Raw genomic sequence first — 57,671 nt, forward strand, 5'->3', positions numbered from 1 at the left:
TGTTTATTTTCTTTATTTTTATATTTTGGATCTGGTGCAAGTTCTTCAAGTAGTAAAGCGATTTTAACTGGAAATATAATTACTATTGCATTTATTACTATTCCAATTCTTTACAATTTTCGTAAAATGATTTTACTAAAAAAAGCAAATAAAGGATATGATTTTAATAGTTATCTTTTAGCTCAAATACTATTATTTATCTTTATTCTATATCATTTTAAAATTGGATTTATCTCAATTAATATATAAATTAATTTCATGAAAAAAACACTTCTACTTTCCCTTTTTCTATTCGTTTTCAATCAAATGAAAGCGCAAGAATTTTCTCGTAAAGATTCGTTACAAGGTGGATTTCGTGAAGAACGCACCTGTTATGATGTGTTGCGATATGATTTAGATATCAGAATTGATCCCGAAAAAAAATGGATATTCGGTTCCAATACAATAACATTTAAAGTTGACGATGATACAAATAAAATCCAAGTAGATTTGTTTGAAAATATGATACTTGACGGAATAACTTTAGATAATATACCTAAGATTGAATTTACGAGAGAATTTAACGCCGTTTTTATTCATTTTCCGAAAACATTAAAAAAAGGAGAAATACATAAATTAAAAATTTCATACTATGGAAATCCTGTAATTGCTAAAAATGCTCCTTGGGATGGTGGTTTTGTATTTACAAAAGATAAAAAACAAAACCCTTGGATTGGTGTGGCTGTACAAGGAACCGGTGCGAGTTTATGGTATCCGTGTAAAGATTCACAAACGGATGAACCAGACAACGGAGCAAGCATAAAAGTAGCCGTACCAAACGGATTAATGAATGTTTCCAACGGAAGATTTTTGGGTTCAACCGATTTAAAAGACGGCTATACGCGTTGGGATTGGGAAGTAAAAAATCCTATTAACAATTATGATATTACAGTAAATATTGCCGATTATGTGCATATTCACGATAATCACGAAGGTCTGGATTTAGATTATTATGTGTTGCGGTACAACGAAGAAACAGCTCGTAAACATTTTGATAATGATGTGAAACCAATGATGAATTGCTTTCAATCGAAATTTGGGAAATATCCATTTTTTGAAGATGGTTATAAATTAGTAGAAACGCCTTATTTAGGTATGGAACACCAAAGTGCTGTAGCCTATGGAAATAAATACAAAAAAGGATATCTTGGAATGGACTTATCCGGGACGGGTGCTGGAATGTTTTTCGATTATATTACGATTCACGAAACCGGACACGAATGGTTTGGAAACAGTATTACAAGTAAAGATATTGCCGATATGTGGATTCACGAAGGCTTTACAACCTACACAGAAACCGTTTTTATTGAATGTATTAAAGGATATGATGAAGCCATAAAATATGTAAACGGACAATCAAGAAATGTGCAAAACGACCGTCCAATTATTGGTCAATTTGGTGTAAACCGAGAAGGAAGTGGCGATATGTATTATAAAGGTGCCTTACTACTAAATACAATAAGACACATTATTAATGATGATGTTAAATGGTGGAAACTTTTATATAATTACTCTGAAACCTATAAAAAGCAAATTATCGATACGAAAACCGTAATTGATTTTTTTAATAAAGAAAGTAGTATCGATTTAACTTCCGTATTTCAGCACTATTTAACGACTACAAAAATTCCTAAATTGGTGTTGTCAAAAACCAGTAATAAACTGAATTACAAATGGGAAAATGTAACTGCCGATTTTAAAATGCCTGTAGATATTATTATTAATGAACAAACAATACGATTACAACCTACAACTGAAAATCAAGAACTAAAAGTTGAAAAAAAATTAGTTTTGGAGAACATTGCTGTAAAAACCAATCAGTTTTATATTAAGGTAGAAAGAAAATAATCTATTGAAAAGTATTTGTTTACACTAATTTTTCTAATGATTTCTTTCTGTTAATTTTTTGCGTTTCTGTTCTTTCAAATGACTCTAAAAACAAAATTTCTTTTGGTATTTGGTACTTTGATAATTCTGAAAACACGCTATTATCAATAGAAAACGGAGTGGTTTCAAGCACAAGAATTACTTTTTCGCCTAAATTTTCATCAGGTTTACTGGCAATAAAAAAAGGAACTGAAATGAATTTAGCTAGGATTTCTTCTATTTCTTCTGGAAAAATTTTAATACCTCCGGAATTAATCATATTATCAATTCGTCCTTTTAAAATAAATTGAGTTTTATTTACGATTTCTACGATATCATTTGTTATAATTTTTTCATTAGAAAGTTCTAAAGCTTCAATCACCAAACAACTTCTATCATCTACAGATATAGTTACATTTGGTAAAACAGTAAATGACAACTCTCCAATTTTCTTTATGGCAATGTGCGAAATGGTTTCCGTCATTCCATACGATTCAAAAGCATTGCAATTGGTTTTCAGAATACTTTCTGACAAAGTATAACTCACTTTTGCACCACCTATTAATACGTTATCAACCAAATGTAATTTTGATAATGATTTTTGCACCTGCAAAGGAACCATTGCTGTAAAATTGTACTTTTTTGTAGATAATGGTTCACTTGTTGGATCAATTGTATCTAAATGCAACCCTAAAGTAATTGCACGCACCAACATCATTTTTCCTGCAATATAATTGGCTGACAAACATAACAAAGCGGTGTTTTTTGGTTGTAAGTTAAAAAACAAACCTGTAGCTTTCGCCGAAGCTATCATTGCCGATTTTTGAAGAACAATTTGCTTTGGTATTCCTGTAGAACCTGACGTTTGGACAAAAACAAATGATTCATTACTTAGCCAATCTATAAGGAATTTTCCAATTTCTTTTTCAAATAATTGTCCGTTTTCTTTTAAATATAAAGCTTCTGCTAAAAGTTCTATATAAGTAAAACTTTTTCCGTTTAATTTAAAATCGGGATGAATAATTTGATTCATTATTCTTTTACTTGTATTGGTTTTATATTTCCAAAAAGTCTTTCTTTCCAATTGCTCCATTTGTACTTTTTAGAAAAAATATAAAGTAAAATTGGAAAAAACACTAATATAGGTATGAAAATTTGAAAATTAGCACTTGGCACGGAAACATCTTTTAAAATAGAATGCGTTTGAAATGCCGACCAATCTGAAGTAACCAACAATGCACCAATTAAATTATTAGCTGCGTGAAATCCTAATGCTAATTCTAAACCTTCATCCATTAAAGTTAAAATTCCTAAAAACAAACCTGTTCCAATATAATAAAACATAATAATCATCCCCAATTTATCAACTTCTGGGTTGTCAATATGCATTATGCCAAATAAAAATGACGTAACCAATAATGGAACCCATCTAGTTTTTGTAGCTAAACCTAATCCCTGAAGCATATGTCCACGAAATAAATATTCTTCAAAACTAGCTTGAAAAGGAATTAACACTACAGCCAATACTACAAACACAGCAAATTTTTCAGGATTAAATTGAATCACAAAATCTTCTGGAGCGGCATAATAGCCTATAATGGTTGTTAAAATTGTAATACCTCCCCAAAGTCCAAATGAGAAAAAAACTCTTGACCAATCGATTTTGGGACGAGACGTAGTTAATATTCGTAATGAATTATTTTGAATGAATTTATTATAAAATAAAACTATAAACAACATAAATGATAATGGCGCAACAAGCATTACAAACGTACCATTTATTCCATACATTTCAATCGTTTTTTTTATCACTTCATTGGTATCAACACCATCTGATGAAAAATAAATAAAAATCATTAATGCTAAAAATGAAAAGGGAATGACTGCGTAAGACCACAAACTTATTTTAATTTTCTGCAATTGTTCTATATACATATTACGATTTTTTAAGTCCACTAAATTACAATTATTACCTTTGTAAAAAAAATATTTATGCTAACTATATACCACAACAAAAGATGTTCAAAATCCAGAGAAGGTGTTTGCTTCTTAGAAAACCTTAATAAACCTTTTGAAACGATACATTACCTGGAAAAAACGCTTACTTATACAGAGTTAGAAACTATTATAAAAAAACTAAAAATCAAGCCAATTCAATTGATAAGAGTTAAGGAAAAAGATTGGGTTGAAAATTTCAAAGGCAAGAATTTAACTGATAAAGAAATTATTGAAGCAATGTTGCAATTTCCAAAACTAATAGAAAGACCTATCGTAATTAATGGAGAAAAAGCGGTAATTGTGAGACCATCGGAATTAATAAACACAATTTTATAAAATGATTTAACATAGTTTTAATACTTGTTTGAATCCAGAACACTAAATTTGTACTGTAAAATGTCACAAAATATGTTATTTAAAAAATCAATGCTGCTACTAACTTTCTTATTTGTTAGTACTACGGCCATCTCTCAAATTTCGTTAAAAAAAGTAATTATTACTGGTAAAATTATCGATAAAGAAACTACAAAACCTATTGAATTCGCTGTAATTACGATTTCAAAATCGGACACAAAAAAAATTATTACTGGAGGCACTTCAGATGCAAATGGAAACTTTAGCATCGAATTAAACAACGGAACGTATAATTTTAAATATGAATTTCCTGGATTTAAAACTCAAGAAAAACTAAATCAAACTATTGGGTCAGATACCAATTTGGGAAATATAGCCTTAGAATCTGATTCTAATCAAATTGAAACGGTCGTAATTCGAAGTGAAAAAACGTCGGTTGACATTAAATTAGACAAAAAGGTATATAATGTTGGTCAAGATTTAATGGTAAAAGGCGGAACGGTAAGTGATGTTTTAGATAACATACCAAGTGTAGCTGTTGATGTAGAAGGAAACATTAGTCTTCGTGGTAATGAAAGTGTCCGTGTTTTAATTGATGGAAAACCTTCAACAGCTATAAATGTTGCCGATGCGTTAAGAATGCTGCCTGCTGATGCTATTGAAAAAGTAGAAGTAATTACCAATCCATCTGCGCGATACGATGCTGAAGGTGGTGGTGGAATTTTGAATATTATCCTTAAAAAAGGAAAAAACAAAGGAATTAACGGAACAGTAATTGCAACCGCTGGTGATCCAAAAAATCAAGGTATTTCTGCAAATATTAATTCAAAATCAGACACATATAACTTATTTGCAACTATAGCTTATAATGACAGAAATAATCCAGGAAATACCAAAATCAATCAAGAAAATTTTGTAGCAAATACCTATATTGAAGAGCGTAGAAATGCCAATAGATTTAGCGATGGTGTCAATGTTAATTTTGGTATGGAAGTATTTCTAAACAAAGACAAATCGGCAACATGGACAAATAGTATCAATTATAGAAACAACGACGGTAAAAATTTTGAAGATGTAACCTACAAAAATTATACTTTAAATAGAAGTAACTTTTTATTTACGCGTTTCAGAGACAACCAATCACTTTCTAGAAATGAAGCAGTAGAATACACTTCTAATTTTATAAAGAAATTTAAAAAGGATGGACACAAATTAACAATTGATGCTTCCTTTTCATTAAATGAAGAAGATGAATTTTCAACTATTTATGGAAGTATTTTAGAAACAAATACATTTGTATCGGACGAAACAACTTCAAAAATTGGTAGACAAACTAGAAATTTAATTCAGGCTGACTATGTTTTACCTATAACCAAAGACTTACAGTTTGAAGCTGGTTACAGAGGAAGTTATACGAATTCTACAAGTAATTATGAAGTGTTGGAACGCATAAATCAAAATAGTCCTTACACTAATATTCCTGGATTTACGAATAATTTTGAGTACATTGAAAATGTAAGTGCTATTTATACTCAATTAGGAACTAAATTCTTTAAAAAGTTATCTGTTTTAGGAGGGTTACGATTGGAAAACACCAATTTGGAAATCAATCAGTTACTAACAAACGATTTAAACACAAGAAATTACAACAACTTTTTTCCAAGTTTATTTTTAACATATGAATTAAATAACGATTCAAATATTTCCTTAAATTATAGTAAAAGAATAACTCGTCCAAGAGATCGATTTATTAATCCGTTTTCTTCGTACACCAGTAATATCAATTTATTTATTGGAGATCCAAAATTAAATCCTTCATTTACCGATGCATTTGATATTGGTTATTTAAAAAAATGGGATAAAATCACACTAAGCACTTCTGCGTATTACAATCATACTACAGACGCTTTCCAAACGGTTCGAAAAGAAAGTGGTCAGTTTTTTAATGGAATTCCAGTAATTATCAATACACCTTTTAATTTAGGTGAAGATAATAGAATTGGAATGGAAGTTACCTTAAATTATACCGTAAAAAAATGGTGGAAATTAAATTCAAATGTGAATTATTTTTATAATGAAACCAAAGGGAATTATCAATTTATTAATTCTAACAATATTTTAGTTAATCAAAACTTCAATTACAAATCAAGTACATGGACAGCACGATTAACATCTAAAATAAATTTACCATACAAAATTGATTGGCAAACTAATGGAACGTATAATGCAGGACAAAAAACAGCTCAAGGAAAAACATTAGGAATTGCAAGTATGAATTTAGCTTTTAGTAAAGATGTTTTAAAAGAAAAAGCAACCATTTCACTTAATGTGAGTGATGTTTTTAATTCAAGAAAAAGAATTCAAGATTTACAATTACCAACTGTAAATTCTTATAGCGAAATGCAATGGAGAGTACGACAAGTAACGGTTTCGTTTACATATAGATTTAATAAATTGAAAAACGAAAAAGAAATAAAACCAAAAAGCTTAGAACAACAAGAAGGCGGTGGCGGAGAATTCTAACACAAAACAAAAAAATCCCGATTCGTACGAATCGGGATTTTTTATTAACTTAAGAAAATTACTTTTCTTGTTCAGCTAATTTTTTCGCTTTCTTTTCTTTGTATAATTCTATTAAAGATCCGCCAATCCAATATTGAACAAAACCTACAAGAAAAAACATTAACCAAAAACCTATAGTTAAAATGGTTAAGAAAAGTAAAAAGCCTAAATACTGTTGAAATTCAAACATGTTTTCCGGAATTTTATTTGTGAATTCTGTTCAAAGATAAATCATAAATTTATTTTTAACAAATAATATCTTTTTTTTAATACCATTTTATAAATAAACACTTCAAAAACAAAAAATTAAATTAAATAGTTGGCAGTAGAAAAGCAGTTTAGTGCAATTTAATATAGAAACATATTTCTACAAATCGCAATAAACTATATAAAAGATTACTTTTTTTTGTAACTTTGCTTTACAAAATAATGAAGACATGTTAGACAGATTACAATACGTAAAACAACGTTTCGACGAAATATCAGATTTGATTATTCAACCTGATGTAATTGCCGATCAAAAGCGTTATGTACAATTAAACCAAGAATATAAAAGTTTAAATGCGTTGGTTCAAAAACGTGAAGAATATATAACTCTGGATGCTAACATAAAAGAAGCACAAGAAATAATTGCAGATGGTTCTGATGCCGAAATGGTAGAAATGGCTAAAATGCAATTAGAAGAAGCCAAAGAACGTTTGCCGTTGTTGGAAGAAGAAATCAAATTTATGTTGATTCCTAAAGATCCAGAAGATGCAAAAAATGTAATGGTTGAAATTCGTGCCGGTACTGGTGGTGATGAAGCGTCTATTTTTGCAGGAGATTTATACAGAATGTACACCAAATATTGCGAAGGTCGCGGTTGGAAATGTTCTGTAGTTGATATGAGTGATGGAACTTCTGGTGGCTTTAAAGAGGTAATTTTTGAAGTAACTGGAGAAGATGTTTATGGTGCTTTAAAGTATGAAGCGGGAGTACATCGTGTACAACGTGTGCCTCAGACAGAAACACAAGGTCGAGTGCATACTTCAGCAGCGACGGTTATGGTTTTACCAGAAGCAGAAGAATTTGATGTGCAAATTGATATGAATGATGTTCGTGTAGATTTTTTCTGTTCTTCAGGACCTGGAGGACAATCTGTAAATACTACTAAATCGGCAGTACGTTTAACACACATTCCCTCAGGATTAGTTGCACAATGTCAGGATCAAAAATCGCAACATAAAAATAAAGATAAAGCGTTAACTGTATTACGTTCTCGTTTGTACGAACAAGAATTAGCAAAAAAACAAGAAGAAGATGCGAAAACGCGAACTTCTCAAGTAAGTTCAGGTGACCGTTCGGCTAAAATTAGAACCTACAATTACCCTCAAGGACGTGTAACTGACCATAGAATTGGTGTTGACGTTTTTGATATGGACGGCGTAATGTCTGGAAAAATTCATAAATTTATTGATGAATTACAATTAGTTGCTAATACTGAAAAATTAAAAGAATCGGAGGTATATTAATAATTTACGATTTACGATTTGGGATTTACTATTTACGATTTATAAAAACTCTGGCTTGTTTTCAGAGTTTTTTTTTATAATCTTTTCTTGAATAATAGTTTTTTACAATAGAAATTTTTACTTTTATCACAAATATTGATATCATGACCATTACCCAATTATATTACGTTTTAGCAGTTGCTGAAAACAAAAATTTCACATTAGCTGCCGAAAAATGTTTTGTTACGCAGCCGACATTAAGTATGCAAATTCAAAAATTGGAAGAAGAATTAGGTATCCAAATTTTTGATCGAACAAAGAAACCTATTGGTTTAACTGAAGTAGGAAGCAAAATTGTAACTCAAGCTAAAAATATAGTTAACGAAGCAAATAGAATTAAAGACATTGTAGACCAACAAAAGGGATTTATTGGTGGCGATTTTCGTATTGGTATGATACCTACGATTATGCCCACTTTACTTCCGATGTTTTTAAATACTTTTATAAAAAAATATCCAAAAGTAAACTTAATTGTAGAAGAATTAAATACTTCGGATATTATTACAAAACTTAAAAATGGGCATTTAGATTGTGCTATTGCTGCTACACCTTTAGATGAAGAGAAACTTAAGGAAATCGTTCTATATTACGAACCTTTTGTAGCCTATATACCAGAAAACAGTCTTAATAAAGCAAAAAAAGAAATTGAAGTTGCTGATTTAGATGTAGAGAAAATATTGTTATTACAAGACGGACATTGTTTTAGAAACAGTGTTTTGAATCTATGTAAAAACAATAATTTTATTGGTGAGAATCATTTTCAATTAGAAAGCGGCAGTTTTGAAACTTTAATTAAATTATCCGATGAAGGCTTAGGGACTACCCTACTTCCCTATTTACATACATTAGATTTAAACGAGAAAAATAAAACTAAACTTAAACAATTTGTTAGCCCAAAACCATCAAGAGAAGTAAGTTTAATTTTCTCTAAAAACGAATTAAAAATTCATATTATTGATGCGCTAAAAACAACCATTCAAGGTGTAGTTAGAGGTGCAATTGCGTTTAGTGATGTGGAAATTATAAGCCCTAAGTAATTTACGATTTGGGATTTACGATTTACGATTTAAAATATGAATTTTGGAATTTGGAATTTTTGATTTGTAATTTTATATGATATTTACATCACCTTTACCTTCTCTAACAACAATTGGTTCGTGACCTGTTAAATCGATAATGGTTGAAGCAATGTTTTCTCCATAACCGCCATCAATAACTAAATCGACTTGGTTTTGCCATTTCTCGAAAATTAATTCCGGATCGGTGGAATATTCAATTACCTCATCTTCATCGTGAATAGATGTTGAAACTATTGGATTTCCTAACATTTCCACAATTTGTATGGCAATATTATTATCTGGTACTCGAATTCCCACTGTTTTTTTCTTACGGAAGTCTTTTGGTAAGTCGTTATTTCCTGGCAAAATAAACGTATAAGCGCCGGGCAACGCTCGTTTTAAAATTTTAAAAGTAGGTGTGTCAATTTGCTTTACGTAATCTGAAATATTGCTTAAACTACTACAAACAAAAGAAAAATTAGCTTTTTCTAACTTCACACCTTTAATTTTCGCTAATTTTTCCAACGCACGAGAATTGGTAATATCACAACCTAAACCATAGACGGTATCGGTTGGATAAATGACCAATCCGCCGTTTTTTAAAACTTCCACTACTTTTTTAATAGTTGTTTCACTTGGTTTGTCTTCGTATATTTTTAGAAATTCTGCCATATTAATTTTGTTTCAAGTTTCAAGTTTCAAGTTAACAAAAAGAACCTGAAACCTGAAACTTTTTTCTACCCAATCACATTTAACTTTGCAAATCGCAACAACAACTTCTTCAAGCCTCCAACATCGAAACGTATTTCCGCTTTTTTGTCTGCTCCTACACCTTCTAAACCTACAATTTCACCTTTTCCGAAACGTTCGTGCATCACAATGTTTCCAACAGCTAAATTTGCATCTGTAATATTGTTTTTCGATGTACTTGCTCCACTATTTAACGGTTTTAGTCTTCTAATATTAATAGACGAAACCGGTTCGTTTTTGCTAATGTATTCGGGTGGCGTTCCTGCAGTTGGTTTAGCCAATCGCAATTTAGATTTATCTACATCGCCAAAAATATCAATATCCATAGTTGGTTTATATCGGTAACCCGAATCTATCGGATTCATATATTCCAAATATTCATCATTAATTTCTTCGATAAAACGTGAAGGTTCGCTATCTACCAATTTTCCCCAACGGTAACGCGATTGCGCATACGTTAAATACGCTTGATGTTCGGCACGAGTTAAGGCTACATAAAACAATCGTCTTTCTTCTTCCAATTCGCTTCGTGTGTTCATACTCATCGCACTTGGAAACAAATCTTCTTCCATTCCTACCACAAAAACGTGTGGAAATTCTAATCCTTTTGCTAAGTGAATTGTCATTAATGCCACTCTATCATCATCGCCTGTGTCTTTATCTAAATCTGTCGCCAACGCCACATCTTCCATAAATTCTGCTAAAGCACCACGCGCGCCATCAATTTCTTTTTGACCTTCGGTAAAATCTTTAATACCGTTTAATAATTCTTCTATATTTTCGATTCTGGCAATTCCTTCAGGTGTGCCGTCTTTTTTTAATTCTTGCACTAAACCTGTTTTCTTCGTTACGTGATCTGTTAACGTGAAGGCATCTTGTTGTTCATTGATGACTTGAAAACTTTTTATCATCGTAACAAAATCTTGCAACTTGGTTTTCGTACCTGAGTTTAATTTTAAATCGATTTTATCAATATGCTCCATCACTTCAAAAATGGAACGTTTATAATGATTGGCAGCAACTGTTAATTTCTCAACTGTAGTATCTCCTATTCCACGCGCAGGATAATTAATTACTCGAACTAATGCTTCTTCATCTTTTGGATTGATTACCAATCGTAAATAGGATAAGACGTCTTTAATTTCTTTTCTTTGATAGAAAGACAATCCGCCATAAATTCGGTACGGAATATCTCTTTTTCGCAACGCATCTTCCATAGCACGAGATTGTGCATTGGTACGGTATAAAATAGCAAAATGCGAATTCGGTAATTGGTTTTGCATTTTTTGTTCGAAAATAGTTCCAGCTACAAAGCGCCCTTCTTCACCATCTGTAACACTTCGATGCACTTTAATTTTAGGCCCGTCATCATTGGCTGTCCAAACAATCTTATCCAGTTTGGTTTTATTTTTATCAATAACATTATTCGCCGCTTCTACAATATTTTTTGAAGAGCGATAATTCTGTTCCAATCGATACATCTTTACACCATCGTAATCTTTTTGAAAGTTTAAAATATTATTGATATTCGCACCACGGAAAGCATAAATACTTTGCGCATCATCACCTACAACACAGATATTCTGAAATCTATCTGAAAGTGCTTTTACAATTAAATATTGAGAATGATTGGTATCTTGGTACTCATCAACTAAAATATATCTAAATCTATCTTGGTATTTCGCTAAAACGTCTGGAAAACGATTTAATAACTCGTTGGTTTTCAACAACAAATCATCAAAATCCATCGCGCCCGACTTGAAACAACGTTCAACATAATTATTGTAAATTTCGCCCATTCGAGGTTTTTTACTCATCGCATCGGCTTCTTGTAATTCGGGATTATTGAAATAGGCACGTACTGTAATTAATGAGTTTTTATATTGGGAAATTCTTCCTAAAATTTGTTTGGGTTTATACACATCTTTATCCAATTGCATTTCCTTAATAATACCACCCAAACAACGTAATGAATCTTGAGAATCGTAAATGGTAAAATTGGAAGGATAACCTAATTTTTCAGCTTCACTTCGCAAAATTTTAGCAAAAACAGAGTGAAATGTACCCATCCAAAGGTTTTTAGCTTCATTATTTCCCACAATTTCAGCAATACGTTTTTTCATTTCACGTGCTGCTTTATTGGTAAATGTTAAGGCTAAAATATTAAAAGCATCTATACCTTGATACATCAAGTTAGCAATTCGAACGGTAAGCACACGTGTTTTGCCTGAACCAGCACCCGCAATAACAATCATAGCGCCGTCTTTTTGCAAAACTGGCGCACGTTGTGCCTCATTTAATTGATTTATGTATTGTTGCATGGCTAAAATAGGATAATTAGGAAAGCAAAAATACAGATTATGAAGTGATTTTTCCTGCTTTTAATTGTCTTTTAACTGTAAATTATCAACAATTTTTTTTTCTTCTGAAGTTAATAACAAACCGGAATTGGTTTCCCAATATTCCGTTATAATTGAGTTTTTCTTGTTTATTAAAGATTTTTCTTTAAAAACATCTTCTTTTTCATAAGGTACAAATTTCCTACTGTGCTGTGTGGTGATTAAATAATTGGCTATTTCAACCTTATTTTCCACATCCTTTTTATCTTTTACCATCAAGCCTATTTCTTCTTTTGTACTGGCTAAAAAATAATCGTCACCATCTAAAATATACAAGGCTTTAAAGATGGAATTGAATACTTTTCCTTTTACAACTTTTAAGTTAGAAACATCTGAATATTCAAATCGACTGGGTTCTACAAAATATTCTAATTCTAAGATAATGTTCTTTCTATAATCATAAATTACCGTTACTGTTGGCAAAAACTCCTCTATTTCTGGCTTTGGAACAATTAGCATTTGATAAAAATCTGCTTTTCCTTTCACCGTTTTTATTTCGAAATCGAATTTCTTTTTAGCTTTTGATTCGGCTAAATTGACAATATATTTAAAAACTTAATGTCTTTTTAATGATTTTTTCGTTATTTATTAAATTATATGTCCTGTTTTGTTCTACTAATATATCAGCGGCAAATTTATCAGGTTTTTCCTTCAAACAAAAATTAACCAAACCATCAGAATAAGAGGTGAATTCGTTATTGTATTTAAAAAATTCTCGTGAATATATCTTTAAATTAATAGGTGCAGTAAGTTGCTTCATTGATTTATTAATCAATGTTTTAAGTATATTAAAAGATTGGCGATTAGTAATTACAACATCTTCAATGTCTTGTGAAATATTCTCTAAAAAAATAACCGTTTCCAACTCTTTTAAAGTAACCGAACTGATACTTACTTCTTTATATTCGGTATGCTTAATATTTATTCTAGATGACTTATTTAAATTAAATTTCACCACTCCTTCCTTATTGCTTTGAAAATTTTCATCTGTTCTTAAAATCGCAACAACGACATTTTCAATTAAAGCACCTGACGTTTTATCTTTAAATACCAATATCATCTCTTTTGTCTGAGAAAACGACAAAACAGAAAAAAGAATTAAACCAAAAAAAAACAATTTTTTCATATTAACTCGCTGATATACTAACAAATATAAGAAATTATAAATGGATTTATTTTATTTAAAAAAATATTTTAGATTTGTAAAAAAACAATCGATGAATATTGAAGTAAAGTTATTAGAAATTGCCACATATACATTACCAGCAATTATTACTGGAGGAGTTGCGTTTGGTTTATTACATAAATTTTTTAAAAACGAAGAAAACAAACGAAAATTCGAATTACTAAGAGAGAATCAGCGTTTAGGCTTACCTATTAGATTGCAAGCTTATGAGCGAATTGTATTGTTTTTAGAGCGCATCAATCCAATTAATTTAATGATGCGTGTTGAACCAAACAGCTTAGATGCGCAAAATTACGCTACGCTTTTAATACATACTATACAAACTGAATACGAGCATAATATTGCGCAACAAATATATTTTACTCATGAAAGTTGGGAAATTATTTTAAAAGCTAAAAACAGTATTATTACTCAAATTAGAAGGTTTTCTATTGAAGGAGAAGTAAAATCTGGTGAAGAATTACGCACGAAATTACTTCAAGAACTTACTCAAACAGAGAGCGCAAGTGCTGTTGCCATTAGCTTTATTAAAGAAGAATTAAAAAGGGTGTTTTAACAATTAAACCGTTAGGTTTAATCTGTTATTCTTTTAAAAATTTCAAATACAAATTAGCTGTTTTTTCATCCGCAGTTTTAACTAAATTTTCTACTTTATTTCTAAAATCTGATTGTTTTAATAAGGCTCGTATTTTCTCTCTTGCGAATTTTGTAAATTGCCATTTGTGATGCATGGTTGCTTGAAACAAAGCTTGAATTACTTGTTCGTTTTCAGGATACAACTCTAACAAAACTTCCAAAGCATTTTCTCGAAGGTAACTTTCATTATTACTTGAAGTATAACTTAATAATTCATTGAAGTACAGATTTTTATACTCTATATGTTTATCTGAATTTAAAGCAAGTTTTAACCAAGTTACTCGTAAACTTTTATCATTGTTGCCTTGCAAGTTTTTTAGTTTTTCCAAATATTCATTTGCTTGATTTGGAAAATTATTACACAAATTTATCAAAGCAATTTCTTTAGTTTTATATGAAAAATCATCTAAAAACGTTTCATATTGCGATTTAAATTCATCTGGAATTTCACTCAACGTTTCTGCAATGGCTTGGCGAACATAAATGTTTTGTTTCATACCAATTTCAATCAATTCTTTTTTATCATTAAAAGTAGTATTATCTAATTTATAAAAAATATATTGTTTTATAGGAAAATACGTATCCGATTGTAAAATTACTTTATAGTTCTCAATATCTTTTTTCTCTTTTGTTAGTTGAATATAGGTGGCAACCGATTTGTTTTTTAAAAGATAACTTTCCGCTAAAACCATATCAAAACCTGATGTTTCTAACCATTTCTTTTTGAATTTTTCAACATCAAAATCTTTAGCAACTTTTTTTATTTCAGCTAAAAATTCATCTGTATTTACATTTTTGTATTGGTATTTTTTCAAATACTTTTTTACTGCCTTTTGAAAATTTTTCGCACCGATATCTTCGCGTAAGGTATGCAACGCCCAAGCGCCTTTTTTGTAAAATGATATCGAACTGGCTTTTTCATTCATCACAGGAATGGTATCCGTTTTAGCTGCGCTTCTCAATTGCAACGCATAATCATATAATTCGTTATAAAAATAATCATCTCCAAATATTTCCTTTTCTGCTAAAAGCGCATAATACGTAGCAAAACCTTCTTGAAGCCAATGATGTTTACTCGATTGTGCGGTTATCAAATCACCAAACCATTGATGTGCCAATTCGTGGGCGTTTACATTTATGTAATTCTTATCATTAAAACCAATTGAATCCACAACAAAATCTTGAGAGAAAATCGTAGAAGTCGTGTTTTCCATACCCGCATATAAAAAATCTCTAACAGGAATTTGGCGGTAGATTTTCCAAGGATATTTCAAACCAATTTCTTGTTCTAAATAATCGAAAATTTGTTTAGAATAGCGATATGTAGGTTCAAATTTTGAATAATCATTTTTATCTATGTATAATTCTAAATGCGTTCCTGATTTACTTTTGACTTCTTGCATCCCAAATTTTCCAAACGCCAACATTACCAAATAAGACGATATAGGTTTTTGCATTTGATAATTTCTTGTTATATCGTTAACGCCTCTACTCCAACTTATAGTTTTTTTCTCAAAATTTAATTTACCATTAGATAATGCGATAGGATTAAATTCAAATTTATCCATATCAACATAATAGTTAATAGTAATCCCGAAAATTACTTTCTCATTTACATCGTCAAAACTCGGCAACCAATGGCTTGTGTATTTGCCTTGGCCTTGCGTCCAGATTTGCCTATTTTCATCTTGACCTATGAAATATAGCGTTTGCTTCGGTATGGCAGTGTATTGAAACGTTAGTTTGTTTTTACCTTTAGAAAACCCATCAAATAAATCCAATGTTTTTCCTGAATTTTTAAATTTAACCGATTTACCATTAATCATGACATCAGAAAACTCGATATTTTTTGCATCGATTTTAATAGTATCTAAAATCTGCTTTACCTTAAATTCATAAGTAACATTCCCAGAAATAGATTTTTCTTCAAAATTTGGATATAAAGAAGCAGTACACGTCAAAAAATCAACATATTTTACTTGTTGCGAAAAGGAAAAAATTGAAAATAGTATAAATATATAGCGCATTATAATTTTATTTACAACAAAGATACTGATTAACAAAACCGAATTAAGTACACGAAAATTTTATTATTGTATAGTTTTAGTATAGGTTATCATTTTACTTTGTGCTAAATTAAACACTATTTTTGAAAAAAAGATATTATGCGCAACATACTTTCAGTATTATTATTGTTTTCTCAAGTTAGTTTATTCTCTCAAGCACAAATCTCACAGGACAATTTTGAAGGAAACAGCACTATCAATTCTTGGGTTGGCGATGCTTGTTTGATAGATACAAATTTTAACAATCCTTTTCCTACAGGAATAAATTCGTCATCAAAAGTTCTGAAGTATTCGGATACTGGTGGGCAATATGCAAACGTTCGGTTTGATGCTGGATTTAATTTTAATTTATTAACAAGTAGTGAATTTTCATTAAAAATATATGTTCCTTCAAGTGGTATAACAGGAAATCAAAACAATCAAATTTCATTAAAACTTCAAAATGGCACTTCAGCTACACCATGGTCTACGCAATGTGAAATTATTAAACCTATCGTTTTAAATCAATGGCAAACCATTACATTTAATTTTGCTACAGATGCATTTATTAATTTAGATCCCAACTCTCAAAACCCATTAAATAGATGGGATTTTAATCGAGTATTAATACAAATAAATGGAGAAAACAACAATTCAAATGTACTGGCATATATTGATGACTTCTTATATTCAGGAGCCGTTTCAACTTGCACTAATTTAGTTTGGAGTGATGAATTTAACACTAATGGCGTGGTAAATAATTTAAATTGGTTTCATCAAACACAATTACCTAATGGAACAAGCTGGTATAATGGCGAATTACAGCATTATACCAACAGCCAGACAAACTCTTATTGTTCAAATGGAATTTTATCTATTACAGCAAAAAAAGAAGTTCTTACACAACAAAATCAAACCAAACAATTTACCTCAGCCAGATTAAATTCGAAATTTGCCTTTAAATATGGCCGAGTTGAAGTTCGTGCCAAATTACCAACTGGCGCTGGAACTTGGCCTGCAATATGGATGTTAGGCAAAAATATCATTGAACCTGGTGGATATTGGACTGCAACATATGGCACTACCAACTGGCCAGCCTGTGGTGAAATAGACATTATGGAACATTGGGGAACCAATCAAAACGTCATTTCTAGTGCAGTACATCATCCTATAAATGGGAATTTAGGCGTTGGCGAATATATTACAAACTCTCAATACAAAGCTGGGGTTTCAAATAATTTTCATATTTATGCCATGGAGTGGAATGCACAAAGTATTACTTTTAGTGTAGACGGCATTAATCATTTAACCTATAATCCATCTATAAAAAACCAATATACTTGGCCTTTTGATGCAGAACAGTATATTTTATTAAATGTTGCTATAGAACCTAGTGTTTCCAATAATTTTGTTCAATCTACCATGGAAGTAGATTATGTTAGGGTGTATCAAGAAGCCGCATTGTCAACAACTAATTTTCAAAATCCTGAAAGAATTAAATTATTTCCAAATCCTGTTTCAGATAAATTAACCATTTTAAACCCTGAGAACTCAAATCCAACAGCTGAAATATATTCAATATTGGGACAAAAACTACATTCTTGTATTTTATTAGATAATGAAACGAATGTTGATGTTTCTAATTATGAAAACGGAATTTATTTTGTAAAATTAATTTCTGAAAGTGGCAATACTACTTATAAATTCATAAAGAAATAATAATTTCAAAATATAGAATTTATGCCTATCTTCGCTTTTCATGTGTGTCTTAACGCAGATTAGAGAAATTTAATAATTTATACAATTTCTTTATTTGTGTTCAAAATTTAACTTGAATTACAAAAATAGAATTAGACTTTGAATCTACTTGATACTCCCATAGAATATTTAAAAGGCGTAGGTCCGCAGCGTGGCGATTTACTTCGCAAAGAAATGAATATTCATAAATATGGCGATTTAATCAATTTATACCCTAATCGATATATCGATAGAACGCGCTATTTTAAAATCAACCAACTAATAAATAGTAATTCAGAAGTTCAAATTGTTGGAAAAGTGGTTCATGTTAAAACCATCGACCAAGGAAAAGGAAAATCAAGATTAGTTGCCACTTTTTTAGATGATACAGGACAAATGGAATTGGTATGGTTTCAAGGCCAAAAATGGGTTAAGGAAAGCTTAAAACTTAATACCGTTTATGTTATTTTTGGGAAAATTACGCAATTTGGTTCAGTTTTCAATATGGCACATCCAGAAATGGAATTATTGGAAGAACACAAAACCACATTACGAAGTGCGATGCAGCCTGTATATCCAAGCACTGAAAAACTAAACAACAAAGGCATTACAAATAAAGTTATCAATAAAATGATGATGCAATTGTTTTCTGAAACCCATCAATTGTTTTCAGAAACATTATCCGATTCCATTATAGAAGAATTAAAACTTATTCCAAAAAAAGAAGCCTTACTAAATATACATTTTCCAAAAAGTCAAGAACTTTTAGCCAAAGCGCAATTTCGATTAAAGTTTGAAGAGTTGTTCTTTATTCAATTACAATTAATCACTAAAAATTTAATTCGAAAACATAAAATAAAAGGGTTTCCATTTGAAATTATTGGGGAAAATTTTAATAATTTTTATAACAATCATTTACCTTTTGAACTAACTAATGCTCAAAAACGAGTATTGAAAGAAATACGAAACGATTTAGGAAGTCATGCACAAATGAATCGTTTACTACAAGGCGATGTAGGTTCAGGTAAAACCATTGTGGCATTAATGTGTATGCTAATTGCGAAAGATAACGGTTTTCAAAGTTGTTTGATGGCGCCTACAGAAATTTTAGCCAATCAACATTTTAATGGGATTACCGAATTAGCCAAAGATTTGAACATCAATATCCGAATTTTAACAGGTTCTACGAAAATTGCACAACGAAGAATTATTCACGAAGAATTAGAAAACGGCACATTAGATATTATAATCGGAACACATGCTTTATTGGAAGATAAAGTAAAATTTAAAAATTTAGGTTTAGCCGTAATTGATGAGCAACATCGTTTTGGTGTAGAACAACGAAGTAAACTTTGGAGGAAATCGGAAATCCCGCCACACGTTTTAGTCATGACGGCGACTCCTATACCACGAACATTAGCTATGAGTTTGTATGGCGATTTAGATATTTCTGTAATAGATGAATTACCTCCAGGCAGAAAACCTATACAAACCGTACATCGATTTGATAGCAAGCGATTAGTTGTTTGGAAATTTTTAAAAGACGAAATCGCCAAAGGCCGACAAATTTATATTGTATATCCGTTAATTCAAGAATCGGAAAAAATGGATTATAAAGATTTGATGGACGGATATGAAAGTATTTCTCGTGATTTTCCTTTACCACAGTATTCTATTTCTATTTTACACGGAAAAATGAAACCTGCCGACAAAGATGAAGAAATGAAACGCTTTGCTGAAGGAAAAACCAATATTATGGTTGCAACTACGGTTATTGAAGTGGGTGTAAATGTACCCAATGCTTCCGTAATGGTGATTGAAAGTGCTGAACGTTTTGGCTTGTCGCAATTGCATCAGTTACGTGGACGTGTTGGGCGTGGTGCCGAACAAAGTTATTGTATTTTAATGACAGATTACAAATTATCCGAAGACAGTAAAACCCGAATGGAAACGATGGTGCGAACCAATGACGGATTTGAAATTGCAGAAGTCGATTTAAAACTTCGTGGTCCCGGAGATATTATGGGAAAACAACAAAGCGGTGTATTAAACCTTCAAATTGCAGATTTAGTAAAAGACCGTGATATTTTACAAGTAGCGAGACATATTGCTGTAAAACTTCTTAAAGAAGACCCAGGCATGGATTTACCTCAACACGAAAAATTAAAGGCTGTATTTATGGAAATCAGTAAGAAAAAGAGCATTTGGAATTACATCTCGTAATGGAAAATAGAAAATAGATTAAATAATTTTATTTAAACATAAAACCATGGTACAATACAACCCAAAAGACTGGATTACTTTTATTTTTCGATTTCATAAATCGGATACTTTTCGTCAATTAATTCCAATGATGATATTGATTGGTGCGTATTCTGGTGCCATTTGTTATTTCGAAATCCATTATTTCAAATTAAAAGAAAACAGTCACGTAAAGAATATTTCTATATTACATACAACAGTCGGATTTGTGTTGTCATTACTTTTAGCTTACCGAACTAATACTGCTTACGATAGATGGTGGGAAGGAAGAAAATTATGGGGAAGTTTAGTTAATAATTCCAGAAATTTAGCCATTAAGTTAGCTGCTATTTTGGAAAGTGAATCGGATAAAAATTATTTCAAAAAAGTAATTCCAGGTTACGCATCTATCTTAGCAAAACATTTAAGTAATGAAGAAGTAGGTAAGGTTTTATTTGAAGGTTTAGATTTAGAAATTGATCAAAATAAACACAAACCCAATCAAGTTGCAAAGATGATTTTTAATAAAATTAATGATTTATATAAATTAAATAAAATTAGTGGAAATCAATTAATTATAATAAATTCAGAAATACAATCTTTTACCGATGTTTGTGGTGCATGTGAACGAATTAAAAACACACCTATACCCTATTCTTACAGTGCGTTTATTAAAAAATTTATTTTCTTTTATGTGATGACATTACCTTTTGGATATGTTTTTACTTTAGGATATTACATTATTCCTGTAGTAGTTTTTATATTTTACGTGTTGGCAAGTTTAGAATTAATTGCCGAAGAAATTGAAGATCCTTTTGGTGGTGATGAAAACGATTTACCAACTGCAAAAATAGCAAGTAACATAAAAAAACATGTAGAAGAAATTTTATAATCAACAAAAAAATCCCGTTTTGAAATTAATCGAAACGGGAATTTTATTAATTATAAAATAATACTATTTTCTTGCTATTACTTTTAATGATTTCTCAATAATAGCAGAACTATTTAATCCGTATTTTTCCATTAATTGTTCTGGTGTTCCACTTTCTCCAAAAGTGTCATTAGTAGCTACAAATTCTTGTGGAGTTGGTGTATTCAAACTTAACGTTCTGGCAACACTTTCACCTAAACCACCTAAAATATTGTGCTCTTCAGCAGTAACTACACAACCCGTTTTAGCAACTGATTTTAAAATTGCTTCTTCATCTAAAGGTTTTATAGTATGAATATTAATAACTTCAGCAGAAATACCTTGTTTTTCTAATTCTTCAGCAGCGATTAAAGCTTCCCAAACCAAATGTCCTGTTGCGATAATCGTTACATCTGTTCCTTCATTTAATAAAATTGCTTTTCCAATTACGAAAGGTTCGTCAGTAGGCATAAAATTAGGCACTACCGGACGACCAAAACGTAAATATGCAGGTCCATGATGATCTGCTAATGCCAAAGTCGCAGCTTTTGTTTGGTTGTAATCACAAGTATTGATTACTGTCATCCCAGGTAACATTTTCATCAAACCAATATCTTCTAAAATTTGGTGAGTTGCTCCATCTTCACCTAAAGTTAAACCCGCGTGTGAAGCACAAATTTTAACATTTTTATCTGAATAAGCTACCGATTGACGAATTTGGTCATACACTCTTCCAGTAGAAAAGTTAGCGAAAGTTCCTGTAAAAGGAATTTTTCCTCCAATAGTTAAACCTGCTGCAATTCCAATCATATTTGCTTCCGCAATTCCGATTTGGAAAAAACGCTCTGGATGATTTTTTTTAAAATCGTCAAACTTTAACGAACCAATTAAATCGGCACAAAGTGCTACAACATTTTCATTTTTTTGTCCTAATTCGGTCATTCCTGCTCCAAATCCTGAACGTGTATCTTTACTTCCTGTGTTTTCGTATTTTTTCATATTTTTTAGCTATAAGCATATGGCATTAAGCACAAAGCATTATTAATAATCTCCTAAAGTGGCTGGATTTTGGTTTAAAGCATTTTCTAATTGCTCATTACTTGGTGCTTTACCATGCCAAGCATGAGTATGCATCATAAAATCTACTCCATTACCCATTTCTGTATGTAATAACACACAAACCGGTTTTCCTTTTCCTGTACGAGATTTTGCATCTGCCATTCCGTTTATTATGGCTTCAATATTATTTCCTTCAGTAATTTCTAACACATCCCAATCAAATGCTTCAAATTTTGCTTTTACATTACCCATGTTTAATACATCAGTAGTAGAACCATCAATTTGTTGCCCATTTAAATCGACAGTTGCAATTAAGTTATCTACATTTTTAGCAGACGCATACATAATTGCTTCCCAATTTTGACCTTCTTGTAATTCACCATCTCCAGTTAAAACATAGACTAAATTTGTGTCTTTGTTAAGTTTTTTTGCTTGAGCAGCTCCAATTGCAACTGACAAACCTTGTCCTAAAGATCCAGAAGCCATTCTTATACCCTCTAAACCTTCGTGTGTAGTTGGGTGTCCTTGCAAACGTGTGTTTAATTTTCTGAAAGTAGCCAATTCAGATACTGAAAAATAACCGCTTCGTGCTAAAACACTGTAAAATACGGGAGAAATATGTCCGTTTGATAAAAAGAAAATGTCTTCATTAACACCATTCATGTCAAAACCTTCATTTCTTTTCATTACGTGTTGATACAGGGTTACTAAGAACTCTGCACAGCCCAAAGAACCACCTGGATGACCTGAATTAACTGCATGAACCATTCTAAGAATATCTCTTCGAACTTGTTGTGTAAATTGTTCTAAATTAGAAATTTGTTGTGTCATTGTAAAAAGTTTTTTGCAAAAATAAATTTAAAAATCTGTTTATACTAATGTGATTTTATTTTTTTATCAATAAGAATTCAACAATTTTGTGAATTACTTTTGAATCGCCCAATATTTTTCTATGTCCTAAATTATTGGTTATTAAAATTTCTTTATTAGTAAGGTTTTCTGCCAAATGATATGCTTCTGAAACCGGTATATCTTCGTCATCAGTATCATGAATAACTAAAACTGGAATTTCAACCTCTTTAGCTGCTACATACGCCGAAAAACTTTCCATTTCAAAATGGTATTTTTTCTCAAAATTATTTTTCATTAAAACAGCCACTTTGTTTGGTAAACCAATTTTTTCAATAAAAGTATTCACAATATTAATGACGCTATTTCCACTACCAATTACTACCGCTTTTTTTACTTGCAATCCTTTTTTTACAGCATTTAAAATAGACATGCCACCTAAAGAATGCCCAACAGCAAATTCAAAAGGACCATAGTGTTTTTCAACCTCTAAAATCGATTCAATAAACTCGAGCATTAACGTGGTTTTTGTACCCGATTTTCCATGTGCAGGTGCATCAAAACTAATTATAGAATACTCTTTTTCTATGAAGGCATCGGCAATTTTTACCAATTGAGTACCTCTTCCCGACCATCCGTGAACCAATAGTATTTTTTTACTCGAATTTCCATAAGCATACACCACAATTTCTTTATTTATTGACGGAATAAATAATTTGTTTTGTTGCGAAGTAGCTTCCATTTGAAACTCTCTTTTCGGAATTTTATGTTTTATTGGCGTGATAAATAATTTTCGAGCAAATTTCTCAGCCAAATTAGGAGAAATTCGATATAAAAATCGCCCAATTAACACTATAAATTTAGGAACTTGAGTTGTGATTGAAGATTTTTTATTCGGCATCTGTTTTTTTTATGCAAAAGTAATCAATTATAGTATGGTATGATTTTTGAATTAAACAAAAAATAGAATAACTTTGTTTGACCAAATTTCACATCATGAAAATACTTCTAAAATCACTTATCGCAACAGGAATTCTTGTAGTTTCTTGCGCAAAAAACCCATTTACAGGAAAAAGTACAATGGCATTTGTTCCAAATAGTCAAATCTTTCCATCTGCTTTTCAACAATACGATCAATTTTTATCTGAAAACAAGGTCTTGAAAGGAACTTCAGATGCCAAACGAATTGAAACCATTGGAATGAAAATAAAAACAGCTTCTGAACGTTTTTTAACTGCTAACAGAAAATCAGATTATTTAAACGATTACAAATGGGAATATAATTTAGTAGATAGCAAAGAAGTAAATGCTTGGTGTATGCCTGGTGGTAAAATTGTTTTTTACACCGGAATTTTACCCATTTGTAAAGACGATGCTGGAATAGCAGCCGTTATGGGACATGAAGTCGCACATGCATTAGCCAATCACGGGCAACAACGTATGAGTGCCGGTTTATTACAACAAGCTGTTGGTGTTGGTGCTGCTGTAGCGGCCGAAAAATATTTACCAAAATATCAGAATGAAGCCATGCAAGCATATGGTGCAAGTTCTCAAGTATTAGGTATTTTGCCTTTTAGTAGAGCACATGAAAGCGAAGCCGACATGATTGGATTAACACTAATGGCTATTGCCGGATACGACCCTATTAATGCAGTTAAAGTGTGGGAAAGAATGTCGGCACAATCTGAAGGAAAAGCACCTCCAGTATTTTTAAGTACCCACCCTAGCAACCAAACAAGAATAAATGAATTAACCGCATTACTACCTCAAGCAAAAGCAGAAGCTGCTAAATTTGGCGTTACTTTTAAATAGTAAAAATATTATCTTATATTAGTCCCGATATTTATCGGGATTTTTATTTTATAAACGATGCAACAACTACAAAAGGGAAATAGCAAATTATTAAACGCTTGGGCATTTTATGATTGGGCAAATTCTGTATATTCATTAGTTATATCTTCATCAATTTTTCCATTATATTTTGGATTTTTATTCACGAAAGAAAACCCAAATATTGAATTGGTTGGCACATCAATTAAAGCTACATCATTGGTTTTCTTTACTACGGCCTTTGCTTTCTTAACAGTTGCCGTTTTATCTCCTATTTTATCAGGAATTGCTGATTATCTAGGTAATAAAAAACGATTTATGCAGTTTTTCTGTTACATGGGAGCCGCATCATGTATAGGATTATATTGGTTTACTAAGGAAAATATAGTTTTTGGTATGTGTTGTTTTTATTTTGGATTGGTTGGTTTTTGGGGAAGTTTAGTATTCTATAATTCATATTTATCAGATATCGCTTATACAGAACAACACGATAAATTAAGTGCAAAAGGTTTTTCATTAGGCTATATTGGCAGTGTAATTTTACTTGTTATTTGTTTGTATTTAATTATTGGAAGAACAGATGAAGAAGCCATTCATGCTATGAAATTATCATTTGTTTTTACAGGAATTTGGTGGATTGCATTTAGTCAATATACTTTTTATTATTTACCAAAAGGAAATAAAAATAAGCACCCGCTAACATTTTCAGTAGTACTTAATGGATATAATGAATTAAAGAAAGTTCAAAAATTATTTTTTAAAGACGCAGTATTAAAACGGTTTTTAATTGCCTTTTTCATCTATAGTATGGCAGTGCAAACTGTAATGCTTGTTGCCACTTATTTTGGAGAACAAGAAATAAATTGGGGTACAGCTGATGAAAAAAGACAAGGCTTAATTGTAAGTATATTAATGATTCAATTGGTTGCGGTTTTGGGAGCAGTATTAACTTCAAAATTAGCTTTAAAATTCGGGAACATTAAAACGTTAATTGGCATCAATTCTGTTTGGATATTTATTTGTATCGGTGCGTTTTTTGTTAAAGAACCCATTCAGTTTTACTTGGTTGCTGGAATTGTGGGTTTAGTTATGGGTGGTATTCAATCGCTTTCACGCTCTACTTTTTCTAAATTAATGCCAGAAACAAATGACACCACCTCTTTTTTTAGTTTTTATGATGTAGCCGAAAAAATTGGAATTGTAATTGGAATGTTACTTTACGGTAGCATTAACCAAATTTCAGGAAGTATGCGAAATGCCATTTTATTTTTGGTGTTGTTTTTTATAATTGGTGTTATTTTACTTTTTAGAACACTAAAAATTAAGAAATAATTTTAAAATCTAAATTTTTATTCCCATTTATGGCATACATCTTGACTACTATAAATGTAAATTAATCTGTACATGTTGTTTTTATTAAGACTTACGTCGATTAAAAAAAATAGTTGTAAATTTACGTCCCTTTTTTAATGACAAAATGACTTATAAATAGATATGCCAAACCATAAAATAGTTGCGATTGACAATTTGTCGCTTCAAGAATTAGATTCAGAAGCAGAATTAATTCCATTAATGACTCCGGAAGATGAGGAGGAAATGAATAATGAAGAATTACCTGCAGATTTACCAATTTTACCTTTAAGAAATACTGTTTTATTTCCTGGAGTGGTTATTCCTATTACCGCTGGAAGAGATAAATCGATAAAATTAATAAACGATGCCAATGCGGCTGGTAAAATTATTGGCGTAGTAGCTCAAAAAAATGAAGCTGACGAAGATCCAACTTCAGATGAAATTCATCATGTGGGAACTGTTGCACGTATTATGCGTGTTTTGAAAATGCCTGATGGAAATACAACAATCATTCTTCAAGGGAAAAAACGTTTCGAAATTAATGAATTTACTCAAACTGAGCCTTACTTTAAAGCTACAATAAAGGAAGTAAATGAAGTGCGTCCGAATAAAAAAGATGAAGAATTTTCTACAATAATTGAATCTATAAAAGATTTAGCCATTGAAATCATAAAAGAAAGTCCAAACATACCTTCAGAAGCTACTTTTGCTATTAAAAACATCGAAAGTAATCCGTTTTTAATCAATTTTGTATCTTCAAATATGAATTTAAATGTTTCGGATAAGCAATATTTATTAGGTATTGTAGATTTGAAAGAACGCGCTTTAGAAACCTTACGTTATATGAATTTAGAACTTCAGAAATTGGAGTTAAAAAATGACATTCAATCTAAAGTTCGATTTGATTTAGACCAACAACAACGCGAGTATTTCTTACAGCAACAAATGAAAACCATTCAGGAAGAATTGGGTGGCGTTTCGCACGATGCTGAAATTGAAGAAATGCGCAACAAAGGGAAAAGTAAGAAATGGGATGCAAAAACGGCGGAACATTTTGATAAAGAAATATACAAATTACAACGTACCAATCCAAATTCACCAGATTTTGGAATACAGCGTAATTATTTAGATTTATTTTTAGAATTACCTTGGAATGAGTTTTCTAAAGATAAATTTGATCTTAAAAAAGCACAACAAATTTTAGACCGAGACCATTTTGGTTTAGATGATGTAAAGAAAAGAATTATTGAACATTTAGCGGTTTTGAAACTGCGAAACGATATGAAATCGCCAATTTTATGCTTATACGGACCTCCAGGTGTGGGTAAAACATCAATTGGGAAATCGGTTGCAGAAGCATTAGGACGAGAATATGTTCGAATTTCATTAGGTGGTTTACGTGACGAAGCAGAAATTCGCGGACATCGTAAAACCTATATTGGGGCGATGCCTGGAAGAATTATTCAATCTATTAAAAAAGCAAAAACATCTAATCCAGTTTTCGTTTTAGATGAAATTGACAAATTATCTTCAAGTCATAATGGCGATCCATCTTCTGCCCTATTAGAAGTTTTAGATCCAGAACAAAATAGTGATTTCCATGATAATTTCTTAGAACTAGGTTACGACCTTTCTAAAGTTATGTTTATAGCTACATCTAACAGTTTATCAACCATTCAACCTGCGTTAAGAGATAGAATGGAAATCATAAATATGTCGGGGTATACCATTGAAGAAAAAATTGAAATCGCAAAAAACTTCTTGTTACCAAAACAATTGGCAGCACACGGGTTAACTACAAAAGATTTACAAATTGGTAAAAAACAATTAGAAAAAATCGTGACGGGTTATACACGTGAATCTGGTGTTCGTGGCTTGGATAAAACGATTGCTCAAATGGTACGTCATGCTGCAAAATCTGTAGCTATGGAAGAAGACTATAATAAAAAAGTAACAGATGCTGATATTCTTGAAGTACTAAAATCACCAAGAATGGAACGCGATAAATATGAAAATAACGATACAGCTGGTGTAGTAACAGGTTTGGCTTGGACATCTGTTGGAGGTGATATTTTATTTATTGAATCGTTAGTTTCTAAAGGAAAAGGTGCGATGACTATGACAGGAAATTTAGGAACTGTTATGAAAGAATCGGTAACTATTGCGTTAGAATATATTAAAGCGAATTCAAAACAATTAAACATTGAATCTGAAGTTTTAAACCAATATAACATTCACATTCACGTACCAGAAGGTGCTACGCCAAAAGACGGGCCAAGTGCAGGTATTGCGATGTTAACGTCAATGGTTTCGAGTTTTACACAAAGTAGAATTAAGAAAAATATAGCGATGACAGGTGAAATTACTTTACGTGGAAAAGTGTTACCAGTTGGTGGAATTAAAGAAAAAATATTGGCTGCCAAACGTGCCAACATTAAAGAAATCATCTTGTGTAAAGAAAACAAACGTGATATTGAAGAAATTAATGCCGATTATTTAGCCGGCTTAACTTTTCATTATGTTGATACGATGAAAGAAGTAATTGATATTGCTATTTTGAAAGAGAAAGTAAAAAATGCCATTACATTTGATGTTAAAAAGATAAATTAGATTTTCGGATATTCAGAAATCAGACTAAAACCTATATGACAAAAAACATATAGGTTTTTTCTTTATATTTGAAATATTAAAATAAAACAATGAAAATACTACTTGTAGGAGAATTTAGTCGGTTACACAATTCATTAAAAGAAGGACTTTTGGTATTAGGTCACGAAGTCATTTTAGTGAATAATGGCGATGGATTTAAAAATTATCCTGCAGATATTAGTATTCGTGCTGCTTTTTTCAAATCGAAATTAGGAAATATTCCAAGACAAATTTGGGCAAGAATTTTCAAATATGATTTAGCTTTATTAGAACACGGTATTCGATTTTGGTGGGTTTCTAAAAAGTTGAAAAACTTTGATGTAGTGCAGTTAATTAATGAAAGTCCGATACAAACTGTTTCTAAATTAGAATTATTTTTATTGAAACGTATTTTTAATCAAAATAATAAAATATTCTTAATGTGTTGCGGGATAGATTATATGACCGTTTCTCATATGCTTAAGCAAAAAGACAAGTATTCCGTTATGAACCCTTACTTTGAGAGTATTCCAGAAGCAAAAAAACAATATGACTACTATTTTGATTTTTTAACCAAATCGCATCAAAAAATTCATCAATTTTTATACAAAAATAGTTCTGGTGTCATAGCATCTGATTTGGATTATGTAGCACCTCTAGTTGGTAATGAAAACTATTTAGGTATGATTGCAAATCCAATAAATATTGATAAAATTGGAAGTAGCGATACTACAATTTCTGGAAAAATTTCTATTTTCTTAGGGATAAATTCAGGAAATTCTTACACAAAGGGTGTTTCTTTTTTTGAAAAAGCGTTAGTTATCCTTCAAGAAAAATACCCTAATTTGATTGAAGTTAAAATTACTACAGATATACCTTACACAGAATATCAAAAACATTTTGAAAACGCACATATCATTTTAGACCAAGTGTATGGTTTTGATCAAGGATTCAATGCTTTAGAAGCCATGGCCAATGGTAAAGTAGTATTTACTGGTGCGGAAACTGAATTTTTAAATCATTATAATTTACAAGAAGATGAAGTTGCAATAAATGCATTGCCCGATGTAGATTATTTAGTTGATAAATTATCTTTTTTAATTGAAAATCCTTCTGAAATTAGTAGAATTGGTCAAAATGCTATTCAATTTATTCATAAAGAACATCATTATGTTACTCAAGCTCAAAAGTATTTGACGCTTTGGAAGTCCAATTAAATTTTTCTTTAAAAAACAACAATACCACAACTAACATAAAAAATTCATACGGAAAGGCGTATTTAGCATTGGTACCATAAACTACAAGTGCTTGTAAAATAGCTGCTGCGTGAATAAAAGCTAAAAGAATCATCACATTAGTCACTTTTTTGTTTTTAATAAAGAGAAACGTATAGTAAAAACTTAAAAATAAGAAAACGAATTTCAAAATAAAAAGTAATACCATCTGAATTGCATTTATAACAGAAACGACTGAATTAAAGGCATTGTCTTTAAAATTCATATATGGTTTCACATCAAAAACCTTCCAAAAATCAAACCACGAATGGGTAATGGAATAATACAAATAATCTCCAAAATTAGAAGCAATAGTAGCTTTTGCATAGTTACCAAACTGATGAGTCACGTCTGCAAATTTTGTGTATTTTGATGCTAAATGTTGACCACCCCATACTTTCCAGACGGCCATAGAAGCATCTTCGCCATTACGTAACATTTCATCTCTATATTTAACATAAGGTTTTGCTATATAATCGTATTCTTTTGGTCCTTTTTCAGCAAAAAACAAGCAGTTCTGAGCTAAATTTAAACCAAAATAAGCTGTTGGTTCAAAGTAACCAATTTTTTCTTCTACAAAACTACACCAAGAAAAATAAGCGTAAGCAGGCAAAATAAAAATAATTAATTTAACAGAAATTGCTTTTTTCAAAGAAGGATTTTTAATTAGATATAAAGCAAAAATTAAAAATGGATAAAACAGAAAAAAGGGTTTTACTAAAATTAATATAGCAAGTAGGACACTCATACAAATTTCAACAATAATTTGTCTTTTGTAGAAATAATTATTCAATAAAATATATAAAATAATCGAATTTAAAAGCAACATAAATGTTTCCGCTAAAATAAACGTTTCATAGAAAAAATGTTGAAGGTATAACGCAAAAAATAACGTGCAATAAAACGAAATTTTTTCAGATATTTTAAGGTTTAATAACGTTTTAAACCATAAAATACTGGTGATAATTCCCATTAACATTTGTACTAAAACCACCAACATTTTATCATGATTTAGTAAATAAATCAAATAGGGATAACCTGGAGTTCTTTCTCCAACATAATCGTTAAAATTATCATTAATTAATTCTGTAACAAAATGATTAAATGCCCAACTATCTGGCGCTTCAGAAAACGAATTATATTCAAAGTAGAAAATTATTTTTGCCGTAAAAAGGTAAAATATCAACAAATAAATATATTTATTATTTAGTATATGTTGCTTCATTTTTAATTTCTATAAATTTGAAAAAGTTCAAAAGGAATTTTAAAAAAATCGGTACGTTTAATTTTTGAACTCCCTATTTCTTCCCATTTTTCTAATGGAATTTCTTTTACTACTTCTTTTAAATTATGATTTTTTTGCAAACGTTTCAACAATTCCACATCAAACAACCATTTAGAAATAAAAGGCTTGGCGAAAATTTGATTAGCTGTTTGATAATCAACAACTTTTGCACCACATTGTGTGTCATAAACAGAAACTTTCAATACAAACTGACTGACAATTGTTGCAAAAATACGACCAAAATAATGTCGTGTTAATGAGCGTTTTACTCCGTTTCCAATTAGTTTAATTCTAGCGCCCATTATCATCTTATAATTTGGATTCTGAATTGAAAATTGAATTAATTTATCTAATTCTGAAAAAGGTGTAGCTAAATCCGCATCGTAATACGCAATAAAATCAGTATTAGAAATAGATAAAACAGCCGCACGAATGGCTTCTGCTTTTCCAATATTTTTATCTAATTTTAAAATAGTTAAGTTTGGAAATTTGTTTTTGAATTCGCCTAAAATAGTATTAGTATTGTCAGTGCTTCCATCATCAACTAAAATAAAATCATACTGTGAAGTATTCTTGAAAATTTGATGAAAACTTTCTAAAACAATTCTTTTTTCTTCGTTATAAAATGGAATGATTATAGTAACTTTCATCGTAATTCTTTTCTAAAATAAATTACTAAAACTAACAAATACATAAAATAAGTAAAGGTATGAGCCATTACTATTCCGCTTATTCCAACAGTGTGCAACATCCAATTTGATGAAAAATATAGGATAAACAAAGAAATAATTTCAGTAATAATAAAAACTTTAGTCTGTTTTTTTGCAATTAATATGGTTCCAAAAATTAAAGAAATCGCTTTTAATAAATCACCTAGTAATTGCCAAAGAAATAACGATTCCATAGTCTCAAATTCTGAAGAAAACAAAACTTGAATTATTAATTTTCGCAAAAAATAAATAATTACTAAACCAATAGTGAAAAGTGGAATAATCGTTTTTAAATAATACAAAACAATATCTTTATTATTTGAATTCGTTTCTGCTAATTTTGGGTAAAAATAAATAGTCATTATTGAAGAAACGAACAATAAATAATACGAGGAAATCCGTTGTAAACCTTCATAAATTCCTGCATTTTGTAATCCCGTTATACTAATAATATCGGTTCGAATTTCCAATAATACGAAAGAACCAATAACACCTGAAACCAATGCCATTAACACATATTCTGATACGTTTTTAACAACTGAAAAATTAAAGTTTTGAAAGGAAAAAACATCAGAAATTGAAATAATATTTTTAAGAAAAAATAAACAAACAAAAAACACGAAAACTGGTGCCAAAACTAAGGAAACTAATGCGCCAAATGTGGAATAATAATAGATTAAAAACAAAGAAAAAAGTAATGCAATACCACTTGAAATAATCTGAATATAAATTACATTTTTATATTTTTGAAAGCCATTAACTACTGAAATACAATACGTTGAAAAAACATATAACGGAAATAAAATAGCCAAAACATAAAACAAAAAACCATATATTTCAGAATGATTAAATAGTTGTTTAGAAAGATAACTAGCACCAAAAATTAATATCAAACTAATACACAATGAAGAAACTAAAAGCAACAATCCAAAAGTGGCTAAAATCGATTTCAATTTTATTTTATCATTCTGATATTCAGATACATACTTTATAATCGCATTCTGAATTCCGAGTAAAGAAAAATTTTCAACTACATTTAAAAAGGCTCTAAAATTTCCTACATATGCCATTCCGTTTGCACCAACAAAAAGAGCTAAGGCTTTGGAGGTAATGAAACCGAAAATTAATTTCAACAAAATATGAATACTATTCAAAGAAGTAATTTTGAATAAAGGTTGTTGAATTATTTTTTTAATTTCAGACAATTAATAGGAATTTAAAGTAATAATAACATGCGTGATTTCTTCATCTGTTAATACGGAACTCATTGGTAAACTAAGCACTTCTTGATGAATTTTTTCTGTTATTGGCAAGCTCAAATGATTAAATTCTTGTAATGCTTTTTGTTTATGAGGCGGAATTGGATAATGAATTACGGTTTGTATTCCGTAAGAATTTAAATATTCTTGCAACTTGTCTCTGTTTTCTGTACGAATTACAAATAAATGAAAAACATGATTATTGAAATTGTTACAAATTGGCAAATCAATTTTATTGTTATTAATTTCTGACAAATAACGTTTTGCTATTTTTTTTCGTGTCTCGTTTTCAGTATTTAAGTGTGGCAACTTGATATTTAAAAAAGCGGCTTGTAATTCGTCTAATCTAGAATTTACTCCAATAAAATCATTTTTATATTTTGAACTCGAACCATAATTTCTAAGAGAAAATAATACTTCTGCTAATACATCATCATTGGTTGTTATCGCTCCACCATCGCCTAAAGCACCTAAATTTTTTCCTGGATAAAAGCTAAAAGCTCTTGTGTGATTTCCATTAAAAGTTAATCCGTGTGCTTGAGCAGCATCTTCAATTATAAGTAAATTATTTGACTCACAAATAGCATTAATTTTATCCATTTCAGCCAATTGACCATATAAATGAACTACCAAAATGGCCTTAGTTTTTGATGTAATTTTTTCCTCAATTAAATTGGGATCAATATTGTACGTTTCAATAGTTGGTTCTACAAAAACAGGAATTAAATCGGCTTGCAAAATTGACAAAACAGAAGCTATATACGTATTAGCTGGAACAAGAACTTCATCGCCTTTTTGTAAATTTCCTAGATGAATATTTGCTTTTAAAATTAATACTAAAGCATCTAATCCGTTTCCAACGCCAATACAATGCTTTGAATTAGAAAATGTTGCAAAACTTTGTTCAAATTGTTTTACTTCTTCACCTAAAACATACCAACCGTTATCTAAAAACGATTTGGTTTTAGCTAAAAATTGAGTCTCAAATGGTTTATTCAATTTATGTAAATCTAAAAATTTTATCATATTAAAACCTGATTTAATTTTACATAATTTTTAGTTTCAATTTCATAAAAATTTTGAACAATTGTTCTTGCGCCAAAGGATTCTTTCCAATAATGTAAACTTTCGTTTAATTGTAAACCATTATTTTCATTAGAAATACCAAAATCAAAATACTTATAATCATTAAAAACGTTGTTAATTAAGTGATTATATAAAAAATCTAAACCGCCATATTTAGTATTAAATGCTTTATTTCCTGAAATATATTGGGGATGCACTACATTTTTAGTAACAAAAACGGTTACACCACCAACAATTTTATTTTCAAAATACACATTGAATTGCCTAATTAATTCAGGAAATTTAGACTTTAAATACAATATTTCTTCTAAAGAATGTATGGGTTTTGTTTGATATTTTTGTGCTAAATTTGGAAGTAATAGTTCGTTCCAAAACAAATCAAAAGAGGTTTCTTCAATAATTTTTAACTGATGTTTTTCACCGGTTTCTATACCTCTTTTTCGAACACGAGAAGGCACAATTTTATTTGCTAATTCTACAATAGCAATAGCATCTCTTCTGGTTAATTTGGCTTGTAATAAAAAGGAAATATATTCCATTTCATCTGCTGGAAATAAATTATAAATAGTTGGGATTATCTTTAGATGAAGTTTAATAATTTCAGCATCAAATAAATAGTTCAGTAGCTGATAATTTAATTGTATTACATCTGCAAGTTTGCAATTTGAATCTAAAACTAATCCACCATAAGTTAAACCTTGATGTGAAAAAAGTTCATTTCCAACTTTATTTGCTGGTAAAAGTGCGATTAAATTTTCTTTTTCATCAAAAATAAGCAACGAGTAATCTACAAATCTATCCGAATGATATTCCATAAAATCTCTATGAAACAAAAAAGTAGCATTTTTAGCTTTTGCTACAAAGTCATTCCATAAATTATAATATTCCGAAGTATATTTTATTATTTTAAACGTATTCATTATTGTTTTTTAGCATTCTAATTATGAAAAATAGAAATTTCACTTCATAAATCTTTGGGGAAATTAGTAAAATTTATTACTTTGGTAAAATTATTAAGCATAAATATTAAATTTTAAAACCTATTGATGAAAAAATCACTTGTGTTTTTTGTGTTTTTCTTACAATTTTCATTTTCTCAAAATATTGGTTTATACAGCCAATTTAATGGGAGATATGACTTTACTTTTGTTGGAAACACACTAAATCCTGTTGAAAATTCATTTCAAACTACTCCAGCGGTTTTAACTTCATCTTCCGCTACTTTGGCTTTAACTACCAATGATGTTATAGAAAGTGCCTATTTATATTGGGCAGGCTGTGGAACTGGCGACTTTAATGTCAAACTAAATGGTACAGATGTACTTGCTACCCGAACGTTTTCAAATACATTAACTCAAGGTCAATCCTTTAATTTTTTTAGTGCATTTGCAAATGTTACCACACAAGTACAAGCCACTGGAAATGGCACCTACACCCTTTCCGATTTAGATGTAAGTAGTTTCTTACCACTTCATGCTCAAAACAGAACTAATTTTGCGGGATGGGCACTAATTGTAGTATATAAAAACACTTCTTTACCTTTAAATCAATTAAATGTGTACGATGGTTTACAAGTGGTATCGCAATTACAAAATAATCTAGATGTTACACTTAACGCTTTAAATGTAATTGATAATGTAGATGCGAAAATTGGGTTTTTAGCTTGGGAAGGCGATTCTGGAATTCAAGTGAATGAAACATTACGAATTAATGGAAATATTATTAGTAATCCGCCTTTAAATCCAGCAAATAATGCTTTTAACGGCACGAATTCCATTACCAATTCCAATCAATTATATAATATGGATTTGGATATATATAACATACAAAACAATATAAATGTTGGTGATACTTCGGCGTTAATTCAACTAACATCAGGTCAAGATTATGTAATGATTAATGCTATTGTAACAAAATTAAACAGCCAGTTACCAGATGCTCGAATTACTTTTCCAGCTCCAACTTTAAGTTGTAATGTAAGGCAACTTCAAATCAATTACATAGTAACTAACAATAATGCTACAGCTAGTTTACCCGCCAATACACCAATTACTTTTTACGCTGATAATGTCGTAATTGGTTCCGCTTTTACGCAAAATGTCATTCCAATTGACGGATTAGAAACAGGAACTATTACAGTAACAATTCCAACAAATATCCCATTGCAATTTAACTTAATTGCAAATGTTGATGATACTGGAAATGGAACAGGAATTGTAAATGAAATATCAGATACAAATAACTTGTTTTCTTTACCCATTCAACTTTTAGCTTCTCCAAATTTCAATCCGCTTGATGACATTGTGAGTTGTAATTTAGGATTCACAAAAGGTATTTTCGATTTTTCTGAGTATGAAGGAAGTGTAAAAACTAATTCTGGACATCTAAGCACCTTCTATAATTCAGAAATAGATGCGTTGAATTTTACGAATCAAATACTTTTATTAAATAATTTTGAAGCATTACAAACTCCGAAAAAAATATGGGTAAGAATTGATGATCAACAAAATGGTTGTTATAGTTTAACTACTTTTGACTTACTCACAAAAAATTGCGAACCGATAGTTTATAATGCTGTTTCACCAGATAATGATGGGCAAAATGATTTCTTTTTTATTGAAGGATTACGAGACATTTTTATCAATTTTAAATTGGAAATTTATAACCGATGGGGAAGATTATTATGGACTGGAAACAACAACAAACCTGATTGGAATGGGTATTCAGAAAATACAATGGGAAATAATGAAGCAGCAAGCGGAACGTATTACTACATTTTATATCTAAATGACCCTGATTATCCAAAACCATTAAATGGATATTTATATTTAAGAAGATAATGTCTAATTAGTTAGACAAAACTTAAATTTCAAACTATTATTTATTAAAAATAAATTCTCTCAAATAAATTTTATATTTTTAGCCAACTAAAAACAAAAACTATGCGAATATTTAATTTCTTACTAACAATTTTAGCTATTAATTTAGGTTTCGGCCAAAATTATTTCCCAAAAAATGATGGGGTCAAGCAAACCTACAAAAATCCAGTTGCTATAACTAATGCTACTATTTACTCCTCTTCAACAGTTAAAATTGAAAATGCAACTCTTTTATTTGATGGAGATAAAATTTTAGAAATCGGAACACAAATTTCAATTCCTAAAAACGCAATAATAATTGATGCTACAGGGAAAACCATTTATCCTTCATTTATTGATTTATATACTGAATTTGGAATTCAAAAACCACAAAGAAAATCCTCAAATTCAAGATCGCCACAATACGATTCTGAAAGAAATGGCTATTATTGGAACGACCACATTAGAGCTGATTTTAATGCTTATGAAAATATAAATTACGATGAAAAAGCAGCGAAAGATTTAAGAGAAACTGGATTTGGAACGGTTTTAAGTTTTAATAACGATGGAATTGTAGCCGGAACAGGATTACTTTGGACATTAAATGACATCGAAAACAATGGCGTTAGAATTTTAAATAATAAAATATCACAACACTTAACTTTTAAAAGAAGTTCGCTTTCTGGACAATCCTACCCTTCTTCTTTAATGGGAAGTATGGCATTAATTCGTCAATTGTATCACGATGCAAAATGGTATGCTGCAGGAGGTTCAAAAACAAAAGATATTTCATTAGACGTATTTAATCAAAATAAAAATTTACTTCAAATATTTAATGCTGGTGATAAGTTAAATATCTTAAGAGCAGATAAAATTGGTGACGAATTCGGTATAAACTATCTAATTAAGGGTAGCGGAAACGAATTAGAACGAATCGAAGAAATTAAAAAAACAAATGCTTCATTAATTATTCCAATTAACTTTCCTGATGCCTATGACGTTTCCGATTCATTTTTAGCAGAACAAGTGGTTTTGTCTGATATGAAATTTTGGAATCAAGCGCCATATAATCCGAAAGTACTAGCTGAAAATAATATTAATTTTGCATTAACAACTGCAGATTTAAAAAATTCAAAAGATTTTTTATCCAACTTAAGAAAAGCCGTAGAATTTGGTTTTTCGAAAGAAAAAGCATTAGCAGCCTTAACGGAAATTCCAGCAAAAATTGCTAACCAAACAAATATTGGTTCCTTAAAAAAAGGAAATTTAGCCAATTTTATTATTGTTAGTGGTGATATTTTCGAATCAAAAAACACTATACAAGAAAATTGGGTACAAGGAAATAGATTTATAATCGAAAAAATTCAACCTTCAGATATTAGAGGTAAATACGATTTAATTTTAGATTCCAACACATACGATTTAGCCATTGAAGGTGAAATCACAAAATTAGAAGCTAAAATTTCGCAAGATAAAATAGAGTTCGGAACAAAAATTACATACAACGATCCTTGGATTACGATGGTAGTTAGAGGAAAAGATACAATTTCATCGAAATTTATTAGAATTTCTGGATTAAAATCTGAGACCGGTTTATCTGGAAAAGCGTTTTTAGAAAACGGAAAAGAAGTAGCTTGGAGTGCTGTTAAAAAACCAGCGACTACTGAATTAAAAAAAGAAGCTACTTCGGATAAAAAAGATGAAAAGAAAACACCTGTTTTTTATCCTATTACTTTTCCAAATATAGCTTTTGGAAATTTAACTAAACCTAAACAAGAAACAATACTATTTAAAAACGCAACAGTTTGGACAGGAGAAAAAGAAGGGATCTTAAAAGAAACCGATGTCTTAATTGAAAACGGAAAAATTATTAAAATTGGCAAAAACTTACCACAAAAAGGAAAAGTTATTGATGCCACTGGCAAGCATTTAACCGCTGGAATTATTGATGAACATTCGCACATTGCCATTTCAAATGGAGTAAATGAAGGCGGGCAAAATTCATCAGCTGAAGTAACTATTGAAGATGTAGTAAATTCTGAAGATATAAACATTTACAGAAATTTAGCTGGTGGGGTAACTTCTGCTAACTTATTACACGGTTCTGCCAATCCGATTGGTGGAAGAGCTGCATTTATCAAGTTAAAATGGGGATACAATCCAGATGAAATGTTAGTTAAAGATGCGCCTAAATACATTAAATTCGCTCTTGGTGAAAATGTAAAGCAATCCAATTGGGGTGATATTGAGAGACTACGCTTCCCTCAATCCAGAATGGGTGTAGAACAAGTATATGAAGACTATTTTTCACGAGCAATGGCATATCAAAAAGAATGGGATGCATACAACACAAACAAAAATAAAATTGCACCTCGTTTTGATATAGAATTAGAAACCTTAAGTCAAATTTTAAATAAAAAACGTTTTATTACTTGTCATTCATATGTGCAATCGGAAATAAATATGTTACTAAAAGTAGCTGAAAAATATAATTTTAAAATTCAAACATTCACTCATATTTTAGAAGGCTATAAAGTGGCAGACAAAATGGCTAAACACGGTGTTGGTGGTTCTACTTTCGCAGATTGGTGGGGTTATAAATATGAAGTAAATGATGCCATTCCGTATAATGCAGCACTTATGAATACTGTTGGCGTAACGGTTTCTATCAATTCTGATGATGCTGAAATGTCAAGAAGATTGAATCAAGAAGCAGCAAAAACATTAAAATATGGTGGTGTAACGGAAGAAGCGGCTTGGAATTTTGTAACCTTAAATCCTGCTAAATTATTACAAGTGGATGATAAAGTGGGCAGTATAAAAGTAGGTAAAGATGCCGATGTTGTACTTTGGTCTGACAATCCTTTAACGATTTATGCCACTGTAGAAAAAACAATAGTTGACGGAACTATTTTCTTCGATTTAGATCAAGAAAATGCCAAAAATGAAACGGTTCAAAAAGAAAGAAATGAATTAATTAATTTAATGTTAGAAGCTAAAAACAAAGGATTAAAAACACAAGAACCAAAGAAAAAATCGAGCGGACATTACCACTGTGATACACTTGGTGAAAAATGCAGAGAATTTCACGCTAAATACAATAATTAATAAATATTACACTATTTTTCAACACAGATTTCACAGATTAAATTAATTTCAAAAATCTGTGTTATAAAAAATTAATATAAAATGAGAAAACTAACATACATTTTAGCACTAACTACTTTAATTAGTTTTGCACAACAAACACCAGCGCCAAAGCAAACAAAATCGATTTTAATCATGGGTGGAACGGCGCATTTAGGTAACGGGAAAATTCAAGAAAACAGTTTAATATCCATTGTTGATGGGAAAATTGCTTCTGTTTCAGATGCAACTGTTACTAAAATTGCCAAACACGATATTGTGATTCAAGCAAATGGAAAGCATATATATCCGGGGTTCATCGCACCAAATTCTACTTTAGGATTAGTTGAAATTGATGCCGTTAGAGCTTCAGATGACGAAAGTGAAATTGGAGAATTTAACCCACATATTAGAAGTTTAATTGCATATAATTCTGAATCAAAACTAACCGAATCAGCAAGACCAAATGGCGTTTTATTAGCACAAATTACACCACGTGGTGGAAGAATTTCTGGAACTTCTTCTGTGGTTCAATTTGATGCTTGGAATTGGGAAGACGCTGTGATAAAAGAAAATGACGGAATTCATATGCGATGGCCAAATAGTTATGCTCGATTAGGTTGGTGGGCAGAACCAGGTGGCATTGAATCGAACAAAAAATATGACGAGCAAACCAAAGGCATTCAACAGTTTTTTGACAATGCGTTTAATTATTTAAAATCAGATAAAAAAACAAAAGACATTCCTTATGATGCGATGAATGGGTTACAAAGCGGTGAAAAAACGTTGTTTGTAAACGCAAATGGTGAAAAAGAAATTACGGATATTATCTTATTCAAAAAGAAAAACAATATTAAAAAATTAGTCATTATTGGTGGATATAACGCGCACAAGATTGCCGATTTATTAAAAGAAAATAATGTGTCTGTTTTATTGAGAAGAGTGCACGATGTTCCAAATTCGGAAGATGAAGATGTGAATTTACCGTACAAAATTGCTAAAATCTTAACTGAAAAAGGGATTGTAGTTGGATTAGAAAACGCGGGCGATATGGAACGCATGCAAACGAGAAATATTCCGTTTTACGCCGGTACATGTGCCGCTTGGGGAATGAACAAAGAAGAGGCGTTAAAATTAATAACATCAAACACCGCTAAAATTTTAGGAATTGATGCCAAATACGGAACCTTAGAGGCTGGAAAAAGCGCTACGCTATTTATTTCAGAAGGTGATGCTTTAGATATGAAAACAAACAAATTATCACACGCTTTTATTGATGGACGACAAATTAGCTTAGAAAGTCATCAAACCGAATTATACGAAAGATATAAAGGGAAGTTTGAAAGTGAAGGTTCCTCAAAATCGGAAGTAAAAAACTAATTTACAAATAAATAATTTTAAAGTCGCAAAGCCATTCGTTTTGCGACTTTGTTTTTATCCCTAAAAAGGATAACTTTGTAACATAGATACTCAGCAACTTAGTCACTCAAAATGAAACAAATCACTTCCATTCAAAATCCGTTTGTAAAAAACTTAGTTTTATTGCAAGACAAAGCCAAAGCACGAAAACAATCGGGAACATTTATTATTGAAGGACAACGTGAAATTGAATTAGCCATAAAAGGCGGTTACGAATTAGAAACAGTACTTTTTTGTCCAGAATTATCTGGAAAATCTGAACATCTGAAAATTGAAATAGCTGAACATCTCAAAATAGAAATTTCGAAAGAAGTCTACCAAAAATTAGCATATCGCGATACAACAGAAGGAATTATCGCCATTGCCAAATCGAAACCTTTGCATTTATCCGATTTAAAATTATCTAAAAATCCATTAATTTTAGTTGCAGAAGGATTAGAAAAACCAGGAAATTTAGGTGCTTTATTACGTACCGCAGATGCAGCCAATATTGATGCCGTTATTATAGCCAATCCAAAATCAGATTTGTACAATCCTAATATTGTGCGTTCCAGTGTGGGTTGTTTATTTACACGTCAAATTGCCGTGGCGACTTCAGAGGAAGCAATTGCATATTTAAAAGAAAACAACATAAATATTTATTGTGCGACTTTGCAAGATTCAGCCACGTATCACACACAAAATTATAATGAACCTACCGCTTTAGTTGTAGGAACGGAAGCAACAGGAATTACAGAGGTTTGGCGAAAAAATTCAACCAAAAACATTAACATTCCGATGCAAGGCATTATCGATTCTATGAATGTTTCGGTAGCGGCGGCTATTTTGCTATTCGAAGCCAAAAGACAACGTGGGTTTTAATTCGTCAATTTTCAATATGACAATGTGCCAATAAAAACAACACAGATTTAAGAAATTTTAAAAATTTTAATAATTCCTTAAATCTGTATTTCAAAATAAAACAACAAACCAAAAACATCATAAAATGAAAAAAATAATATTAATCTCACTTCTAACAACATTCAATGCTTTTTCTCAAATAACTGAAAAACAAATTGATGAAGTAGCGGAAAATACACTAAAAGCTTTTAACGTTCCTGGAGTTGCAGTTGCTGTGGTAAAAGACGGTAAAATCATACACAGTAAAGGGTATGGTGTAAAATCTATTCTAAGAAAAGATAAAGTAGATGGAAACACACTTTTTGGAGTAGCCTCAAATAGTAAAGCATTTACAACAGCTGCAATTGCGATGTTAGTTGACGAAGGAAAAATGAATTGGGACGACAAAGTTGTAAAATACTTACCTAATTTTAAAATGTACAATGAGTATGTTACGCAAGAATTCACGGTTCGTGATTTGGTTACACACCGAAGTGGCTTAGGTTTAGGTGCTGGAGATTTAATGATTTGGCCTGACGGAAGTAATTTCAAACCGAAAGATATTATTGAAAATTTACAGTATTTAAAACCCGTTTCTGCTTTTAGAACCAAATATGATTATGACAATTTATTATATATCGTGGCTGGTGAAGTAATTGAAAAAGTTAGTGGATTAACTTGGTGCGATTTTATAGAAACCAAAATGATGAAACCTCTTGAAATGAATAATAGTGCAGGTTCATTTTTACGTTTAAAAGACACGACAAATATCATTGATCCACACGTGCCAACGGATGGTAAATTAAAAGTAATTTCGCGTTATAAAAATCAAACTTTTGATGCTGCTGCTGGAATTTATTCTTCTGTAAACGATATGAGTAAATGGATGATTATGCAATTGCAACAAGGTAAATATGGTTCTGAAAAACAATTCAAATTATTTTCAGAAGCACAACATAACGAAATGTGGCAGTTACAAACTATCATTCCGGCTAAAACAAGAGAGCCTTATTTTACTCATTTTTCTGGTTATGGATTAGGTTGGTTTTTAAGCGATGTTAAGGGTTACAAACAAGTTACTCATACTGGTGGATTAGAAGGTATTGTTACACAAGTTACGCTTTTACCTGAATTAAATTTAGGTATTGTTGTGCTTACAAATCAGCAATCGGGAGCGGCTTTTAATGCTATAACAAACACCATAAAAGATGCTTATCTAAAAATTGAGTACAAAGATTATGTGAAAATTTTTAGTGACCGAGAAAAAAACAATATTGCAGAAGCAGACAAAGTAACCAGTGAAGTTTGGGCAAAAATAGCCGAAAACAAAAAGAATAAAGTGAAAGTTGAAACAAAAAACTATATGGGTACTTATACGGACAATTGGTTTGGAAACATTACTATTTCTGAGAAAAAAGGAAAAATGTATTTCAATTCAGAACGTTCGCCACAATTGGCTGGTGAAATTTTCTTTTACAAAGACAATACATTTGCCGTAAAATGGTTCAATCGCAGCTTTAATGCCGATGCTTTAATCACTTTTACTTCTAACAATACAAATATTAAAATGGCAGCTATCTCTGAATTAACCGATTTTAGCTACGATTTTCAAGATTTGGATTTTGTTAAGAAATAATATAAGTAACACAGATTTAAGGAATTATTAAAATTTATTTATTTCTTAAATCTGTGTTTTAAAAATTTAAATCCACCAACCATAATTTTTTAAAATTCTTTTTTGAAATCTAAATTTTAAACACTATTTTTATATTCTACAAAAATTGAATATGACAGAGATTGATTTAGAAGCTGAAAACAAAGCCATTGCCCAAGAATATAAAGAGTTACTTCGTATTAGTTATCAAAGCTTAACAGCTGATGATAAAAAGATAATTCGTAAGGCTTTTGATGTGGCAGTGGATGCGCATAAAGAACAAAGAAGAAAATCTGGAGAAGCCTATATTTTTCATCCTATTGCTGTTGCAAAAATTGTAGCGTCTCAAATTGGTTTGGGTTCAACAGGTATTGCCTCTGCCCTACTTCACGATGTGGTAGAAGATACCGACATTACCATTTCTGACATTGAAAAAATGTTTAATCCTAAAATTGCTAAAATTGTTGAAGGATTAACCAAAATTCCGAAAGTAAAAAACGACCAAGAAATTTCGCTTCAAGCAGAAAATTTCAGAAAAATGCTACTTACGCTTAATGATGACGTTAGAGTAATTTTAATAAAACTTGCCGATAGATTGCACAATATGCAAACTATGGATGGTATGTCTGACTACAAACAAGCGAAAATTGCATCGGAAACTTTATATATTTATGCGCCTTTAGCTCATAGATTAGGACTTTACAATATTAAAACGCAATTAGAAGATTTAGGTTTAAAGTACACAGAACCAGAAGTTTACGCTGACATTGTTAGCAAAATCAAAGAAACCAAAGAAGAGCAAGACTCATATATAAAATCTATTTCAGATATTTTAAGTCAATCTATGACTACGGAAGGCATTGATTTTATAATTAAAGGTCGACCAAAATCGATTTACTCAATCCGTAGAAAAATGAAAGTTCAAGGGGTAACTTTTGATGAAGTATACGATAAATTTGCGCTTAGAATTATTTACAAATCCAATCTTCACGATGAAAAATTTATAGCTTGGAAAATTTATTCTGTGGTTACAGACCATTACAGACCTAGTCCAAGTCGTTTACGCGATTGGATTTCTTCACCAAAATCTACAGGTTACGAAGCATTGCACATTACTGTAATGGGACCATTAGGACGTTGGGTAGAAATTCAAGTTCGAAGTGAACGCATGGATGAAATTGCAGAAAAAGGCTATGCGGCACATTACAAATATAAAAACGGAGCAACTGAAGAAAATAGCCTAGAAATTTGGTTAAACCAACTTAAAGAAGCGCTTGAAAATTCTAACAATAATGCCGTAGATTTTGTAGAAGATTTTAAACTGAATTTATATGCTAAAGAAATATATATTTTTACACCAAAAGGTGAAATAAAATCGTTACCAAAAGGAGCTACTTCCCTCGATTTTGCTTTTAGTATTCACTCGGAAATTGGCGTAAAAACGCGAGGCACAAAAGTAAATGGTAAATTAGTACCGTTAAATCATATACTAAATAGTGGCGATCAGGTGGAAATTATTACTTCGCAAAATCAAAAACCAACAATTCAGTGGCTCGATTTTGTTACCACAGCTCGTGCAAAAAATAAAATCAAAAATGTATTAAACGAAGACATTAAAAAAATTGGCGAAGAAGGTCGAGAAATTTTAACCAGAAAATTACGCCATTTAAAAATTACTTTAAATGAGAAGTCAATTAATGAACTAGTAAATTATTTCAAATTAAAAACCAGTTTAGATTTGTTTTATCGTGTTGGAATTGGGGCAATTGAAAATCAACAATTACGAGATTATGCGGCACAAAAAAGCAATACATTAGTTAACTTTTTTAAGAAAACCATAAAAAGAAGTGCCAGTTCTTCTGTTGAAAAAAATCAAAAAAACAAAACGAATGAAAAACTAGACTTATTGGTTTTTGGAACAGAACAAAGCAAATTAGAATACAATTTATCACCTTGTTGTAGCCCGATTCCTGGAGATCATGTTTTTGGTTTTGTAACGATAAATGATGGAATAAAGGTTCATAAAATGGATTGTCCAAATGCCATAAGTTTACAATCTAACTTTGCTTACCGAATTGTGCAAGCCAAATGGATTGATTCTACTCAAGAAGAATTTAATGCTATTCTAAAAATCACTGGAATGGATGTTATGGGTTTAACCAATCAGTTAACCAAAGTCATTTCAAATCAAATGCACGTAAACATTCAAAGTATTAGTTTAAATTCTGAAGCAGGTATCTTTAAGGGACAAATTACTGTAATGGTGCAAAATAATGTCATTCTAAAAAAGTTAATTGAGAACATCAAAACCGTGGAAGGTATTGATAAAGTTACTAGAGTTTACAATAGTTAATAAAATGAAATTGAAAGATATATTACGTTAATAATTAAAATATTTTTTTACTTTTCACTAATCACTTTTTACTATATTTGCATTTCTTTCATTTAAACATAAAATGGATATCAATCAAAATCAAGAAACGGTAAAAAACGTTTTTACAAAATACCTTGAAGAAAAAGGACATCGCAAAACGCCTGAACGTTATGCAATACTTCAAGAAATATACGAAAATCAAGAACATTTTGATATCGAATCTTTGTATATCAAAATGAAAAACAAAAATTATCGTGTTTCTCGTGCGACTTTATACAATACTATCGAATTATTATTAGATTGTAAATTAGTACGTCGCCATCAATTTGGACAAAATCAAGCACATTATGAAAAATCATATTTTGATAAACAACACGACCATATTATTTTAACAGATTCGGGAGAAGTAATTGAATTTTGCGACCCTCGTATTCAACAAATAAAACAAACAATGGAAGAAATGTTTGGAATAGATATAGAAACACATTCCTTATATTTTTACGGAACAAAAAAGAAATAAAAATACAGACAAATTAAATTTGTCTTTTCAATGCAAACAACACAAACAACAACACAATGAATGTAGATTTACTACTTGGATTACAATGGGGTGACGAAGGAAAAGGAAAAATCGTCGATGTATTAACTTCAAAATATGATATTATTGCGCGTTTTCAAGGCGGTCCGAATGCAGGACACACACTTGAATTTGATGGAATTAAACACGTTTTAAGAACCATTCCTTCTGGAATTTTTCATAAAAACAATGTAAATATCATTGGAAATGGCGTAGTAATGGATCCAGTGGTTTTTCAAACCGAAATTAAAGGATTAGAAAAATTTAATTTGGATGTTAAATCAAAATTATTTTTATCAAGAAAAGCACATTTAATTTTACCAACGCATCGTTTACTTGATGCTGCTTCGGAAGCTTCAAAAGGAAAAGCAAAAATTGGTTCTACATTAAAAGGAATAGGTCCTACTTATATGGACAAAACCGGTAGAAATGGTTTACGAATTGGCGATTTAGAAATGGCTGATTTCAAAGAAAGATATCGTGCTTTAGCTGACAAACACGAAGCAATGATAGCATTTTATGATGTAGATTTGCAATATAATTTAGCAGAAATGGAAGCTGAATTTTTCGCAGCAGTAGAAGAATTAAAAACATTAACTTTCATTGATTCTGAAGAATATTTAAACAAAGCTTTAAAAGCAGGTAAAACCATTTTAGCAGAAGGTGCACAAGGGTCTTTATTAGATGTGGATTTTGGAACCTATCCATTTGTAACTTCATCTAACACTACAGCAGCTGGAGCTTGTACAGGATTAGGAATTGCTCCAAACAGAGTAAAAGAAGTTTTTGGAATTTTTAAAGCCTACACCACTCGTGTAGGAAGCGGACCTTTCCCTACTGAACTATTTGACGAAGTGGGAGCGAATATGGCAAAAATCGGAAACGAATTTGGTTCAGTTACTGGTCGTGCCCGTCGTTGTGGATGGTTAGATTTAGTAGCCTTAAAATATGCTGTTGAAGTAAATGGTGTTACCGAATTATATATGATGAAAGGTGATGTATTATCTGGATTTGAAACGTTGAAAATTTGTACAGCATACAAGTACAAAGGAGAAGTTTTGAAACACTTCCCATACAACATCGAACCAGAGAACGTGCAACCAATCTACAAAGAAATGAAAGGTTGGCAAGCCGATTTAACCGGTATGACAACGTATGAAGAATTACCTTCAGAATTAAAGACTTACATCGAATTCATTGAAAAAGAATTAGAAGTGCCAATAAAAGTTGTTTCTGTAGGACCAGATAGAACTCAGACGATTACAAGATAAATTACACAATTTTGACAAACTGAACTCGTTTCAGTATCTCACATATTCAAAACCGCAGATTCGCAGATTATTCAAAATCTGAAATCTGCGGTTTATTTTTTTGTTTAAAATCTGACAAATCCGTATACCTATAAAAAAACCATAAAATATTCTTAATACGCATTCATTATTCTACATTTTACTTAAATTTGACAAAAAATTGAGAAATTGAGAAAATATTTATATGCTGTCGTTTTGGTATTTACCATTTGGTTTGGAAATGCTCAAACTACAAATCAACAAATTACTCCTTCAAATCCTAATGGGATAAAAATTTTACATTCTGATTTTATCGATAAAAATCAAAATGAAATTCCAGGTGCTATTATTTTTACAGGAAATGTTCAAGTGCAACATAATGGTGTTTTAATTAATTGCAATAAAGCGTATCATTATACCGATGAAGATTATGTAAAAGCCTTTGGAAATGTAATATTAAACCAAGGCGATACGATTGTAATGAATAGTCGTTATGCGGAATACAATGGGAAAACGCTTCAAGCATTTGCAACTGGAAATGTAAATTTGCGTTCGCCCGATTCTAATTTAACAACCGATACCATTTACTTTGACAGAAATAAACAAGAAGCCTTTTATAGAAGCTGGGGAACCATTCTAAATAAAGAAAATACTTTGAAAAGTAAATCTGGAAGATACTATATAAACAATAAAAAATACGTTTTCAAAACGGCAGTTACCGTTGTGAATCCGCAAGTTACTATTAAAACCAATAATTTAGAATTTTACGACAACTCAGGACACGCCTATGTTTACGGGCCAAGTACCATTACAAGTAAAGAGAATATAATATATACTGAAAATGGGTTTTATGACACTAAAAATGATGTTGGAAGGCTTTTAGATAAATCCAATATCGTTTATAACAATCGGAAAGTAGAAGGCGATATTATCAATTACGACCGAAAGAAAAATTTTGCAAAAGCGACCAATAATGTAAAAATTACGGATACAATTAACAATATGATTGCTACAGGACATTACGCTGAAGTATATCGAAATATTGGCGGCACTAAAAAAGATTCGATGTTTATTACCAAAAAAGCGTTAGTAAAAACATTAGTAGAAAAAGATACAATGTATTTACACGGAAAAAAAATATTGGTTACAGGTCCGCAAGAAGATAGAACCATTAGAGCTTTTAACAATGTACGATTTTTTAAAACGGATATGAGTGGAAAATGCGATTCTATTCATTCGAATAATAAAACACAACTCACAAAACTAATTGGAAGACCAGTAGTTTGGAATGCCGACAATCAAATGACGGGAGACGTAATTCATTTAATAGGAAATAATAAAACTGAGAAATTAGATTCCTTAAAAATACTCAATAATGCATTTTTGGTTCAAAAAGATACGTTAAGTGAGGACAATTTCAATCAAGTGAAAGGCCAATTTTTATACGGAAAGTTTAGAGATAACAAATTATACGAAGTAGATTTAATCAAAAATACAGAGAAAATTTATTTTATGTATAACGATGAAAATGAAATGGTTGGAATTGATAAGGGCGTTTCAAGTAGCATCAATATGCAATTGGAAAACAACAAAATTTTAGAACTAACTTCTATCAAACAAATTTTAAGCGACACATATCCGGATAAAGAATTCCCAAAAAACGCAAGGCGACTTAGAGGTTTTATTTGGCGAATAGATGAAAAAATCACTTCTTTAGAGAATATTTTTCCTGAAGAAGAAAAAACCATCGACGAAAAAGTAAAAATCGAAACCAAAAAGAAAGAAAAAGAAGAGAAAAAACCTATGTCCGTCCTAAAAGAAACTACGGATTATGGAAAAAAAGTAGGAAGTAAAAAGGAAAAAGTGAAAAGTAAAAAGCAATAAATTTCATCACCTTTAACTCTTCAACTAATACCCAAAAAAATGATAAACGATTTCTTTAAATATCAAGCACAAACCTCTCCTCACCCATTAGCTATGGAAATTTCTTATGCTAAAGGTTCTTATATTTATGATACTTCTGGAAATAAATATTTAGATTTTGTAGCAGGTGTTTCAGCGTGTAGTTTAGGACATCAAAATGAGCGTGTTAACAATGCTATAAAAGACCAATTAGACAAATATTCTCACGTTATGGTGTACGGCGAATATGCCCAACATCCAGCAACCGAATATTGTAAATTATTAGCCGAACATCTACCCTATCCATTGAAAAAAACGTATTTGGTAAATTCGGGTACTGAAGCTACAGAAGGTGCTTTAAAATTAGCCCGAAGAGTTACTGGTAGAAGTCAATTTATATCTTGTCATAATGCGTATCACGGAAATACAATGGGAAGTTTAAGTGTTATGGGTTTTGAAGAACGCAAACAAGTATTTAGACCATTAGTACCAGATGTCGATTTCATTACGTTTAATAACGAAGAAGACATACAGAAAATCACAACGAAAACAGCTGGAATTATCTTAGAATCCATTCAAGGTGGCGCAGGTTTTATTCAACCTCAAAATGATTTTTTAAAGAAAGTTAGAGCACGATGTACCGAAGTTGGCGCCATGTTAATTATAGACGAAATTCAACCCGGATTTGGTCGTACCGGAAAATTATTCGGCTTTGAAAATTACGATTGTGTTCCAGATATTTTAGTTATCGGAAAAGGAATGGGCGGTGGCATGCCAGTTGGCGCATTTGTAGCTTCTGAAGCACATATGGATTTATTATACGATAATCCGAAGTTAGGTCATATCACTACTTTTGGTGGACATCCTGTAATTGCCGCAGCTTGTTTGGCAACATTACAAGAAATTACTGAAACGAATTTAATAGCCGAAACACTTGAAAAAGAAAAACTTTTCAGAAAATTATTGGTACACCCTTTAATAACAGAAGTTCGTGGAAAAGGATTAATGTTAGCTACAATGACAAAAAACGCAAACATTACAAACGAAGTTATTTTACGATGTCACAAACGTGGTTTAATTTTATTTTGGTTACTATTTGAAGGAACCGCCATCCGAATTACACCTCCATTAACCATTTCCAATCAAGAAATTGAAGAAGGTTGTAAATTATTATTAGAAGTTATGGATGAAGTTCAAACTTTGAATCTATAAAACTCAAGTATTAATTTTTAAACACAGATTCAAAAAATCTTAAAAATTAATATAATTTCTCAAATCTGTGTTGTATAAAAACTATAATTGAACTTAAATTTTGTTAATTAAATTGTTCAAAAGATACACTTGGCAAAGAATTTGATAGCATTAAATTACGTAATTTTATTACTGTAACTTTTAAAAAGTTGTTGCTATGAATATGAGCCATAATGAAGAAGAGGAAGAAAACAAATTATCGCTTTCTAAATTCGAATCGATGCTAAAAACCAACAAGGTTTTTTTCTTTGATTCGGAAGAATTTGAAGATATTGTTTTGCATTATATGGATACGGGGCGAACCAATTTAGCAAAAAAAGCACTTCGATTGGGTTTAGAGCAACATCCAAAATCTACTGGATTAAAACTGGTTCACGTTGAGTTATTAATTTACGATGACAAAATTGAACAAGCTGAAAAAATCTTAAACGAAATCGCTTTGTTAGAACCAACAAATGAGGAAGTTTTTATTCAACGTGCCAACATTTGTTCCAAAAGAGACCAACATGAAAAAGCCATAGAGCATTTGCAAATTGCGCTTCGCTATACAGATGATGAAGCCGATGTGTACTCAATGATTGGTATGGAATACCTATTTATGGATAATTTGGAACTAGCGAAAGAGAATTTCATTTTATGCTTAGAAAATGATGAAGATGATTATTCTGCTTTATACAATGTAGTATATTGTTTTGATTTTTTAGACCAAAATCAAGAGGCAATAATCTATTTAGAAAACTTTATCGATAAAAACCCTTATAGTGAAGTGGCTTGGCATCAACTTGGACGTCAATTTTATGCTATAAAAAATTACGAAAAAGCCGTTTGGGCTTTTGATTATGCCTGCCTTATTGATGAAAGATTTTTAGGTGCTTTCTTAGAAAAAGCTAAATCATTAGAAAAACTTCAGCACTATCAAGACGCAATAGATTGCTATTTAATTACAATTGAATTAGATGATCCCACTTCATTTGCTTATTTAAGAATTGGGAAATGTTATGAAAAATTAGGAAATTCAGAACAAGCTTTGAATTTTTATTTAAAAACCGTACATGAAGATCCGTTGTTAGATAAAGCCTGGTTAGCTATTACCGATTTTTACCTCAAACAAAAAAACTATCAGAAATCGCTATATTACATCAATAAAGCCATTGGAATTGATGGCGAAAATTCATTATATTGGAGACGTTATGCAACTATCAATCAATTTTTAAATTTCTTTGAAGAAGCAGAAGAAGGTTACCGAAAAGCATTTGAAAACGGCGATATAGCATTAGATAATTTTCTTTTTTGGAGTGATGTTTTATATGTTTTAGGGGAAGTAAATGCTGCATTTGAAATCTTAAATCAAGCTAAAGAATTATATCCAAATGAAGCCGAAATTTTATATCGTTTAGTAGGTTTATTCTACAATATTGAGGAGGAAACTAACGCCATCGAAGCATTAGAAACGGCTTTAACAACCGATTTTAATAAAAATTATATACTAAAAGATGCTTTCCCACACGTTTGGGAATGCGAAACTGTACAAAATAGTATTAAAAAACATACACTATAAGCCCATCTATGGAAATTATCGAATTTTTATTGCATTTTTTAAAAGATCCCTTAACCATAATTACACAATTAATTGACCAATACAATACACTAATTTATTTTATTTTATTTTTAGTTGTTTTTGTTGAAACTGGTTTTGTAATAATGCCATTACTACCTGGTGATTCTATGCTTTTTGCCATTGGAGTAATTGCCGCTACAACAGGAAAATTAAGTTTAATAATCATAATTCCATTATTAATTCTAGCTGCATTATTAGGCGATAATTTAAACTATTTTGTTGGGCATAAATTTGGTGAGTTTATAAAAGAAAAAAAGAAAATACTTTTCTTAAAAAGAGAATATATTGAAAAAACGGAAGATTTCTTTGAAAAAAATGGAGGAAAAGCAGTGATAATGGCTCGTTTTGTGCCTATTGTAAGAACAATTGCACCCTTTGTAGCAGGAGCTGGAAGTATGAAATATAGAAATTATATTCTGAATTGTATTTTAGGCGCCGTACTTTGGGTAGCAGGAATTACACTTTTAGGTTATTTTTTAGGACAATTTGATGTGGTAAAAAACAACTTTGAAAAATTAGTTTTAGGTATTGTTTTGGTTTCAGTATTGCCAATTTTCATTAAAATTTTCAAATCCAGATTTAACAAAGCATAACGGAAATGAAGCATAAATCACAAAAGAAACAGCGCAAGTTTGGACTTATTGGAAAAAACATAAGTTATTCTTTTTCTAAAAAATACTTCTCCGAAAAATTTATTAATAATCATTTTCACAACTGTGAATATGAAAATTACGATATTAAAAATATTAAAGAAATTACTGAAATTATTGCTAAAACTAAAGGATTAGTTGGGTTAAATGTAACCATACCTTACAAAGAATCTATATTTCCATTTTTAGATAAAATTTCTAAAAATGCCAAAAAAATTGGAGCTGTAAATTGTATTACTATATCAAAAAATAAAAAACTTAAAGGATATAATACCGATTTTTATGGTTTTAAAAAATCAATTAAACCCTTATTGAAAAGTTACCATAAAAAAGCATTAATTTTAGGAACTGGTGGTGCCAGTAAAGCAGTAGCTTTCGCTTTAAAAAAACTATATATTGAATTTGATTTTGTATCTCGAAATCCATCAGAATATGAAATCGGTTACAACGAAATTAATGCCGCTATTTTTAATGAATATCAAATAATTATTAATACTACCCCATTAGGCACATTTCCAAATATTTCAGAATTCCCGAAATTAGATTATTCCTTATTTACTTCTAAACACATTGCTTTTGATTTGGTGTATAACCCAGAAGAAAGCGCCTTCTTAAAAAAAGCTAGAAAAGCAGGTGCTGTTACAAAAAACGGACATGAAATGTTACTTAATCAGGCCGAAAAAGCTTGGTTAATCTGGAACAAATAACATATAATTTGATATTTTTATTACAATTTCTTTGTATTTACCACCTCTTTTGGTATCTTCGAGCCCTTAACTTAAGCATTAAAACATGTTAGAAGAATTGAATGATAACCTGCAACAAGCAGATGGACAAGAAGAAACAACTTCAATTGAAAACCAAACACCTATTTCAGAAGAAACTGAATTAGAAAGTCAAGTTTTGGAAGTAACTGAAAATGAAACAATTTCGGAAAAATCAGAAGAAGAAACAACGGTTTCCGTACAAGATGAAATAGACAATCATTTGGCTGAAGCTAGTGAAGAAGGTTCTATTGATACCGATTTAGAAATTGAAGTTAAAGATTACGAAAAACTTTCTTTAGAAGAATTAGTTGATGAATTGGCAACTCTTGTAGGCCATGAAAAAGCCTTAGTTTTCAAAAATCAAATTGAAGATGTAAAAAAAGCATTTTTAAATCAATTTCATCAGTTACTTGAAGAAAAAAGAGCTGCCTTTTTTGCTGAAAATGAAACGTCTACAGAATTTGAATATCATTCACCTATAAAAGTAAAATTTGATCAATTGTTAGATACTTTTCGCAACAAGAGAAATACTAATTTTAAAAATATTGAAAATCAATTAAAAAATAATTTAACAGAGAAAACAGCTTTAATTGAAGAATTAAAAGCATTAATTGCTAGTAACGATTCTAATATTTCAGAAATGTTTAAAAAATTCAACGATATTAGAGATCGTTGGAAAAACTCTGGAGCTATACCAAAAGACAAGTATAATTTAGTTTGGAATAATTTTCATTTTCATGTAGATAGATTCTATGAAATTGTACATTTAGACAGAGAAATTAGAGATGCTGATTTTAAAAACAATTTAGAGCAGAAGTTAGAAATCATTGCAAAAGCAAAAATTTTAGTTGAGCAACCAGATGTGACTAAATCTTTCAGAGAACTACAGTTATTACACCGTGTTTGGAAAGAAGAAATCGGGCCTGTTGACAAAGAAAATAGAGAAAAAATTTGGCAAGAGTTTAGTGAAATCACTAAAATTCTTCATGATAAACGTGAAGCATTAGCTTCGCAGTTTAAAGAAAAAGAGCAAGAAAATTTAACTCGAAAAAATGAAATTATTGCTGAAGTAAATGCCTTAAGTACTGAAAAAGTTTCTAATCACGGCGAGTGGCAAAATCAAATTGTAAAATTAGAAGCGTTACGCGATGCATTCTTTAAAGCAGGGCGTGTTCCAGCTGAAGCTACTGAAGTTACTTGGAGTAATTTTAAAAATGCCGTTCGTTCTTTTAATGCTACGAAGAATTCTTTTTATAAAGATATTAAAAATGAACAACATCGTAATTTGGAATTGAAATTAGCCTTAATTGAGAAAGCAAAAGCTAATATCGATACGGAAGATTTTGATGCTACTACTCCAATAATGAAGCAAATTCAAGAAGAATGGAAAAAAATTGGTCATGTACCAAGAAAACTTTCTGATGAAATTTGGGAAACATTCAAAAAAACTTGTAATGCTTATTTTGACAGATTACATGAGTCAAGAAAAGAAGAAATCGGCGTAGAAGTTGAAGCGTTTGAAAAGAAAAAAGAATACTTAGAAATCGTTCGTGCATTTGAACTTGTAGGTGATCATAAAACAGATTTAGACGCAATTAAAGCACATATTGCCGCTTGGAAAGAGTTTGGTAAAGTACCTCAAAACCGTCGTCATATTGAAGGAAAATTCAATAAAATATTAGATGCTTTATTTGAAAAACTAAGTTTGTCTAAAAAAGACTCTGAAATGATGAAATTTAGTAATCGTTTAGAACAACTTTCGGAAGGAAACGACCAAAGAGCGATAGCTAATGAACAAATATTTATTAGAAGAAAAATTGATGAATTAAATCATGAAATCAATCAATTAGAAAACAATATTGGTTTCTTTAGCAACTCTAAAGGAAACAATCCGTTTATAAAAGAAGTACAAAAGAATATTGAAAAACATAAAGAGGAATTACAAACTTGGAAAGACAAACTAAAAAAGTTGACTAGTATTTAACTCATTTTCATTACACTTAAAAGACTGCTAATTGCAGTCTTTTTTTGTTATAAAAAGTATCAAACTTACAATTCATCCCTAAAAAATGACAGTTGGGTTACATATAATTTTTTAGATGAAATACTATATTGAATTTTGTATCAGAAATAATAGACCCAAATTATGATACAACTTATTCTTTATTTAATCGCAATTATTGTGCAATCACTTAATTTTTACTTAATTTTATACTAAACCTTTTTTCTATGTTTGATAAACTCATAAAAGAAATTCCTAGAGCGATAATTTTATCCATTGCTGTTTTTTTAGTTTTATTGGTTATAAAATTAATGACAGGCATAACCATTCAATTGAATGAATATTTACTTGTAAATTTTGGTTATACCATGTTATATGGATTAACGCTATATTTTGCCAATGCCTATTTATTCATTTATTTAGATGGCGTTTTTAAATTAGAACGATTCACAAAAAGTAGAATCATTATTGGATTCTTAGGTTCGTTTGTAATTTCTGTTTTTGCAATTTTTTTACTTAGAATTGTTGAAGATGTACTCATAAAAGGGGAACGTTTTGAGGTATTTATTCAAAATGAAACCTTGGCAAATTATGTGGTAACCATAATTATTACGTTTTTTGTAACCTTAGCGTTTCATGCG

The 57,671-nt window shown here is 30.6% G+C and carries 45 protein-coding genes (1 of these 45 running past the window's edge); 29 read left to right on the forward strand and 16 right to left on the reverse strand.

Translation table 11 applies throughout. From position 1 onward, the window contains the following. Positions 1 to 249, forward strand: a 249-nt coding sequence (locus tag ACIQZ1_RS02690) for a hypothetical protein (protein ID WP_396158812.1), incomplete at its 5' end; no start/stop codon positions are given. A 9-nt stretch (positions 250 to 258) separates the two neighbouring features. Next, positions 259 to 1,887, forward strand: a complete 1,629-nt coding sequence (locus ACIQZ1_RS02695; protein ID WP_396158814.1) for a M1 family metallopeptidase — start codon at positions 259 to 261, stop codon at positions 1,885 to 1,887. A gap of 19 nt (positions 1,888 to 1,906) precedes the next feature. Here the strand turns inward: ACIQZ1_RS02695 and ACIQZ1_RS02700 are convergent, their stop codons facing one another. Next, positions 1,907 to 2,938: an AMP-binding protein gene (locus ACIQZ1_RS02700; protein WP_396158816.1), complete on the reverse strand. Its 1,032-nt coding sequence runs from the start codon at positions 2,936 to 2,938 to the stop codon at positions 1,907 to 1,909. Further along, positions 2,938 to 3,840: a lysostaphin resistance A-like protein gene (locus tag ACIQZ1_RS02705; protein WP_396158818.1), complete on the reverse strand. Its 903-nt coding sequence runs from the start codon at positions 3,838 to 3,840 to the stop codon at positions 2,938 to 2,940. Before ACIQZ1_RS02705 ends, ACIQZ1_RS02700 begins: the two co-directional genes overlap by 1 nt. A gap of 57 nt (positions 3,841 to 3,897) precedes the next feature. On the opposite strand from ACIQZ1_RS02705, the gene ACIQZ1_RS02710 reads away from it, so the two are divergent. Beyond that, the gene (locus ACIQZ1_RS02710) at positions 3,898 to 4,239 is read left to right on the forward strand and encodes an ArsC/Spx/MgsR family protein (RefSeq protein WP_396158820.1); all 342 of its coding nucleotides are present in this window, start codon (positions 3,898 to 3,900) and stop codon (positions 4,237 to 4,239) included. A 90-nt stretch (positions 4,240 to 4,329) separates the two neighbouring features. Continuing rightward, on the forward strand, positions 4,330 to 6,780 hold the full coding sequence (locus ACIQZ1_RS02715; RefSeq protein ID WP_396158822.1) for a TonB-dependent receptor domain-containing protein: 2,451 nt from the start codon (positions 4,330 to 4,332) through the stop codon (positions 6,778 to 6,780). A 58-nt stretch (positions 6,781 to 6,838) separates the two neighbouring features. On the opposite strand, the gene ACIQZ1_RS02720 is transcribed toward ACIQZ1_RS02715, so the two are convergent. Further along, complete coding sequence (locus tag ACIQZ1_RS02720) at positions 6,839 to 7,009, reverse strand: hypothetical protein (protein WP_166077281.1); 171 nt, start codon at positions 7,007 to 7,009, stop codon at positions 6,839 to 6,841. A gap of 247 nt (positions 7,010 to 7,256) precedes the next feature. Here ACIQZ1_RS02720 and prfA point away from each other — a divergent pair, with 247 nt between their 5' ends. Both prfA and ACIQZ1_RS02730 read left to right on the forward strand, forming a co-directional pair. After that, a complete protein-coding gene (prfA, locus tag ACIQZ1_RS02725; RefSeq protein ID WP_396158824.1) occupies positions 7,257 to 8,330 on the forward strand; it encodes a peptide chain release factor 1 in 1,074 nt (357 codons plus the stop codon). Between the two features lie 143 nt (positions 8,331 to 8,473). Next, positions 8,474 to 9,406, forward strand: a complete 933-nt coding sequence (locus tag ACIQZ1_RS02730) for a LysR substrate-binding domain-containing protein (RefSeq protein WP_396158826.1) — start codon at positions 8,474 to 8,476, stop codon at positions 9,404 to 9,406. Between the two features lie 72 nt (positions 9,407 to 9,478). Here ACIQZ1_RS02730 and ACIQZ1_RS02735 read toward each other — a convergent pair whose 3' ends face one another. The 4 genes from ACIQZ1_RS02735 to ACIQZ1_RS02750 form a co-directional block, all read right to left on the reverse strand. After that, on the reverse strand, positions 9,479 to 10,099 hold the full coding sequence (locus ACIQZ1_RS02735; protein ID WP_396158828.1) for an L-threonylcarbamoyladenylate synthase: 621 nt from the start codon (positions 10,097 to 10,099) through the stop codon (positions 9,479 to 9,481). Positions 10,100 to 10,164: 65 nt separating this feature from the next. Further along, on the reverse strand, positions 10,165 to 12,498 hold the full coding sequence (locus ACIQZ1_RS02740) for an ATP-dependent helicase (protein ID WP_396158830.1): 2,334 nt from the start codon (positions 12,496 to 12,498) through the stop codon (positions 10,165 to 10,167). 60 nt (positions 12,499 to 12,558) lie between these two features. After that, on the reverse strand, positions 12,559 to 13,062 hold the full coding sequence (locus ACIQZ1_RS02745) for a hypothetical protein (protein ID WP_396158832.1): 504 nt from the start codon (positions 13,060 to 13,062) through the stop codon (positions 12,559 to 12,561). 61 nt (positions 13,063 to 13,123) lie between these two features. Beyond that, positions 13,124 to 13,702, reverse strand: coding sequence for a hypothetical protein (locus ACIQZ1_RS02750; RefSeq protein ID WP_396158834.1), 579 nt, complete (start codon positions 13,700 to 13,702; stop codon positions 13,124 to 13,126). A gap of 91 nt (positions 13,703 to 13,793) precedes the next feature. Between ACIQZ1_RS02750 and ACIQZ1_RS02755 the strand changes: the two genes are divergently transcribed. Beyond that, a complete protein-coding gene (locus ACIQZ1_RS02755) occupies positions 13,794 to 14,318 on the forward strand; it encodes a hypothetical protein (protein ID WP_396158836.1) in 525 nt (174 codons plus the stop codon). Between the two features lie 25 nt (positions 14,319 to 14,343). Here ACIQZ1_RS02755 and ACIQZ1_RS02760 read toward each other — a convergent pair whose 3' ends face one another. Further along, complete coding sequence (locus ACIQZ1_RS02760) at positions 14,344 to 16,425, reverse strand: M1 family metallopeptidase (RefSeq protein ID WP_396158838.1); 2,082 nt, start codon at positions 16,423 to 16,425, stop codon at positions 14,344 to 14,346. Positions 16,426 to 16,563: 138 nt separating this feature from the next. On the opposite strand from ACIQZ1_RS02760, the gene ACIQZ1_RS02765 reads away from it, so the two are divergent. The 3 genes from ACIQZ1_RS02765 to ACIQZ1_RS02775 all read left to right on the forward strand — a co-directional run bounded on the left by ACIQZ1_RS02765 (position 16,564) and on the right by ACIQZ1_RS02775 (position 21,313). Continuing rightward, complete coding sequence (locus ACIQZ1_RS02765) at positions 16,564 to 18,162, forward strand: family 16 glycosylhydrolase (RefSeq protein WP_396158840.1); 1,599 nt, start codon at positions 16,564 to 16,566, stop codon at positions 18,160 to 18,162. Between the two features lie 138 nt (positions 18,163 to 18,300). Continuing rightward, positions 18,301 to 20,403: an ATP-dependent DNA helicase RecG gene (gene recG, locus ACIQZ1_RS02770; RefSeq protein WP_396158842.1), complete on the forward strand. Its 2,103-nt coding sequence runs from the start codon at positions 18,301 to 18,303 to the stop codon at positions 20,401 to 20,403. A 46-nt stretch (positions 20,404 to 20,449) separates the two neighbouring features. Next, positions 20,450 to 21,313 carry a bestrophin family protein gene (locus tag ACIQZ1_RS02775; RefSeq protein WP_396158844.1) on the forward strand — a complete coding sequence of 288 codons (864 nt, stop codon included), beginning with the start codon at positions 20,450 to 20,452 and terminating at the stop codon, positions 21,311 to 21,313. Between the two features lie 63 nt (positions 21,314 to 21,376). On the opposite strand, the gene ACIQZ1_RS02780 is transcribed toward ACIQZ1_RS02775, so the two are convergent. The 3 genes from ACIQZ1_RS02780 to ACIQZ1_RS02790 are packed head-to-tail and all read right to left on the reverse strand — an operon-like array spanning position 21,377 to position 24,140. Further along, positions 21,377 to 22,330 carry a transketolase family protein gene (locus ACIQZ1_RS02780; RefSeq protein WP_396158846.1) on the reverse strand — a complete coding sequence of 318 codons (954 nt, stop codon included), beginning with the start codon at positions 22,328 to 22,330 and terminating at the stop codon, positions 21,377 to 21,379. Between the two features lie 42 nt (positions 22,331 to 22,372). Beyond that, positions 22,373 to 23,221 (reverse strand): transketolase, encoded by an 849-nt coding sequence (locus tag ACIQZ1_RS02785; protein ID WP_396158848.1) that lies wholly within the window; start codon positions 23,219 to 23,221, stop codon positions 22,373 to 22,375. Positions 23,222 to 23,276: 55 nt separating this feature from the next. Then, positions 23,277 to 24,140 carry an alpha/beta fold hydrolase gene (locus ACIQZ1_RS02790; RefSeq protein ID WP_396158850.1) on the reverse strand — a complete coding sequence of 288 codons (864 nt, stop codon included), beginning with the start codon at positions 24,138 to 24,140 and terminating at the stop codon, positions 23,277 to 23,279. 95 nt (positions 24,141 to 24,235) lie between these two features. Here ACIQZ1_RS02790 and ACIQZ1_RS02795 point away from each other — a divergent pair, with 95 nt between their 5' ends. From ACIQZ1_RS02795 to ACIQZ1_RS02810, 4 genes are all read left to right on the forward strand, one after another. Beyond that, positions 24,236 to 25,051, forward strand: coding sequence for a M48 family metallopeptidase (locus tag ACIQZ1_RS02795; RefSeq protein ID WP_396158852.1), 816 nt, complete (start codon positions 24,236 to 24,238; stop codon positions 25,049 to 25,051). A gap of 57 nt (positions 25,052 to 25,108) precedes the next feature. Further along, entirely contained in the window at positions 25,109 to 26,401 is a 1,293-nt protein-coding gene (locus tag ACIQZ1_RS02800; protein ID WP_396158854.1) for an MFS transporter, read from the forward strand. Between the two features lie 162 nt (positions 26,402 to 26,563). Further along, positions 26,564 to 29,032, forward strand: a complete 2,469-nt coding sequence (lon, locus tag ACIQZ1_RS02805; RefSeq protein WP_396158856.1) for an endopeptidase La — start codon at positions 26,564 to 26,566, stop codon at positions 29,030 to 29,032. Positions 29,033 to 29,121: 89 nt separating this feature from the next. Continuing rightward, positions 29,122 to 30,267 (forward strand): glycosyltransferase, encoded by a 1,146-nt coding sequence (locus ACIQZ1_RS02810; protein ID WP_396158858.1) that lies wholly within the window; start codon positions 29,122 to 29,124, stop codon positions 30,265 to 30,267. Here the strand turns inward: ACIQZ1_RS02810 and ACIQZ1_RS02815 are convergent. The 5 genes from ACIQZ1_RS02815 to ACIQZ1_RS02835 are packed head-to-tail and all read right to left on the reverse strand — an operon-like array spanning position 30,224 to position 35,584. Further along, complete coding sequence (locus tag ACIQZ1_RS02815; protein WP_396158860.1) at positions 30,224 to 31,549, reverse strand: hypothetical protein; 1,326 nt, start codon at positions 31,547 to 31,549, stop codon at positions 30,224 to 30,226. The genes ACIQZ1_RS02810 and ACIQZ1_RS02815 overlap by 44 nt on opposite strands. 2 nt (positions 31,550 to 31,551) lie before the next feature. Further along, positions 31,552 to 32,259, reverse strand: a complete 708-nt coding sequence (locus tag ACIQZ1_RS02820; RefSeq protein WP_396158862.1) for a glycosyltransferase — start codon at positions 32,257 to 32,259, stop codon at positions 31,552 to 31,554. Then, complete coding sequence (locus ACIQZ1_RS02825; protein ID WP_396158864.1) at positions 32,256 to 33,473, reverse strand: O-antigen translocase; 1,218 nt, start codon at positions 33,471 to 33,473, stop codon at positions 32,256 to 32,258. Before ACIQZ1_RS02825 ends, ACIQZ1_RS02820 begins: the two co-directional genes overlap by 4 nt. Before the next feature lie 51 nt (positions 33,474 to 33,524). Further along, positions 33,525 to 34,604 (reverse strand): DegT/DnrJ/EryC1/StrS family aminotransferase, encoded by a 1,080-nt coding sequence (locus ACIQZ1_RS02830; RefSeq protein ID WP_396158866.1) that lies wholly within the window; start codon positions 34,602 to 34,604, stop codon positions 33,525 to 33,527. Beyond that, complete coding sequence (locus ACIQZ1_RS02835; protein WP_396158868.1) at positions 34,601 to 35,584, reverse strand: GNAT family N-acetyltransferase; 984 nt, start codon at positions 35,582 to 35,584, stop codon at positions 34,601 to 34,603. The genes ACIQZ1_RS02830 and ACIQZ1_RS02835 overlap by 4 nt, the downstream gene beginning before the upstream one ends. 126 nt (positions 35,585 to 35,710) lie before the next feature. Between ACIQZ1_RS02835 and ACIQZ1_RS02840 the strand changes: the two genes are divergently transcribed. The 15 genes from ACIQZ1_RS02840 to ACIQZ1_RS02910 all read left to right on the forward strand — a co-directional run. Beyond that, entirely contained in the window at positions 35,711 to 37,504 is a 1,794-nt protein-coding gene (locus ACIQZ1_RS02840; RefSeq protein ID WP_396158870.1) for a gliding motility-associated C-terminal domain-containing protein, read from the forward strand. Positions 37,505 to 37,606: 102 nt separating this feature from the next. Then, positions 37,607 to 40,630, forward strand: coding sequence for an amidohydrolase family protein (locus tag ACIQZ1_RS02845; protein WP_396158872.1), 3,024 nt, complete (start codon positions 37,607 to 37,609; stop codon positions 40,628 to 40,630). A gap of 81 nt (positions 40,631 to 40,711) precedes the next feature. Further along, the gene (locus tag ACIQZ1_RS02850; RefSeq protein WP_396158874.1) at positions 40,712 to 42,028 is read left to right on the forward strand and encodes an amidohydrolase family protein; all 1,317 of its coding nucleotides are present in this window, start codon (positions 40,712 to 40,714) and stop codon (positions 42,026 to 42,028) included. A gap of 111 nt (positions 42,029 to 42,139) precedes the next feature. Next, positions 42,140 to 42,928 carry a TrmH family RNA methyltransferase gene (locus tag ACIQZ1_RS02855; protein WP_396158876.1) on the forward strand — a complete coding sequence of 263 codons (789 nt, stop codon included), beginning with the start codon at positions 42,140 to 42,142 and terminating at the stop codon, positions 42,926 to 42,928. A gap of 124 nt (positions 42,929 to 43,052) precedes the next feature. Further along, complete coding sequence (locus ACIQZ1_RS02860; RefSeq protein WP_396158878.1) at positions 43,053 to 44,582, forward strand: serine hydrolase; 1,530 nt, start codon at positions 43,053 to 43,055, stop codon at positions 44,580 to 44,582. A 151-nt stretch (positions 44,583 to 44,733) separates the two neighbouring features. Further along, the gene (locus ACIQZ1_RS02865; RefSeq protein WP_396158880.1) at positions 44,734 to 46,953 is read left to right on the forward strand and encodes a RelA/SpoT family protein; all 2,220 of its coding nucleotides are present in this window, start codon (positions 44,734 to 44,736) and stop codon (positions 46,951 to 46,953) included. A gap of 103 nt (positions 46,954 to 47,056) precedes the next feature. Next, positions 47,057 to 47,494 carry a Fur family transcriptional regulator gene (locus tag ACIQZ1_RS02870; RefSeq protein WP_396158882.1) on the forward strand — a complete coding sequence of 146 codons (438 nt, stop codon included), beginning with the start codon at positions 47,057 to 47,059 and terminating at the stop codon, positions 47,492 to 47,494. Positions 47,495 to 47,550: 56 nt separating this feature from the next. Next, the gene (locus ACIQZ1_RS02875; RefSeq protein ID WP_396158883.1) at positions 47,551 to 48,822 is read left to right on the forward strand and encodes an adenylosuccinate synthase; all 1,272 of its coding nucleotides are present in this window, start codon (positions 47,551 to 47,553) and stop codon (positions 48,820 to 48,822) included. A gap of 207 nt (positions 48,823 to 49,029) precedes the next feature. Next, positions 49,030 to 50,724, forward strand: a complete 1,695-nt coding sequence (locus ACIQZ1_RS02880; RefSeq protein ID WP_396158885.1) for an OstA-like protein — start codon at positions 49,030 to 49,032, stop codon at positions 50,722 to 50,724. A 39-nt stretch (positions 50,725 to 50,763) separates the two neighbouring features. After that, on the forward strand, positions 50,764 to 51,954 hold the full coding sequence (locus ACIQZ1_RS02885) for an aspartate aminotransferase family protein (protein WP_396158887.1): 1,191 nt from the start codon (positions 50,764 to 50,766) through the stop codon (positions 51,952 to 51,954). 202 nt (positions 51,955 to 52,156) lie between these two features. Beyond that, positions 52,157 to 53,551 (forward strand): tetratricopeptide repeat protein, encoded by a 1,395-nt coding sequence (locus ACIQZ1_RS02890; RefSeq protein ID WP_396158911.1) that lies wholly within the window; start codon positions 52,157 to 52,159, stop codon positions 53,549 to 53,551. Positions 53,552 to 53,559: 8 nt separating this feature from the next. After that, entirely contained in the window at positions 53,560 to 54,204 is a 645-nt protein-coding gene (locus ACIQZ1_RS02895; protein WP_396158889.1) for a VTT domain-containing protein, read from the forward strand. A 5-nt stretch (positions 54,205 to 54,209) separates the two neighbouring features. Then, the gene (locus tag ACIQZ1_RS02900; protein WP_396158891.1) at positions 54,210 to 54,968 is read left to right on the forward strand and encodes a shikimate dehydrogenase family protein; all 759 of its coding nucleotides are present in this window, start codon (positions 54,210 to 54,212) and stop codon (positions 54,966 to 54,968) included. Between the two features lie 85 nt (positions 54,969 to 55,053). Further along, entirely contained in the window at positions 55,054 to 57,012 is a 1,959-nt protein-coding gene (locus ACIQZ1_RS02905) for a DUF349 domain-containing protein (protein ID WP_396158893.1), read from the forward strand. A gap of 245 nt (positions 57,013 to 57,257) precedes the next feature. Next, positions 57,258 to 57,671: the start of a 2TM domain-containing protein gene (locus ACIQZ1_RS02910; protein ID WP_396158895.1), read on the forward strand. 924 nt of this gene lie beyond the right edge of the window; 414 of the gene's 1,338 nt are visible here — the first part of the coding sequence; it begins with the start codon at positions 57,258 to 57,260; the stop codon falls past the right edge of the window.

This window comes from Flavobacterium sp., from assembly GCF_044341185.1.
Taxonomy (GTDB): domain Bacteria; phylum Bacteroidota; class Bacteroidia; order Flavobacteriales; family Flavobacteriaceae; genus Flavobacterium.

Coding starts and splice junctions, on each gene's coding strand:
- ACIQZ1_RS02815 (WP_396158860.1), bottom strand. CDS start 31,549: ATGAAGCAACATATACTAAATAATAAATATATTTATTTGTTGATATTT.
- ACIQZ1_RS02830 (WP_396158866.1), bottom strand. CDS start 34,604: ATGATAAAATTTTTAGATTTACATAAATTGAATAAACCATTTGAGACT.
- lon (WP_396158856.1), top strand. CDS start 26,564: ATGCCAAACCATAAAATAGTTGCGATTGACAATTTGTCGCTTCAAGAA.
- ACIQZ1_RS02710 (WP_396158820.1), top strand. CDS start 3,898: ATGCTAACTATATACCACAACAAAAGATGTTCAAAATCCAGAGAAGGT.
- ACIQZ1_RS02840 (WP_396158870.1), top strand. CDS start 35,711: ATGAAAAAATCACTTGTGTTTTTTGTGTTTTTCTTACAATTTTCATTT.
- ACIQZ1_RS02795 (WP_396158852.1), top strand. CDS start 24,236: ATGAAAATACTTCTAAAATCACTTATCGCAACAGGAATTCTTGTAGTT.
- ACIQZ1_RS02740 (WP_396158830.1), bottom strand. CDS start 12,498: ATGCAACAATACATAAATCAATTAAATGAGGCACAACGTGCGCCAGTT.
- ACIQZ1_RS02860 (WP_396158878.1), top strand. CDS start 43,053: ATGAAAAAAATAATATTAATCTCACTTCTAACAACATTCAATGCTTTT.
- ACIQZ1_RS02765 (WP_396158840.1), top strand. CDS start 16,564: ATGCGCAACATACTTTCAGTATTATTATTGTTTTCTCAAGTTAGTTTA.
- ACIQZ1_RS02875 (WP_396158883.1), top strand. CDS start 47,551: ATGAATGTAGATTTACTACTTGGATTACAATGGGGTGACGAAGGAAAA.
- ACIQZ1_RS02695 (WP_396158814.1), top strand. CDS start 259: ATGAAAAAAACACTTCTACTTTCCCTTTTTCTATTCGTTTTCAATCAA.
- ACIQZ1_RS02715 (WP_396158822.1), top strand. CDS start 4,330: ATGCTGCTACTAACTTTCTTATTTGTTAGTACTACGGCCATCTCTCAA.
- ACIQZ1_RS02760 (WP_396158838.1), bottom strand. CDS start 16,425: ATGCGCTATATATTTATACTATTTTCAATTTTTTCCTTTTCGCAACAA.
- ACIQZ1_RS02800 (WP_396158854.1), top strand. CDS start 25,109: ATGCAACAACTACAAAAGGGAAATAGCAAATTATTAAACGCTTGGGCA.
- ACIQZ1_RS02705 (WP_396158818.1), bottom strand. CDS start 3,840: ATGTATATAGAACAATTGCAGAAAATTAAAATAAGTTTGTGGTCTTAC.
- ACIQZ1_RS02700 (WP_396158816.1), bottom strand. CDS start 2,938: ATGAATCAAATTATTCATCCCGATTTTAAATTAAACGGAAAAAGTTTT.
- ACIQZ1_RS02790 (WP_396158850.1), bottom strand. CDS start 24,140: ATGCCGAATAAAAAATCTTCAATCACAACTCAAGTTCCTAAATTTATA.
- ACIQZ1_RS02785 (WP_396158848.1), bottom strand. CDS start 23,221: ATGACACAACAAATTTCTAATTTAGAACAATTTACACAACAAGTTCGA.
- ACIQZ1_RS02885 (WP_396158887.1), top strand. CDS start 50,764: ATGATAAACGATTTCTTTAAATATCAAGCACAAACCTCTCCTCACCCA.
- ACIQZ1_RS02810 (WP_396158858.1), top strand. CDS start 29,122: ATGAAAATACTACTTGTAGGAGAATTTAGTCGGTTACACAATTCATTA.
- ACIQZ1_RS02775 (WP_396158844.1), top strand. CDS start 20,450: ATGGTACAATACAACCCAAAAGACTGGATTACTTTTATTTTTCGATTT.
- ACIQZ1_RS02900 (WP_396158891.1), top strand. CDS start 54,210: ATGAAGCATAAATCACAAAAGAAACAGCGCAAGTTTGGACTTATTGGA.
- ACIQZ1_RS02755 (WP_396158836.1), top strand. CDS start 13,794: ATGAATATTGAAGTAAAGTTATTAGAAATTGCCACATATACATTACCA.
- ACIQZ1_RS02735 (WP_396158828.1), bottom strand. CDS start 10,099: ATGGCAGAATTTCTAAAAATATACGAAGACAAACCAAGTGAAACAACT.
- ACIQZ1_RS02835 (WP_396158868.1), bottom strand. CDS start 35,584: ATGAATACGTTTAAAATAATAAAATATACTTCGGAATATTATAATTTA.
- ACIQZ1_RS02750 (WP_396158834.1), bottom strand. CDS start 13,702: ATGAAAAAATTGTTTTTTTTTGGTTTAATTCTTTTTTCTGTTTTGTCG.
- ACIQZ1_RS02870 (WP_396158882.1), top strand. CDS start 47,057: ATGGATATCAATCAAAATCAAGAAACGGTAAAAAACGTTTTTACAAAA.
- prfA (WP_396158824.1), top strand. CDS start 7,257: ATGTTAGACAGATTACAATACGTAAAACAACGTTTCGACGAAATATCA.
- ACIQZ1_RS02895 (WP_396158889.1), top strand. CDS start 53,560: ATGGAAATTATCGAATTTTTATTGCATTTTTTAAAAGATCCCTTAACC.
- ACIQZ1_RS02780 (WP_396158846.1), bottom strand. CDS start 22,330: ATGAAAAAATACGAAAACACAGGAAGTAAAGATACACGTTCAGGATTT.
- ACIQZ1_RS02890 (WP_396158911.1), top strand. CDS start 52,157: ATGAGCCATAATGAAGAAGAGGAAGAAAACAAATTATCGCTTTCTAAA.
- ACIQZ1_RS02845 (WP_396158872.1), top strand. CDS start 37,607: ATGCGAATATTTAATTTCTTACTAACAATTTTAGCTATTAATTTAGGT.
- ACIQZ1_RS02820 (WP_396158862.1), bottom strand. CDS start 32,259: ATGAAAGTTACTATAATCATTCCATTTTATAACGAAGAAAAAAGAATT.
- ACIQZ1_RS02720 (WP_166077281.1), bottom strand. CDS start 7,009: ATGTTTGAATTTCAACAGTATTTAGGCTTTTTACTTTTCTTAACCATT.
- ACIQZ1_RS02850 (WP_396158874.1), top strand. CDS start 40,712: ATGAGAAAACTAACATACATTTTAGCACTAACTACTTTAATTAGTTTT.
- ACIQZ1_RS02730 (WP_396158826.1), top strand. CDS start 8,474: ATGACCATTACCCAATTATATTACGTTTTAGCAGTTGCTGAAAACAAA.
- ACIQZ1_RS02905 (WP_396158893.1), top strand. CDS start 55,054: ATGTTAGAAGAATTGAATGATAACCTGCAACAAGCAGATGGACAAGAA.
- ACIQZ1_RS02865 (WP_396158880.1), top strand. CDS start 44,734: ATGACAGAGATTGATTTAGAAGCTGAAAACAAAGCCATTGCCCAAGAA.
- ACIQZ1_RS02855 (WP_396158876.1), top strand. CDS start 42,140: ATGAAACAAATCACTTCCATTCAAAATCCGTTTGTAAAAAACTTAGTT.